The sequence below is a fragment of the Arthrobacter sp. Bi26 genome, assembly GCF_918697925.1.
Taxonomy (GTDB): Bacteria; Actinomycetota; Actinomycetes; order Actinomycetales; family Micrococcaceae; genus Arthrobacter.
The window spans coordinates 1-50,353 of record NZ_CAKKMF010000030.1; the positions used below are offsets into that span (position 1 = coordinate 1).

General features: G+C 67.9%; 45 protein-coding genes, 1 pseudogene and 2 riboswitches. Of the genes and pseudogenes, 14 read left to right on the forward strand and 32 right to left on the reverse strand.

The window, feature by feature from the left end; translation table 11 throughout:
• The 3 genes and pseudogenes from LQV16_RS10030 to LQV16_RS10040 form a co-directional block, all read right to left on the reverse strand.
• A pseudogene (locus tag LQV16_RS10030) lies at positions 1–133 on the reverse strand (tRNA dihydrouridine synthase DusB); the annotation flags it as partial.
• A gap of 101 nt (positions 134–234) precedes the next feature.
• The gene (locus LQV16_RS10035; protein ID WP_229993744.1) at positions 235–1,701 is read right to left on the reverse strand and encodes a YibE/F family protein; all 1,467 of its coding nucleotides are present in this window, start codon (positions 1,699–1,701) and stop codon (positions 235–237) included.
• A gap of 140 nt (positions 1,702–1,841) precedes the next feature.
• The gene (locus LQV16_RS10040; RefSeq protein WP_229993745.1) at positions 1,842–3,215 is read right to left on the reverse strand and encodes an FAD-binding oxidoreductase; all 1,374 of its coding nucleotides are present in this window, start codon (positions 3,213–3,215) and stop codon (positions 1,842–1,844) included.
• Between the two features lie 270 nt (positions 3,216–3,485).
• Here LQV16_RS10040 and LQV16_RS10045 point away from each other — a divergent pair, with 270 nt between their 5' ends.
• From LQV16_RS10045 to LQV16_RS10060, 4 genes are all read left to right on the forward strand, one after another.
• Complete coding sequence (locus LQV16_RS10045) at positions 3,486–4,250, forward strand: alpha/beta fold hydrolase (protein WP_229993783.1); 765 nt, start codon at positions 3,486–3,488, stop codon at positions 4,248–4,250.
• Positions 4,250–5,062: a DUF1295 domain-containing protein gene (locus LQV16_RS10050; protein ID WP_229993746.1), complete on the forward strand. Its 813-nt coding sequence runs from the start codon at positions 4,250–4,252 to the stop codon at positions 5,060–5,062. The genes LQV16_RS10045 and LQV16_RS10050 overlap by 1 nt, the downstream gene beginning before the upstream one ends.
• 76 nt (positions 5,063–5,138) lie before the next feature.
• On the forward strand, positions 5,139–6,008 hold the full coding sequence (locus tag LQV16_RS10055) for a lysophospholipid acyltransferase family protein (RefSeq protein ID WP_229993784.1): 870 nt from the start codon (positions 5,139–5,141) through the stop codon (positions 6,006–6,008).
• 20 nt (positions 6,009–6,028) lie between these two features.
• Positions 6,029–6,250 carry a hypothetical protein gene (locus LQV16_RS10060; RefSeq protein WP_229993747.1) on the forward strand — a complete coding sequence of 74 codons (222 nt, stop codon included), beginning with the start codon at positions 6,029–6,031 and terminating at the stop codon, positions 6,248–6,250.
• 87 nt (positions 6,251–6,337) lie between these two features.
• Here the strand turns inward: LQV16_RS10060 and LQV16_RS10065 are convergent, their stop codons facing one another.
• The 3 genes from LQV16_RS10065 to LQV16_RS10075 all read right to left on the reverse strand — a co-directional run bounded on the left by LQV16_RS10065 (position 6,338) and on the right by LQV16_RS10075 (position 9,831).
• Entirely contained in the window at positions 6,338–7,342 is a 1,005-nt protein-coding gene (locus LQV16_RS10065) for a GNAT family N-acetyltransferase (protein ID WP_229993748.1), read from the reverse strand.
• Between the two features lie 2 nt (positions 7,343–7,344).
• Positions 7,345–8,730: a glycine--tRNA ligase gene (locus tag LQV16_RS10070; RefSeq protein ID WP_229993749.1), complete on the reverse strand. Its 1,386-nt coding sequence runs from the start codon at positions 8,728–8,730 to the stop codon at positions 7,345–7,347.
• 135 nt (positions 8,731–8,865) lie between these two features.
• Entirely contained in the window at positions 8,866–9,831 is a 966-nt protein-coding gene (locus LQV16_RS10075; protein WP_229993750.1) for a DMT family transporter, read from the reverse strand.
• A gap of 33 nt (positions 9,832–9,864) precedes the next feature.
• Between LQV16_RS10075 and LQV16_RS10080 the strand changes: the two genes are divergently transcribed.
• Complete coding sequence (locus tag LQV16_RS10080) at positions 9,865–10,101, forward strand: RNA-binding S4 domain-containing protein (protein WP_229993751.1); 237 nt, start codon at positions 9,865–9,867, stop codon at positions 10,099–10,101.
• A gap of 51 nt (positions 10,102–10,152) precedes the next feature.
• On the opposite strand, the gene LQV16_RS10085 is transcribed toward LQV16_RS10080, so the two are convergent.
• Positions 10,153–10,809 carry a phospholipase gene (locus LQV16_RS10085; protein ID WP_229993752.1) on the reverse strand — a complete coding sequence of 219 codons (657 nt, stop codon included), beginning with the start codon at positions 10,807–10,809 and terminating at the stop codon, positions 10,153–10,155.
• 94 nt (positions 10,810–10,903) lie between these two features.
• On the opposite strand from LQV16_RS10085, the gene LQV16_RS10090 reads away from it, so the two are divergent.
• Both LQV16_RS10090 and LQV16_RS10095 read left to right on the forward strand, forming a co-directional pair.
• Positions 10,904–11,767, forward strand: a complete 864-nt coding sequence (locus LQV16_RS10090; RefSeq protein WP_229993785.1) for an SGNH/GDSL hydrolase family protein — start codon at positions 10,904–10,906, stop codon at positions 11,765–11,767.
• A 99-nt stretch (positions 11,768–11,866) separates the two neighbouring features.
• Complete coding sequence (locus LQV16_RS10095; protein ID WP_229993786.1) at positions 11,867–12,415, forward strand: hypothetical protein; 549 nt, start codon at positions 11,867–11,869, stop codon at positions 12,413–12,415.
• Here the strand turns inward: LQV16_RS10095 and LQV16_RS10100 are convergent.
• The 3 genes from LQV16_RS10100 to mmsB form a co-directional block, all read right to left on the reverse strand.
• Positions 12,412–12,978, reverse strand: a complete 567-nt coding sequence (locus LQV16_RS10100) for an isochorismatase family protein (RefSeq protein WP_229993753.1) — start codon at positions 12,976–12,978, stop codon at positions 12,412–12,414. The two genes, LQV16_RS10095 and LQV16_RS10100, sit on opposite strands and share 4 nt — an antisense overlap.
• Before the next feature lie 138 nt (positions 12,979–13,116).
• On the reverse strand, positions 13,117–14,601 hold the full coding sequence (locus LQV16_RS10105; RefSeq protein WP_229993754.1) for a CoA-acylating methylmalonate-semialdehyde dehydrogenase: 1,485 nt from the start codon (positions 14,599–14,601) through the stop codon (positions 13,117–13,119).
• A gap of 77 nt (positions 14,602–14,678) precedes the next feature.
• Entirely contained in the window at positions 14,679–15,581 is a 903-nt protein-coding gene (mmsB, locus tag LQV16_RS10110) for a 3-hydroxyisobutyrate dehydrogenase (RefSeq protein ID WP_229993755.1), read from the reverse strand.
• 203 nt (positions 15,582–15,784) lie between these two features.
• On the opposite strand from mmsB, the gene LQV16_RS10115 reads away from it, so the two are divergent.
• Positions 15,785–16,684: a LysR family transcriptional regulator gene (locus LQV16_RS10115; RefSeq protein ID WP_229993787.1), complete on the forward strand. Its 900-nt coding sequence runs from the start codon at positions 15,785–15,787 to the stop codon at positions 16,682–16,684.
• 91 nt (positions 16,685–16,775) lie between these two features.
• Here LQV16_RS10115 and LQV16_RS10120 read toward each other — a convergent pair whose 3' ends face one another.
• The 3 genes from LQV16_RS10120 to LQV16_RS10130 form a co-directional block, all read right to left on the reverse strand.
• Positions 16,776–18,155, reverse strand: coding sequence for an MFS transporter (locus LQV16_RS10120; protein ID WP_229993756.1), 1,380 nt, complete (start codon positions 18,153–18,155; stop codon positions 16,776–16,778).
• Between the two features lie 166 nt (positions 18,156–18,321).
• Positions 18,322–19,461 carry a homoserine O-acetyltransferase gene (locus tag LQV16_RS10125; protein WP_229993757.1) on the reverse strand — a complete coding sequence of 380 codons (1,140 nt, stop codon included), beginning with the start codon at positions 19,459–19,461 and terminating at the stop codon, positions 18,322–18,324.
• Positions 19,462–19,472: 11 nt separating this feature from the next.
• Positions 19,473–19,588: riboswitch (SAM riboswitch) on the reverse strand.
• 115 nt (positions 19,589–19,703) lie between these two features.
• Positions 19,704–21,020 carry a bifunctional o-acetylhomoserine/o-acetylserine sulfhydrylase gene (locus LQV16_RS10130; RefSeq protein ID WP_229993758.1) on the reverse strand — a complete coding sequence of 439 codons (1,317 nt, stop codon included), beginning with the start codon at positions 21,018–21,020 and terminating at the stop codon, positions 19,704–19,706.
• Positions 21,021–21,082: 62 nt separating this feature from the next.
• Positions 21,083–21,198, reverse strand: a riboswitch (SAM riboswitch).
• A gap of 170 nt (positions 21,199–21,368) precedes the next feature.
• On the opposite strand from LQV16_RS10130, the gene LQV16_RS10135 reads away from it, so the two are divergent.
• On the forward strand, positions 21,369–22,007 hold the full coding sequence (locus LQV16_RS10135) for a VOC family protein (RefSeq protein ID WP_229993759.1): 639 nt from the start codon (positions 21,369–21,371) through the stop codon (positions 22,005–22,007).
• A 97-nt stretch (positions 22,008–22,104) separates the two neighbouring features.
• Here LQV16_RS10135 and LQV16_RS10140 read toward each other — a convergent pair whose 3' ends face one another.
• Entirely contained in the window at positions 22,105–22,872 is a 768-nt protein-coding gene (locus tag LQV16_RS10140) for a type II CAAX endopeptidase family protein (RefSeq protein ID WP_229993760.1), read from the reverse strand.
• Positions 22,873–22,972: 100 nt separating this feature from the next.
• Between LQV16_RS10140 and LQV16_RS10145 the strand changes: the two genes are divergently transcribed.
• Complete coding sequence (locus LQV16_RS10145) at positions 22,973–23,653, forward strand: histidine phosphatase family protein (RefSeq protein WP_229993761.1); 681 nt, start codon at positions 22,973–22,975, stop codon at positions 23,651–23,653.
• 47 nt (positions 23,654–23,700) lie between these two features.
• On the opposite strand, the gene LQV16_RS10150 is transcribed toward LQV16_RS10145, so the two are convergent.
• The 4 genes from LQV16_RS10150 to tdh all read right to left on the reverse strand — a co-directional run bounded on the left by LQV16_RS10150 (position 23,701) and on the right by tdh (position 28,820).
• The gene (locus LQV16_RS10150; protein WP_229993762.1) at positions 23,701–24,930 is read right to left on the reverse strand and encodes an amidohydrolase family protein; all 1,230 of its coding nucleotides are present in this window, start codon (positions 24,928–24,930) and stop codon (positions 23,701–23,703) included.
• A gap of 11 nt (positions 24,931–24,941) precedes the next feature.
• Positions 24,942–26,084 (reverse strand): FAD-dependent oxidoreductase, encoded by a 1,143-nt coding sequence (locus tag LQV16_RS10155; protein WP_229993763.1) that lies wholly within the window; start codon positions 26,082–26,084, stop codon positions 24,942–24,944.
• A gap of 389 nt (positions 26,085–26,473) precedes the next feature.
• Positions 26,474–27,685, reverse strand: coding sequence for a glycine C-acetyltransferase (locus LQV16_RS10160; RefSeq protein ID WP_229993764.1), 1,212 nt, complete (start codon positions 27,683–27,685; stop codon positions 26,474–26,476).
• An 88-nt stretch (positions 27,686–27,773) separates the two neighbouring features.
• The gene (gene tdh, locus LQV16_RS10165) at positions 27,774–28,820 is read right to left on the reverse strand and encodes an L-threonine 3-dehydrogenase (protein ID WP_229993765.1); all 1,047 of its coding nucleotides are present in this window, start codon (positions 28,818–28,820) and stop codon (positions 27,774–27,776) included.
• A gap of 122 nt (positions 28,821–28,942) precedes the next feature.
• Between tdh and LQV16_RS10170 the strand changes: the two genes are divergently transcribed.
• A complete protein-coding gene (locus LQV16_RS10170) occupies positions 28,943–29,851 on the forward strand; it encodes a LysR family transcriptional regulator (protein ID WP_229993766.1) in 909 nt (302 codons plus the stop codon).
• A 3-nt stretch (positions 29,852–29,854) separates the two neighbouring features.
• Here LQV16_RS10170 and gatB read toward each other — a convergent pair whose 3' ends face one another.
• From gatB to LQV16_RS10190, 4 genes are all read right to left on the reverse strand, one after another.
• Positions 29,855–31,360 (reverse strand): Asp-tRNA(Asn)/Glu-tRNA(Gln) amidotransferase subunit GatB, encoded by a 1,506-nt coding sequence (gatB, locus tag LQV16_RS10175; protein WP_229993767.1) that lies wholly within the window; start codon positions 31,358–31,360, stop codon positions 29,855–29,857.
• Positions 31,360–32,913: an Asp-tRNA(Asn)/Glu-tRNA(Gln) amidotransferase subunit GatA gene (gene gatA, locus LQV16_RS10180; RefSeq protein WP_229993768.1), complete on the reverse strand. Its 1,554-nt coding sequence runs from the start codon at positions 32,911–32,913 to the stop codon at positions 31,360–31,362. The genes gatB and gatA overlap by 1 nt, the downstream gene beginning before the upstream one ends.
• 4 nt (positions 32,914–32,917) lie before the next feature.
• Positions 32,918–33,214: an Asp-tRNA(Asn)/Glu-tRNA(Gln) amidotransferase subunit GatC gene (gene gatC, locus LQV16_RS10185; RefSeq protein WP_026537696.1), complete on the reverse strand. Its 297-nt coding sequence runs from the start codon at positions 33,212–33,214 to the stop codon at positions 32,918–32,920.
• 140 nt (positions 33,215–33,354) lie between these two features.
• Positions 33,355–34,839: a CitMHS family transporter gene (locus LQV16_RS10190; protein ID WP_229993769.1), complete on the reverse strand. Its 1,485-nt coding sequence runs from the start codon at positions 34,837–34,839 to the stop codon at positions 33,355–33,357.
• 169 nt (positions 34,840–35,008) lie between these two features.
• Between LQV16_RS10190 and LQV16_RS10195 the strand changes: the two genes are divergently transcribed.
• Positions 35,009–36,763 carry an ATP-binding protein gene (locus LQV16_RS10195; protein ID WP_229993770.1) on the forward strand — a complete coding sequence of 585 codons (1,755 nt, stop codon included), beginning with the start codon at positions 35,009–35,011 and terminating at the stop codon, positions 36,761–36,763.
• Complete coding sequence (locus tag LQV16_RS10200; RefSeq protein ID WP_229993771.1) at positions 36,756–37,427, forward strand: response regulator; 672 nt, start codon at positions 36,756–36,758, stop codon at positions 37,425–37,427. Before LQV16_RS10195 ends, LQV16_RS10200 begins: the two co-directional genes overlap by 8 nt.
• Before the next feature lie 36 nt (positions 37,428–37,463).
• Here LQV16_RS10200 and LQV16_RS10205 read toward each other — a convergent pair whose 3' ends face one another.
• From LQV16_RS10205 to LQV16_RS10250, 10 genes are all read right to left on the reverse strand, one after another.
• Positions 37,464–39,182 carry a SulP family inorganic anion transporter gene (locus LQV16_RS10205; RefSeq protein WP_229993772.1) on the reverse strand — a complete coding sequence of 573 codons (1,719 nt, stop codon included), beginning with the start codon at positions 39,180–39,182 and terminating at the stop codon, positions 37,464–37,466.
• 115 nt (positions 39,183–39,297) lie between these two features.
• A complete protein-coding gene (locus tag LQV16_RS10210) occupies positions 39,298–39,681 on the reverse strand; it encodes a RidA family protein (protein ID WP_229993773.1) in 384 nt (127 codons plus the stop codon).
• A 115-nt stretch (positions 39,682–39,796) separates the two neighbouring features.
• Positions 39,797–40,300, reverse strand: a complete 504-nt coding sequence (locus tag LQV16_RS10215) for a GNAT family N-acetyltransferase (RefSeq protein ID WP_229993774.1) — start codon at positions 40,298–40,300, stop codon at positions 39,797–39,799.
• Between the two features lie 113 nt (positions 40,301–40,413).
• Positions 40,414–41,256: an inositol monophosphatase family protein gene (locus LQV16_RS10220; protein WP_229993775.1), complete on the reverse strand. Its 843-nt coding sequence runs from the start codon at positions 41,254–41,256 to the stop codon at positions 40,414–40,416.
• On the reverse strand, positions 41,253–43,613 hold the full coding sequence (ligA, locus tag LQV16_RS10225; RefSeq protein ID WP_229993776.1) for an NAD-dependent DNA ligase LigA: 2,361 nt from the start codon (positions 43,611–43,613) through the stop codon (positions 41,253–41,255). Before ligA ends, LQV16_RS10220 begins: the two co-directional genes overlap by 4 nt.
• Positions 43,614–43,723: 110 nt before the next feature.
• Entirely contained in the window at positions 43,724–44,512 is a 789-nt protein-coding gene (locus LQV16_RS10230; protein ID WP_229993777.1) for a protein phosphatase 2C domain-containing protein, read from the reverse strand.
• 155 nt (positions 44,513–44,667) lie between these two features.
• Entirely contained in the window at positions 44,668–45,948 is a 1,281-nt protein-coding gene (locus LQV16_RS10235; RefSeq protein WP_229993778.1) for an adenylate/guanylate cyclase domain-containing protein, read from the reverse strand.
• Positions 45,938–46,537, reverse strand: a complete 600-nt coding sequence (locus LQV16_RS10240; protein ID WP_229993779.1) for a PH domain-containing protein — start codon at positions 46,535–46,537, stop codon at positions 45,938–45,940. The genes LQV16_RS10235 and LQV16_RS10240 overlap by 11 nt, the downstream gene beginning before the upstream one ends.
• Positions 46,530–47,468 (reverse strand): biotin--[acetyl-CoA-carboxylase] ligase, encoded by a 939-nt coding sequence (locus LQV16_RS10245; RefSeq protein ID WP_229993780.1) that lies wholly within the window; start codon positions 47,466–47,468, stop codon positions 46,530–46,532. Before LQV16_RS10245 ends, LQV16_RS10240 begins: the two co-directional genes overlap by 8 nt.
• Before the next feature lie 186 nt (positions 47,469–47,654).
• Positions 47,655–48,545: an NAD(P)-dependent oxidoreductase gene (locus LQV16_RS10250; RefSeq protein ID WP_229993781.1), complete on the reverse strand. Its 891-nt coding sequence runs from the start codon at positions 48,543–48,545 to the stop codon at positions 47,655–47,657.
• 203 nt (positions 48,546–48,748) lie between these two features.
• Here LQV16_RS10250 and LQV16_RS10255 point away from each other — a divergent pair, with 203 nt between their 5' ends.
• Positions 48,749–50,332: an acyl-CoA carboxylase subunit beta gene (locus LQV16_RS10255; protein WP_229993782.1), complete on the forward strand. Its 1,584-nt coding sequence runs from the start codon at positions 48,749–48,751 to the stop codon at positions 50,330–50,332.
• The last annotated feature ends 21 nt before the right edge of the window (positions 50,333–50,353 follow it).

Sequence of the window (50,353 nt, forward strand, 5' to 3'; positions counted from 1 at the left end):
ACAGCCTGCGGAAGGCGGAGTTGGTGATGCCCGCCATGGGAGCCAGGATCACGGGGGTGTCCACGGTGATCGGGCCCAGCTTCAGGGGCGGGAGTTCCAGCTTGGGGGCGGGAGGCGTTGCTACAACAGTCACCCGTCCATTGTCTCAAAGACGGGCAAATCGGCCCGGTCCCGCTCCGGTTATGTGGAAATGACCGGCTATGTGGAAACTTTCGCGTGCCGCCAGGGCCCGCGTCAGCCCCGCAGTGCGGCACGCCGCCCGCGGCGCGTGGCAGGACCGGCACCGGCGCCGTCCGGCTCGAACCCGTCGGCCGCGAACCCGTCCGGCGCGATCCCGTCGGATTCGCTCCAGCCTGACCCGCCGCCGTCGGACCCGACCCAGTCGGGCTCGATTGATGCGGACTCCCCGCCCTTAACCGCGCCGCCCTTAATCCCCGTGGCCTTGACCACCAGCACGGCGATGAGCGTGGTGACCGGCACGGCCAGGACGAGCCCAACGGAGCCGACGAGGGTTCTGATGACTTCCTCGGAGAGTTCGGCGCTGGTGAGGGCGTCCCCGAGCGGGCGCTCATAGAGCATGACCAGGATCAGGATCGGCAGGGCCGCGCCGGCGTAGGCAAATGCAATGGTGTAGACCGTGGAGGCGATGTGGTCCCGGCCGATCCGCATCGCGGACGTGAAGAGCTGCCGCGCACTGGTTTCCGGGGCGAGTTCCCACAGTTCCCAGACGGCCGACGACTGCGTGATGGTGACGTCATTGAGCACGCCCAGACCGGAAATGATCAGTCCGCACAGGATGATGCCGGAGATCGAGATGTTGTCTGACATGTTGGTGAGCGTAGCGGCGTCGTGGCTGCCCACACCGGCGAGGTTTGCGGCGTCGGTGGCCCAGGCCGCCAGCAGCGCCGTAATGGCGAGGCCGAACATCGTCCCGAGCAGCGCCGTCGACGTGCGGGCGGAAAAGCCGTGGGCGAAGTAGAGCACCCCGATCATGATCACCGTGGACCCCACGAGCGCCAGGAGCAGCGGCGGCTTCCCCTCGACCAGCCCGGGCAGCATGAACGAGACAAGCACGACATAAGCGCCGACCAGTCCGATCAGGGCCCGCAGGCCACGCCAGCGCGCCACCGCGATCACGACGACGGCGTAAAGCACGGCCAGGAAGATGATGGGCAGTGTCCGGACAAAGTCGACAAAGACATAGGCCGGCGCGTCCTGGCCGTCGGCGCCCTGCACCTTGGAGAGGTTCAGGTAGCGGATGTTGTCCCCGGGCTTCACACCGTGGGATTTCGCGATGTCCGGGTTGATGACCACCTTCACCGGGTTGCCGCCCTTGTCCGGCTCGGTGTAGGCGAACGTGCATTGCGAGCCCTCGTTCGGGGGCTGCGGGGTGGTGCCGGAACCGGGTGTGCCCTGCGCCGCGGCGTCACCGCCGGCCTGGGCATCCGAACAGCTGCCGACGACGACCCGCTGGATCTTGCCGGTGTCGAACGTCACGCCCGGGGCCGCGGCGTAGGGGCTGGCCAAGGTGATGCCCTCCTTGCTTCCCGACGGCCACATGAAGGCCATGGCCGCCAGGGTCAGCAGCGTCAGCGGGATCAGGATGGCAGCCAGGATCCAGTTGGCCTTCTTCCGCGCCGCGAGCGTCTGGGGTGTGGGCTCGACATCGTCAGTGTGAGAGTGCGAGTGTCCAGCGCCCATCAGCAGTTCAACCTCATGCCGAAAACTTTACGGCGTGGGCGGGGGCTGTCCGGACGGATGACGGGACACGCCGCGCAGATGCGGCGTGCCCCGGTGTGCGGCGTGCCCCGGCGTGCCGGAGTGCCGGCAGGACATCGAGGTTACGCCGGCGGGATGTTCTGGTTGATGTGGAAGAGGTTCTGGGGATCGTACTTGGCTTTGACCTCCCGGAGCCTGCTGAAGTTGGGCCCGTAATTCTCCGCGACCCGGGGCAAGTCATCACGGTCCATGAAGTTGATGTAGCCGCCCGGCGCCGAGTAGGGGCGCAGTGCCGCCGCATATTCCTTGACCCAGGCGATGTTTGCCTCGTTCTCCGCCGGGTCCTGCCAGATGCCCGCAATCACCGGCGCGAACTTGACGTTCCGGTTTGCGAATGCCGTATCGTCCGCACCTACTCGCTGCACTGCTCCGTCAATGGGATACAAGTGCACGGCGGTTTGCACGCTGGGTACTCTGCTCCCAAAGTCGAGGTGCGCGGCGATGGCTCCGTCACTGAGCTCCGCGAGGAAATCGGCTTTCCAGTAGGCCTGCAGACCCTTGGGCATCAGGGGGTCGAAGGCCTGGTTCAGAGCCGGGTAGGGCATCGGCCCCACCATGGAACCCGCCACGGGAGCGATATCGAGGAAGGGCTGCCATTGGGCGGGACCCGCGGCCTGATCGCCCGTCCACATGCCGACTACCACAGCCACCGGTTTGCCGTGCCATTCCTCGGGCAGGAATGGTACAGGCGGCCCCATGGCAAATGCCAGGAAGACCCCCAGTTCCTCGGGCGCGGAGTCCATATGATCCCGGTAGAACTTCGCCACAGTTTCTGCATGCTCCATCGGATAGATGATGATGCCGGCGTGAACCATATCCACCGGGTGCAGCCGGTATTCCAGCGACGTCACCACGCCGAAGTTCCCGCCGCCGCCGCGCAGCGCCCAGAACAGGTCCTCATTCTCGCTTTCACTGGCAGTTAGGAACTTACCGTCCGCTGTAACGACGTCGGCAGCGATCAGGTTGTCGCAACTGAGCCCATACTTCCGCGCGAGGTAGCCAATGCCGCCGCCCAGTGTGAGCCCTGCGACGCCCGTCGAGCCGATGATGCCGCCCGTCGTCGCCAGCCCGAAGGCGTGCGTGGCGTGGTTGAAGTCGGCCCAGGTTGCGCCGGCCTCGGACCTCGCCGTCTTGTTTGCCGGATCGACCCGGACGCCGGATGTGTTCGAAAAATCGATGACCAGGGCGTCGTCCCAGGTGCCAAATCCGGGAGCGCTGTGGCCTCCGCCGCGGATGGCAAGGTCCAGGGAATTGTCCCGGGCGAAGTTGACGCAGGCTATGACATCCGCCACCTGGGATACGCGGACCACCGCGGCCGGCCGCTTGTCGATCATGCCGTTGTACACCGCACGCGCCGCGTCGTAGTCCGCGTCACCAGGCGTAATGATCTGGCCTCGGACTTGCTCGCGCAGGCTATCGAGGGCTGTTCCGTTCATTTCGTTTACCGCCGATTTCGTCGTGAGATTCGACCCGGACGGTTCTCTGCGCTCCCAGCCGGCGTGGCGCCCGGAGGTTTACCTGCACATGCCTACTCCTCCCGCATTTCCCCGTCAAGGGCGCCGTCAAAATGCGCGCCTGCCGGCCGCACCCATCACCGCGGGCACCGGCTCCGAATCCACACTAGGCACCAGCTGCCTTGACGGGCGGAGGCTGCAACCTAGGGTTGGTTATTGACGGACGAAGGACGGAAGGACACACGCGTGGCCATGCGTAAACTAGACGACCGCGAGCCGGGGGCGGGCCGATCCGGGCCCACCGCCAAGGCCGTGCTGAGAATCGCCGAAGCCGCCGGGGAAACCCGCGCAGTTGCCTTGGTCCTGCACGGCGGGCGGGCCGACAGCTACGACGCGGTCCGCGGCCGGCACCTGAGCCCGGCCCGGATGCGGCCCTTCGCCCGGGCACTGAACAGGCAGGGCGGCCCGCACGGGCTGGCTGTGTGGACCCTGCGCAACCGGTATCGCGGCTGGAACGGGGAAGACATGTCCCCCGTTCATGATGCCCGCTGGGCGCTCGCCCGGATCAGCCAGGAGCATCCTGGCGTGCCGGTGTACCTGCTGGGCCACTCCATGGGCGGTCTCACGGCGCTGTGCGTGGCCGACGACCCGCAAGTCGAGGCCGTCGTCGCGCTCGCCCCATGGCTCAATCACAAAACCCCGGTCCAACCCGTCGCCGGCCGCCGGGTCCTGATCGTCCACGGCACCGACGACCGCTGGACCAGCCCGGCGAACTCGCTGGACTATGCCCGTCGCGCCGAGGGCGTCGCCGCGTCCTTTGACTACGTCTCCCTCAAGGGTGCCGGCCATTTCATGATCCGCCGGTTGGCACTGTGGAACGTGCTGGCGAACGGTTTCGTCCTGGATGCCTTCGGCGAGGCCACGGGGGCTGATGTCTCCGGCGCCACGGACGCCTTACGCAGCGCGCTGCGCAGCGCCCCGCCGGCGGCCGGAACACGCCTGCCGGTGGTGCTGTGATGCCGACGTTCCCGCTTGATGCCTTCCTGGCCAGCCTGCCGTGGGTCATCGCGGGACTCGTGTTGCTGCTGGGCCTGACCTTCGCGGTTGCCGTGCGGCAGAACCGGCACTCCGTTATCGACACCGTCTGGGGCCTGGGCTTCGTGGTGGTGGCCGGCATCTCCTGGGTGCTCTCCGCCGGATACGGCGACGCCGGCCGCCGGCTGCTGCTCCTTGTCCTGGTCGCGGTCTGGGGCATCCGCCTCGCCGTCCACATCGGGCTCCGTGCACGCGGCGGCCACGAGGACCCACGGTATGTGGACATGCTCTCCGCAGCACCCGGATCACGCAACGTCTACGCCCTGCGGCGGGTCTACCTGCCCCAGGGTGTGGTGATGTTCTTCGTCTCGCTCACCATCCAGGTCGGCATGTTCGCCACCGGAACCCTGGGTTGGCTCGCGTTCGCCGGTGTCCTGCTCTGGATCCTTGGCTTCGTGTTCGAGACGGCCGGCGATTGGCAGCTGACGCAGTTCAAGGCCGATCCCGCCAGGCGTGGCACCGTCCTCAACACTGGGCTGTGGCGCTATACCCGCCACCCCAACTACTTCGGCGACGCCGCCGTCTGGGCCGGGCTCTTCCTCGTGGCCGCCGATTCCTGGCCCGGCGTGCTGACCGTCCTCTCCCCCGCCCTGATGATCTGGACTCTTGCCGGCAAGACCGGGAAGCCGCTGACGGAAAAGGCGATGGCCGCACGGCCCGGCTACAAGGAATACATCGAATCCACCTCCGGTTTCCTGCCCTTGCCGCCCCGGCGGCGGACCGTGGGGCACTGACATGCGCGGCCCGGGACAGGGCCGGCCTGCCCTGAACTGGCGGCGCCTGAACTGGCGGACCCTGAGGTGGCGGCGCCTGAGCTGGCGGCCGGAACCCAACGACCGTTTCTACCGATTCATCGTCCGCACCGGGCTGGCGCTGCGCTGGCTGTTCCGGATCCGCGTCCTCGTCACGGGCCGGGAGCACCTGCTCCAGCCCGGGCCGCTCAAAGCTTCCACCCGAGACGGCGCCCGCGGTGCCGCCCACCGGTGCCCGTCGCGGCCGGTGGTGCCCGGCCAGGGTGCCGTCGTCGCGATCACGCACTTCGGCTACCTCGACTTTGCCTTCGCCGAGATGCTGCTGTGGTGGCACAACCGGGCCCAGCTGCGCTTCCTCGTCACGCAGGGAGCCGCCGACCACTGGTTTGCCGGGCCCGCGGTCAGTGCAGCCGGGCATGTTGTGGTCGGGTACGGATCGGGAGCCCGCGCCTACGACGCCGCGGTCGCCCGGCTGAGGGAGGGCGAGTACATCGCCATCCTGCCCGAGGCGGGCGTGAGCCGCAGCTTCACGGTGCGCGAATGCAAGACCGGTGCCGTGCGAATGGCCGCCGAAGCCGGCGTGCCGATCATCCCGGTCTCCATCTGGGGCGCCCACCGGCTGCTGACCCGCCATCATGCCTTCTCGCCGCGGCGCGCCTGGCGCGCCCCGGTCCGCATCCACGTGGGCGAGCAGATCCTTCCGGGCTCGCTCCCGGGCCCGGCCGACGACGCCCGGCCGGCCACGGCACGCCTGGCCAAGACGCTCCAGGACGGGATCGACGTCGGCATGGCCGACTTCCCCCTGCAACCCGCGCCCGGTGCCTGGTGGATGCCGGCCGGGCTCGGTGGCGGCGCCCCGACGGAGGAGGAACGGCGCCGGCTCGACGAGGCCGACGGTCCGCGGCGCGCAGGTGCCAGGCGCCGATAAGACCGGTTTCCACCATCGCCTTGACTAAGCTCCATGGGGTACAAAATGCAGCGCCCCAGGGCGGCTCGATCCGCGCTGCCGGGGGCCTCGGAGTCGACCTGCTCGCGGTGCTGAGGCTGCGCGCCCGGGACCTGGTGGGCTTCACTTTCCTGCAGTTCGTGTTCCACCTGCCGGTGGTCCTGCTGCTGGTCTGGCTGCTGGGCATGACATTCGAGTTCGTGCCGCCGGTGATCCCCAAATAACGGTGTCTGACAGAAAAGGTGTTTGACGGTAACTGTGCTTAACCAAACTGACCCGCAGCTGTGGCTGCGGGTCAGTTTGGTAAAGGCCTACGCCGCGTCGGAGACGACCAGGGTTTCCGAGCCCTGGACATGGGCTTTTCCGCTCTCGAGCAGCGGTTCGACGACGGCGCGCAGGGCGGTCATCGCGTCGTCCAGTTCCAGCATCACCGGGTGCTGGTAGGCGATCAGGGCCAGAAGGTCCCGGACGGCGGCCCGGGCTTGATCCGTGTCGAGCTTGAGTTCGTGTCCGAGGAAGACTTCAGTTGGCCCGGCCGACGCGTCCGCACCGGCACCGTCGGCGTCGGCCCCGGGAATTCCCTGGGCGTAGCTGATGGCGAACCCCTCCAGCCGGCCCTTCCGGCTCGCCGCGATGCCGTGCCCGAAGGCACTGGCCTTGGGCGCCCGCAGCACGATCGCTCCGTGGGCGCCGCTGAGCTCATCCAGGAACAAACGCTGCACTGCGGCAACGCTCAGCTCCCCCGGGCTGTCCCAGCCGTGCACGGCCGTGTAGTAGCGTCCCACGACGTCGCTGAGCTCCACCGAGCCCGTGGCCAGGTCTTCGACCTGATCAGTGGCCGCGGACTCCGAACCGTCGCCGAACACCGGCAGCTTGAGCGGCGCCGGGTCAACGACGACGAGGCGGGAGCGCTGGATCGGGGCCAGGCCCGCGGCCTCGGCAAACGCCGCCCCGGGGGTGCCCGGCTCCACTTTGCAGCGCAGTTTGGACACGCCCGACGGCGCCTGGGCGGCCTCGTGCCGCAGCATGGTCAGCAGAGTGGACCCGAGGCCGGCGCGGCGGTGGTCCCGGGCGACCTCGACATACGCCCAGAGCCGTTCCGGGTGCAGCGAGGCCTCGTGGACCACGGCAGCCGCCACGGGAATGGCGACGCCGTCCACGACGTCCTCGGCCACGATGCAGCGGCGCCACGGGGAATTGCCCGAGGGCGCAAGCGTGCCGCGGAACTGTCCGGCCTGGACCGTCTCAGGACCGCCCCAGATCTCCAGCAGCGCGAGGTCGTCGCCCTCCCGCCATTCCCGGTATGCGATGGCCATGATCAGGCGCCGATCAGCCGTGCGGCCAGGTAACCCTCCACCTTGTCCAGGGAAACGCGTTCCTGGCTCATGGTGTCGCGTTCGCGGATGGTGACGGCCTGGTCGTCCAGGGTCTCGAAGTCCACGGTGATGCAGAACGGGGTGCCGATCTCGTCCTGGCGGCGGTAGCGGCGGCCGATGGCGCCGGCGTCGTCAAACTCGATGTTCCAGCTCTTGCGCAGCTGGGCCGCGAGGTCCTTGGCCTTCGGGGACAGGTCCTCGTTGCGGCTCAGCGGCAGCACGGCGGCCTTCACCGGAGCCAGGCGGGGATCGAGCTTGAGCACGGTGCGGATGTCCACGCCGCCCTTGGCGTTGGGGGCCTCGTCCTCGGTGTAGGCATCGATCATGAAGGCCATGAACGAGCGGGTGAGGCCGGCGGCGGGCTCGATCACGTACGGGGTGTAGCGCTCGTTGGTGGCCTGGTTGAAGTAGCTCAGGTCCGCGCCGGAGGCCTTGGCGTGGGTGGAGAGGTCAAAGTCGGTGCGGTTGGCGATGCCCTCGAGCTCGCCCCACTCCGAGCCCTGGAAGCCGAACCGGTATTCGATGTCGGTGGTGCCCTTGGAGTAGTGGCTGAGCTTGTCCAGCGGGTGCTCGAAGAAGCGCAGGTTCTCGTCGCGGATGCCCAGGCCCGTGTACCAGGACATGCGTTCCTTCATCCAGTACTCGTGCCACTGCTCGTCGGTGCCGGGCTCGACGAAGAATTCCATCTCCATCTGCTCGAACTCGCGGGTGCGGAAGATGAAGTTGCCGGGCGTGATCTCGTTGCGGAACGACTTGCCGATCTGGCCGATGCCGAACGGCGGCTTCTTCCGCGAGGTGGTCAGGACGTTGCCGAAGTTCACGAAGATGCCCTGGGCGGTTTCGGGCCGCAGGTAGTGCAGGCCCTCCTCGCTGGCAACGGGGCCGAGGTAGGTCTTGAGCAGGCCGGAGAATTCGTGGGGCTCCGTCCACTGGCCGCGGGTGCCGCAGTTGGCGCAGGCGATGTCCTTGAGGCCGTTCTCGGCCGGACGGCCCTTCTTCTCCTCGTACTCTTCTTCGAGGTGGTCCGCGCGGTAGCGCTTGTGGCAGGACAGGCACTCCACCAGCGGGTCGGAGAAGACATCGACATGGCCGGAAGCTTCCCAGACCTGGCGGGGCAGGATGACGGAGGAATCCAGGCCTACAACGTCTTCGCGGCCGCGGACCACGGACTGCCACCACTGGCGCTTGATGTTTTCCTTGAGCTCGGCGCCGAGCGGCCCGTAGTCCCAGGCAGAACGGGAGCCACCATAGATTTCACCGGCCTGGAAAACGAATCCCCGGCGCTTGGCGAGGGAAATAATCTGGTCAAGGACGGATTTTGCTGCCATGGGAACTCCAATTTTGTACAGGGCCGCTGGGTGCGGTCCGCGGTGTCAGCCCCGGGTCACCGGCTGGTTGCCGGACGGGGGAAACGAGACGGGGGAAACGAACAGTGCGATGCAAACTCCAAGCCTACCGGCCCGCTACCGCTTCAGCGCCCCGCGGGGCCAGGGCAGCGTGGCCAGGATGATGGCGCCGAGCGTCAGCACGGTGCCCAGGACTGTCGGGAGCGCGATCACAGTTCCGGGCACCGGCAGTATCAGGTCCAGTCCGAGGGATCCCAGCAGCTGACCGGCGATCATCCCGAGGCCGGTGACCAGCACGCCCAGGCTGCGGACCAGGAGGGCGCCGATGCCGATGAAGATGCAGCCGAGCGGGCCGCCAAGGTAATACCACCACTGCGCCGGCAGGGGGTTGCCGGCGCCGGCCACCGCGAGTTTGATCAGCCACGCCGCCCACAACAGGGCGGCTCCGGCGATGAAGTTCACCAACGTCGCGGCGATGGGGGTGCCATAGTGCACGGTGGCTGTGCCGTTCATGGCCTGCTGGAAACTCATCAGGAACCCGGCCAGGAGCGGCAGCAGCACGGGCACAAACAACTGCAGCACGGATTCCCCGGCGCTGAACCTGGGCGAGACCGCCCAGGCGACGGCGGCGACGGTGAGCACGCTGCCGAGCACCCGGATGCCGGTAATGGGCCTCTTCCCCGCCGGTCCGATCCCCATCCGGTCCACCAGCAGGCCGCTGAGGGTCTGTCCCGTCACGGCGGCCACCGTGAAGAGGGCGACGCCGAGCAGTCCCACGGTGAAGGACTGGGCGAAGACGAAGACGGCCCCAATGCAGCCGGCCATCACGTAAAAGGGCGGAAACTGCCGCTCGCGCACGGCCGGCAGGATCCGCGCCAGCCCGGCCCGTCCTTTGGGCAGTGCCAGCGAAATGGCCGTCATCACCACCAGCCCGGTGCTGAAGCTGACGACGGCGGCGCCGATTCCGTCCCCAAGCGCCACCCCGAGGGCGCCGTTGATCCGGCCCTGGACCGGGATGAACAGTCCGGTCGCGACGGCCATGGGAAGGCCCACGATCAGCGGGAGCCGGGGGGTGTGGGTCATTGGTGCCACCTTAGGTCAGGCATCATTGCTTGTATGAGCAATCCGGAATTCGAAGACATCACCATCCGCGACAGCATGATCCGGCTGGGCCAGCTGCTGAAGCTTGCGAATCTGGTGGAAGACGGTGTGGAGGCCGCAGAACTGATCAAGAACGGGCTGGTCAAGGTCAATGGCGAAATCGACGAGCGCCGCGGCCGCCAGCTTCACGACGGCGACACCGTCACCGTGAGCGGCCGGACCGTGCGGATCAGCGCGCCCGCCGCCTCCTAGCCACCCGAGCGCACCTCATTCATGTGGCGCGCCTGACGTCTACGGGCGCACCTACTTCTTGGAGTTGAGCACCACGTGCGTGAGGAACTCCGAGACGTGGCCGATTTCCTGCTGGTTGATGCCGTGCCACATGCCCGTGTAAAGGACCTTGGTGAGCTTCACGTGCTTGCGGACCCAGCCGATGGTGTAGTCAATCTTGTCTGCGGTGATCGCCGGGTCCTGCTGGTCCCGGCCCCAGAACAGCGGCACGGTGCCGTCCAGTTCGCCGTCGCGGAAGCTGGGGTCCTCGCCGGCGTCGACGACAAACCCTGACAGGCCGACGACGGCGGCGAAGTCAGCCGGCCGCTGCCGCAGCAACGTGGTGGCCATGGCCATGCCCATCGAGAACCCCAGCAGCGTCACCGACGGGTGGTTGGCTTTGACGCCGTCGAGCCAGTCCTGGACATACGCGGCGGCGACCTTGACGGCGTCGAGCGAATAGTCAATGGACGCTGTCAGCGGGAACCATGTGAAGCCCGGGCCCATGGGAAGCGGGGCGCGCAACGAGGCCACTGCGAAATCCTGCGGGAGCATCTCCGCCAGGCTGAGCAGATCCTGTTCGTTGGCGCCGTAGCCATGCAGCAGGACCAGCAACGGTTTGCCGGCCCGCTCCTGCTCCGGCTTGGACCAAAGAACGACAGGGGCCGGGAGGGCATCAGCGTGAGTCATGGAACCATTCTTACAGTTACCCAGCGGTAACAACCTACGGTGGCGTAGCTTAACGTGAACAGTGCAGGATATGGGGGTGAGCGAAACCGAAGCCATGGAAAATTCACCGGACCCCTCAGCCGACACCGTCGTAACCCACCCGTGGACCCGCTATGTGGCCATGGGCGACTCTTTCACGGAAGGCATCGGCGACCCTGAACCGGCCAGCCCGGGCGGCCACCGGGGCTGGGCAGACCGGGTCGCCGAGGAACTCAGCCGCGGGCACAACGACTTCGCGTACGCCAACCTGGCCGTCCGCGGCCGGCTCCTGCAGCAGATCGTGGACCAGCAGATGGCGCACTGTCTGTCCCTCAAGCCGGATCTCATCACGCTCTCCGCCGGCGGCAACGACCTCATCCGCCCGGGCGGGGATCCGGACGTGCTGGCCGAAAAGCTGGACTCGGTGGTGCAGATCCTGAGCCTGGGCGGCGCCACCGTGGTCCTGTTCAACGGCCCTGACACGGGCTCCACGGTGCTGGGCCGGATCCGCAGCAAGGTGGCCATCTACAACGAGAACCTGCGTACCATCGCCGCGCGCCACGACGCCGTGATCGCGGACATGTGGTCCCTGCGCCAGCTCAATGACCCGCAGATGTGGAATGCTGACCGGCTGCACTTCTCACCGCTGGGCCACCACACCATCGCGGCCATGGTGCTGGACTCGCTGAACGTCGAGCACACCCTCCGGCCCCTCGCCCCCAAACCGCTGCCGCAACGCGGTTGGCGCGAGGCGCGCAGCGGCGACCTTGTGTGGGCCAAGGAGTATTTTGTCCCCTGGGTGGTGCGGCGGCTGCGGCACCGCTCCTCGGGCGACGGCGTGACGGCCAAGCGGCCCCTGGCCGGCCCGGTGTTCGGTCCCGGCGTTCCGCTCGGCTCCGGCGAAGGTCCGCCCGGCGCCGAGGATGCGGTGCGGTCCTGAGCCTGCGGGGCATAAGCTGGAAGAACACTTCTCCGGCCCTATAGATGAGCCCGCAGATGAGAAGGCCCAGCAGCTGAAAGGCCCCATACCGTGAGCAGCATGTTCTTCTGGATCATCGTGTTGTCGTTCCTGATTCCCGTGGCCATGCGCCTCTACCGCAGGTCCGCCCGCGGCCGGAACCAGGGCACGCCGGGGCAATTCGGCGGGTTCCCCGGAAACCAGAACAACCCCGGCAACCAGGGCAACCAGCCGCGGGACGGCTACACACAGCAGGACTACTTTGGTGGCTTCGGCCAGCTGGGCGCCCCGAGGCAGCCGGGACCGGGCAACGAGCCGTACCCCAGTCCCCGGTTCCCCAACCAGCCGTTCCCGAACCAGCCGTACCCCGGTCAGCAGTACCCGGGTCCGGCCGGCTACCAGTCCCCCGTTCCCTACGAGGACAGCCCTGAGTACCTGAACAACCCTCCGCAGCGGCACGAACCGGCGCCGGCAGCCGGACAGCCGCAGACTCCCGAGGTGCCCCAGGCGCCGTCGCCAGCGCAGGGCTACCGTGCCCGCAAGCTGGCCGAACTCGACCAGCAGTACAGCGACGGCAAGCTGTCCATGGAGGACTACATGGCCCAGCGCGCTGAAATCATGAAGGGCTAGGCTCCTGCAGGGCTAGCGAAGTCGACGTCGGCTGCGTTGACCGTTCCGGCCGTCCGCCCGGGAGCCTTGTGGTACTGCCAGTACAAATTGGTGTGGGCCACCACCAGCTCCGGCGGCGGTGCGCCAAATTCGGTCAGGTCCTCGGTGGTGTGGGCGTCGGCGACCAGCGTGACATCGTAGCCGCGGGTGATCGCGCCGTGGAGGGTGGAGCGAATGCACTCGTCGGTCTGCGCACCGGCCAGGAAGAAGCGGCCGATGCCGCGGGCGGCCAGCACGGCCTCCAGGTCGGTCGCCTCGAACGCGTCGCTGTACTCCTTCGCCACGAGCGGCTCTGAATCGCGCCGCGCGAGCTCCGGCACATACTGCCAGCCGTCGCTGCCGCGCGGGAGTTCCTCGCCGTTGTGCTGCACCCAGACGACGTCAACCCCGGCGCCGCGCGCCTTGTCCACGAGGGCGGCGATGGTCGCGACGACGTCGTTACGGCGGTAAGCCTCCGCGACGACGCCGACCTGCATGTCGACGACGAGCAGTGCCGTGTTGGGGCGGTTGATGAGCGTGGTCATGGTGCCTCCCGGATCGTGGCCCTCCCTGCCTGCCTACTCTAATCCCGGAGCCGGAAAGCAACGAGGGGCCACTTGCGGCCCATGATCCGGTGCCGGATGGGCGCGAAGTGACCCCGCGTTGCTTGGAGCGGTGAAGTGTCAGTCGACCTGGGGGAAGCCGAGGTCGATCACCGAGGTGGACGGGTCCGGCCAGCGGGTGGTGACAACCTTGCCGCGGGTGTAGAAGCGGATGCTCTCCGGGCCGTACATGTGGGTGTCGCCGAAGAGGGAGTTCTTCCAGCCGCCGAAGGAGAACGTGCCCACCGGCACCGGGATGGGCACGTTGACGCCCACCATGCCGGCCTCGACGTCGAATTCGAACTGCCGGGCGGCGCCGCCGTCGCGGGTGAAGATCGCCACGCCGTTGCCGAACTCGTTGTCGTTGACCAGCTTCACGGCGTCGGCGTACGTCTCGACACGGACCACCGAGAGGACGGGGCCGAAGATCTCGTCGTCGTAGACCTTCATGCCGGGCTTGACGTGGTCGATCAGGCTCACGCCGATGAAGAAGCCGTTGGAGTCGAATTCGTGCTCGCGGCCGTCCACCACCACGGTGGCGCCTTCGTTGGCCGCGCCGGCAACGTAGGAGGCCACCTTGTCACGGTGCTCGGCTGTGATGAGCGGGCCCATCTGGGAGGCCGGGTCCGTGCCCGGGCCGATGGTTAGCGTGGCCATGCGGGTGCTGATCGCGTCCACCAGTTCATCGGCGATGCTGCCGACGGCGACCAGGACACTGACTGCCATGCAGCGCTCCCCGGCGGAACCGTAGGCGGCCGAGACAGCGGCGTCCGCGGCCATGTTGAGGTCCGCATCGGGCAGGACCACCATGTGGTTCTTCGCGCCTCCCAGGGCCTGGACGCGCTTGCCGTGATCGGCGGCGCGCTGGTAGATGGACTGCGCGATCGGCGTCGAGCCGACAAAGCTGATCGCCTTGACGTCCGGGTGTTCCAGCAGCACGTCCACGGCCTCCTTGTCGCCGTGGACCACGTTGAGCACGCCCGCCGGCAGTCCGGCCTCGGCGAAGATCTGGGCGATGAAGATGGCGGAGGACGGGTCCTTTTCGCTGGGCTTGAGCAACACGGTGTTGCCGCAGGCCAGGGCGCTGCCGATCATCCACAACGGCACCATGGCGGGGAAGTTGAACGGCGTGATGCAGGCGACGACGCCGACCGGCTGGCGGACCGAGTGGACATCGACGCCGCCGGAGACCTGCTCGGAGCGCTCGCCCTTAAGCATGTGGGCCAGCCCGGTGGCGAATTCGATGTTCTCCAGGCCGCGGGTGATTTCACCTTCCGCATCCGAGAGGACCTTGCCGTGCTCGCTGGTCAGCAGGGCCGCCAGTTCGGGCCGGCGCTGCATGAGCAGTTCACGGACCTTGAAGAAAATGCCGGTGCGCTTGGCCAGGCTCGTGGCGCGCCAGCCGGGCAGGGCGGCGCGGGCGGCCGCGACGGCCTCCTCGACGCGGGCGGCGGAGGCCAGGGCGACCTCTTTCTCCTGCTCGCCGGTGGCGGGGTTGAAGACGGGGCCGAAGCGCTCGGCGTCGGAAATCAGGGCGCCGTTGATGTAGTGCGGAATGCGTTCCATGGGGTGGGTCTCTTTCGTGAAGGGCAGGGCCGTGAAGTTGTGGGCCCTGAAGGATTGCGTGCTGTTGGGCAGGGCGCCTAGTTGGCGGGGTCGAGCGTGCCGTCGACGAGCTTGACGATCATCGAGCAGTCCTGGCCGGATTGGCCAGAGTCGATGAGCCGCTGGAAGAGCTGCTGGACGTGCTCGCCGATTTCCAGCGGGGTGCCGGTGTCGCGCGCGGCGCTGATGGCCAGGCCAATGTCTTTGTTGGCCAGCTCCGTGGTGAAGGTCGGGGCGAAGTCGTTGTTGGATGCCGCGGTGGGCACGACACCGGCCACGGGGTACCAGGTGCGCAGCGCCCAGCTGTCGCCGGAGGAGACCGACGCGATGTCCCAGAAGACCTGCTTGTCCAGGCCGAGGCGGTCGGCGAGGACTGCGCCCTCGGCGGTGGAGGCGAGGTTGATGAAGAGCATGAGGTTGTTGCAGATCTTCGCGGCCTGGCCGGTGGTGGCGCCGCCGGTGGGGATGATGTTCGCCGCCATGGGTCGGATGTATTCGGTGGCCTCGGCAACCGCGCCGGCCTCGCCGCCGATCATGAACGTCAAGGTGGCGGCCTTTGCGCCGCTCATGCCGCCCGAGACGGGCGCGTCGACAAAGCGGAAGCCGGCGGCAGCGGCGGCGTCGTGCAGGGCCTGCGCGGAGGCAATATCGATCGTGGAGGAATCCACCAGCAGGGTCCGGGTGTCCGCGTGGGCCAGGACGCCGTCCTCGCCCAGATACACGGCGCGGGCGTGCTCGCCCTTGGGGAGCATGGTGAAGACGACGTCGGCGCCGTCGACGGCCTCGGCGATGCTGCCTGCGGCCTTGACTCCCCCGGCCTCGGCGGCAGCAACGGCTGCGGTGTTGAGATCGAAGCCGCGGACCTCATGTCCGGCGTTCGAGAGGTTGACGGACATGGACCCGCCCATGTTTCCGAGTCCGATCCAGGCGATGACTGCCATGGCTTAAGCTCCTTTGCTTGATGTGCTGCCGGGCGCTCCGGGCTGAAAGCCGAAACCCCGGCATCCCTGTGTCCACCATCACACCCCTGATAGAGTGCAATCAAGGGAAAAAATCACAGATGCCATGTGCACAAATGCACACTGGCGGCGCTGCCTACCCATATCCGTTGACGACACTCGCTGAAGAGGGGACAAAAGTGGACCTGCGCCGGCTTCCGAGCCCCGATGACCTGCTGATCCTGCTGACCGTGGCGCGGTTGGGCCGGTTCAACGCGGTGGCGGAGACGCTCGGCACCACGCACACCACCATCTCCCGCCGCGTCCTGGCCCTGGACAAGCAGCTCGGCGGCCGGACGCTGGAACGCAGCCCGCACGGCTGGGAGCTGACCGAGCTCGGCAGCCAGGCCGTCGCGGCCGCGGAGGCCATCGAGGGCACTCTCGGTGCCCTGTCCAGCAGCATTGCCCGCTCCGGCGACGTGGTCTCCGGCCTTGTCCGGATCAGCACCCCGGACGGCTTCGGCGCCGAATTCCTGGCCCCGGCCCTCGTGCGGCTGCAGCGGGCGAATCCGCTGCTCAACGTTGAGCTGCTCAGCGCCACACGCAAGGTGAGCCAAAACCGCTCCGGCGTGGACCTGGAAGTGGTGGTGGGCAACATGGACACCGCAAACGCCCAGGCCATCTTCCTGAGCAACTATTTCCTCAGGCTGTACGCCAGTCCCGGATATGCCCAGGAGCACGGGCTTCCGGCAACGCTCGACGACGTCCGCCAGCACGGCTTTGTCTCCTACGTGGAATCGGCGCTCCAGGTGGCCGAGCTGGGGCACCGCTCCACGCAGCTGCCGGTGCCGCGGTCCAGCTTCCAGGCCACAAGCGTCTTCGCCCAGCTCGAAGCCGTCCGGCGGGGCGCCGGGATAGGCCTGCTCCCCAACTTCCTGGTGGCCGGAAGCCCCGATTTCCTGCCCGTCCTGCCGGACGACTTCCAGCGCCAGCTGCCCATCTGGGCAGTGGCCAGGCCCGAGTCGCTGCGTTCCGCCCCCGTCCGTGCCGTGCTGGAGGCGATCCGGACCGAGATTGCCGACCGCCAGGCGGTCCTGGCGGGCTGAGCCGCCCTGGCGGGCTGAGCCTGCCGGCACACACGGCAACAGCCCGGGCCCCGCAGTGCGGGACCCGGGCTGTTGCCGTGTTAGTCCGTTGTTACTTCTTGGAGGCGGCGAGGAGATCGGCCGTGCCACGGGCATCGGCGGCGTCGACGTCGCGCAGGGAGATGCCGCGGGTTTCCTTGAGGAAGAACACGGCCACCATCGTGACCACACAGGCGCCGAGGAGGTAAATCGCCACCGGCGTGGAGGACTTGTACTGGCTCAGCAAGGCGACGGCGATGATCGGAGCCAGCGAACCGGCCACAATCGAGGTGACTTGGTAGCCCAGCGAGACACCGGAGTAGCGCATCCGGGTCGGGAACATTTCGGCCATGAGTGCCGGCTGGCCGGCGTACATGAGCGCGTGGAACAGCAGACCGATGGTGATCGCGGCCAAGATGACGAGGTCGTTCTTGGTGTCCATCATCGGGAAGGCGAAGAAGCCCCACGTGCCGCCGAGGACAGCGCCGGCCATGTAGACCGGTTTGCGGCCGACGTTGTCCGAGAGCTTGCCGACCATCGGGATCACGGCGAAGTGGACCAGGTGCGCAACGAGCAGCAGCAGCAGGATCCGCGAGGTGTCCGTCTGGACAATCACCTTCAGGTAGGTAATGGAGAAGGTGACCACAAGATAGTAGAGGATGTTCTCCGCGAAGCGCAGACCCATGGCGGTGAAGACGCCGCGCGGGTAGCGGCGGAAGACTTCGGCGACGCCGTAGCCCTTGTTCTCAACGGTGACCTCTTTGCGGGCCTCCAGGAAGATCGGGGCGTCCTGGACCTTAGTGCGGATGTAGTAGCCGACGATCACGATCACAGCAGAGAGCCAGAAGGCCACACGCCAGCCCCAGCTGAGGAACTCGGCGGAGGACAGCGTGGCGGACAGGGTGAACAGCACACCGGTGGCCAGCAGGTTGCCCATCGGAACCGCCGACTGCGGCCAGCTTGACCAGAATCCGCGGGACTTGCTCGGGCTGTGCTCGGCAACGAGGAGGACTGCGCCGCCCCACTCACCGCCGACGGCGAAGCCCTGGACGAAGCGCAGGAAGACCAGCAGGGCCGGGGCCCAGTAGCCGATCTGCTGGAAAGTCGGCAGGCAGCCCATCGCGAAGGTGGCAACGCCGACAAGGATGATGCTCAGCTGGAGCAGTTTCTTGCGGCCGAACTTGTCGCCGAAGTGGCCGAAGACGATGCCACCGATGGGGCGGGCAACAAAGCCGACCGCATAGGTGACGAACGCGGCAATGATGCCGTCCAATTCCGAACCGGTATTGGGAAAGAACAGCTTGCCGAAGACAAGGGTGGCGGCGGAGGCGTAGAGGAAGAATTCGTACCACTCAACCACCGTGCCGGCCATGGAGGCCGTGACTACCTTCTTCAGGCCGGACGATTTGACGTCCGTTTCTTCAGCGCGCCTCGCGGCGTTTTCCGTACTCATCGTGACTCCTTCGGTGTCTCCGTCGACACCCTGTGGACCATTGGGCTGAGGACGCCCGTGATGTAGGGCACATGGCGTCATTCCCCATGAGTATGGACGCTCCCGCCCTGAGCATCAACGGCCATTAGTGCAGAGCGCGTCTGCAAAAATGCACAACCGATGTGGTCTAGTGGCCGAAGAAGGCCTCCCGCAGCTGGGCGCTGAGCTGGCCGATTTCGGTCAGGAAGCCGTCGTGGCCGATCGGCGCTTCAATGATGTGCAGTTCCGGGCCGCCCGGCAAGGCCTCGGCCAGTTGACGGGACTGGGCCGGGAAATACAGGCGGTCCGAGTCCACGGCCGCCACCAGGAACTCTGCGGTGGCCGGAGCCAGGGCCTCCCCGAGGCTTCCGCGCCCCCGGCAGACATCGTGGCTCATGAGGGCTTCGGTGATGGCGATGTAGCTGTTCGCGTCAAAGCGCCGGACCAGTTTGCTGCCCTGGTGGTCCAGGTAGCTTTCCACCTGGTAGCGCCCGCGTCCGGCCAGCGACCCGGCTTCCAGGGTCGCCTCGGACTCCTGGGCGTTCCGGCCAAACCGGCCGTCCAGTTCGGCCGCCGAGCGGTAGGTGATGTGCGCGATGCGGCGGGCGAGGGCGAGACCTGCTTCGGGTTCCGGGCCGCCGTAGTAATTTCCGCCGTTGAAATGGGGGTCCTGGCGGATGGCCAGGGTCTGGGCCTGCGCGAAGGCAATCTGTTCGGCCGTGCTGCTGGCGCCGACGGAAATCACGGCGCAGCGCCGGACCCGGCCGGGGAACGTGACGGCCCATTCGAGTGCGCGCGCGCCGCCGAGTGAGCCGCCCAGCACGGCATACCAGCTGCCGATGCCCAGGGCGTCGGCCAGCCGCGCCTCGGCAGCGGCGGTGTCCCGCAGGGTGACGAGCGGGAACCGCGATCCCCAGGGGCGCCCGTCGGGGGCCGGGGTGGAGGGTCCCGTGGAACCGTGGCAGCCGCCCAGGATGTTGATTGAAACGACGAAGTACTTGTCCGTGTCCACGGGAGCCCCGGGTCCGGCGAGCTGTTCCCACCAGCCGGGTTCCTCGCTGTCGCCGCGGGTCACGTGCGTGTCGCCGGTCAGGGCGTGTTCTATGAGGACGGCGTTGGAGGCGTCCGCGTTCAGGGTCCCCCACGTCTCGTAGGCGAGGACCACATCCGGCAGCGGAATCCCTGATTCGAGCTGCAGGTCGCCGATCCGGACGTACTGGACGGTCCCGTCCGGGTTGCGGGATGGCTTGGTTTCGGGAGCACCCGTGCGGGTGACGGCAATCGTCATGTGAGGACCTATCTTCGCGCTTGCCTGCCGTCAGCTGACCGGCAGGCCAGGTCTTCACCCGGGGCACCCCGCCGCAAAAGGAGGGTTGCCGGCCAGCAAGCCGGGGCTGTCACTGGCACTCATGACCTGGTACGAGTCTACGAAACAGGGGGCGGAAATCACGAAGATTGTGACTTCCATGTGACAGCCCGGCGGCCGGCCGTCCCGTCGAGGGGACACCGGCCGCCGGCCGCCCTGCTTGCCTAGGCGCCCTTGGCCGCGCGGAATCCGGCGTCGAGGTCCGCGAGGATGTCGTCGATGTGTTCCAGGCCCACCGAAAGCCGCACCAGCCCCGGATTGACGCCGGCGATCGCCTGCTGCTCGGGCGAGAGCTGGCTGTGGGTGGTCGACGCCGGGTGGATCACCAGGGAACGGACATCGCCGATGTTCGCGACGTGCGAGTGCAGTTCGAGCGCATCGACGAACCGCTTGCCGGCCTCGGCTCCCCCGGCGATGTTGAACGCCACGACGGCGCCGGTCCCCTTGGGTCCGTACTTGCGGCCTCGCTCGTACCAGGGGCTGGACGGCAGCCCGGCGTAGGCGACCGATTCGACGTCGTCCCTTGCCTCCAGCCAGTGCGCCACCTTGGTGGCGTTGGCTACGTGGCGTTCGACGCGCAGGCTCAGCGTTTCGATGCCCTGGGCGATGAGGAAGGCGTTGAACGGCGACACGGCGGAGCCGAGGTCGCGCAGGAGCTGGACGCGGGCCTTGAGGATGTACGAAAGGTTCGCGCCCAGCGCCCCCTCCGCACCGAGATCGCGGGCGTAGACCAGGCCGTTGTAGGTAGGGTCCGGGGTGTTGAAACCGGGGAACCGCTCCGGGTCCTTGCCGAAGTCGAAGTTGCCGGAGTCCACGATCACGCCGGCGATCGCGGCGCCATGGCCGCCGAGGTACTTGGTGGCGGAGTGGACCACGATGTCCGCGCCCCACTCGATGGGCCGGATCAGGTACGGGGTGGAGAGCGTGTTGTCGACGATCAGCGGCACCCCGGCCTCGTGCGCCACATCGGAGATGCCCTCGATGTCCAGGACGTCCTGGCGGGGGTTGGAGACCACTTCGCCGAAGAACAGCTTGGTGTTGGACCGGACGGCGTCCCGCCACTGGTCCAGGTTGTCCGGGTCCTCCACGAAGGTCACGGAGATGCCGAATTTCTTCAGCGTGTGGGCGAGCAGGTTGTAGGTTCCGCCGTAGAGGCTGGGGCTGGCCACCACATGGTCCCCGGCCTCGGCGACGTTGAGGATCGCGAAGGTCTCCGCGGCCTGGCCGGAGCTGAGCAGCAGGGCCGCGAGGCCGCCTTCCAGGCTGGCCACGCGCTGCTCGACGGCGTCCTGCGTGGGGTTGCCGATCCGGGTGTAGATGGGGGCGAGTTCGGCGAGTGCGAAGCGGTTGGCGGCGCTTTCGGCGCTGGGGAACACGAACGACGTCGTCTGGTAGATGGGCAGGGACCGCGCGCCGGTGGCGCTGTCCGGCTCCTGGCCGGCGTGGATCTGGCGGGTTTCGAAGGACCAGGCGTTGGACATTGATGCTCCTCAAAGGGACCGGGCACAGCACCGGCCAGGGCTTTGGGCCCGGACCGGCACAGGCGCCGCGCTTGCCCTCCGGCGGGCGCCGGACGGCCAGGTCTTCACCCGGGGCACCCCACCGCGATACGAGGGTTGCCGGCCAGCAAGCCGGGGCTGTGCGCTGGCACTCATGACCTGGCTTCAGTGTAGGAATGGCGGCGGAGCCCTGGATAGCTTTGTGACGAAGATGAAGACGGTTGCCGTGGCGGCGCCTCGCGGGACACCGCGCCTGCCGCCGTCGGACATCCCATGACGGTTAGGGGAACCTAAGCTGAGAGGTCCATCACAAAGTGCCAAGATGATGGCATGCGCATGGATCACGTCTCTTACGCCTGTGAACACGATGGCTTGGCAGCCACCACTGAACGTATTGCGTCTGCCCTCGGCGTTGAAGCCGTGAAGGGTGGAGTGCACCCCCGTTTCGGGACACGCAACATGATTATCCCGCTCGCGGGACACAAGTACCTGGAAGTCGTGGAGGTCCTGAACCACCCGGCATCGGACAAGGCCCCGTTCGGCCAGGCAGTCCGGGCACGCTCGGAAGCGGGCGGCGGCTGGATGGGCTGGTGCGTCGAGGTTGACGATCTCGCCCCGTTCGAGGAGCGGCTGGGCCGCGCGGCCGTCAACGGCAACCGGAAGTTTCCGGACGGCCGCGAACTGGTCTGGAAGCAGATCGGCATCCTGGGGCTCATCGCGGACCCCCAAGTGCCCTACATGCTCAAATGGGAGGGCGACCCGGAGCTGCACCCGTCCAACGCCTACGCGAGCGAAGTCAAGATGTCCGCACTGACCATTGCCGGTTCGGCAGCGCGCGTGACGGAATGGCTGGGCGAGCCGGTTGAAAAGCCGCTGGAAGACGTCGCCGTGAACTGGATCGCGCCGCACGGTACTCCGGGCATCCTCTCTGTCACCTTCGAGACAGCCTCCGGAGCGGTCACGATCTAACGCTCCACCTGCCCCACGCTTCGGCCGCCATCTCTTAGGTGCCAACGATGTCACCTAGGAGATGGCGGCCGAGATCATTTAAAGGCCGGCCAGGTACTCAGCCCAGGCCCACGGCCTTGCCGAACAGACTGAATCCCACGAACGCCACGGTGTCCAGGATGGCGTGGGCGATCACGAGCGGCATCACCCGTTTGGTCCGCGTGTAGACCAGCGCGAAGACGACGCCCATTATCGCGTTGCCGATGAACGGCCCGAACCCCTGGTACAGGTGGTAGCTGCCGCGGAGCAGGGCGCTGGCGGCGATGGCCGCCGGCATGCCCCAGCCCAGTTTCCCGAGCCGGTCCAGCAGGTAGCCCACCACAATCACTTCCTCCACGATCCCGTGCCGGATCGCGGACAGGACCAGTACCGGCACGGTCCACCAGTACGGGTCCAGCGCGCTGGGGATGATCGACGTCGTGATCCCCAGCGCCCGGCCGGCGGCGTAGAGTCCCAGGGACGGAATGCCGATGAGCGCGGCGAGCCCCAGCCCCTGCAGGAGGTCCTTGCCGGGCCGGGCGAAGTCGAAGCCGATCTTTCGGAACGCCGAGGTTCCGCGCTCTCCGGCCGGCCAGTGTTCGGTGAGGAAGTAGATCACGAGGGCCACCGGGACCAGCGCGAAGAAGATGTCCAGCATCTGGTAGGTGAGGTCGAAGTATTCGCGCGGGCTCTGCGAACGGTTCAGCGTGGACGTCCCCTGGGCCAGTGGCGCCGTGGTCATCTTGTCCAGCAACTGCACCAGGGAGTAGACCGCGGACTGCCCCAGCGACAGGCCCAGGACAATCAACATTTCGAACCGCAGCCGACGGCGGGAGGGAACCAACATGTTCCTATCTTGCCTGCAGTTGCCGATTGTTTGCTGGTGCCCGCGTGGTGCCGGCCGCGCCGGTGCCACCGGCTTTTTGGGAGCCCTATGCTTGGGGATTATGAGTGCGCCCCGGAAAATCATCATGATCCGGCACGGCCAGTCTGCCGCCAATGCCGATACCTCGATCTACAACCGTGTTCCGGACTACCGGATCCCGTTGACACCCCTGGGCCTGGAGCAGGCCACCGCGGCCGGGGAGGAGGTCCGGCGCCAGCTGGGCGGCCGTCCGGTGTGCGTCTACGTCTCCCCGTACCTGCGCGCCTACCAGACCCTCGAGGCGCTCAACCTCGGTCCCCTCGTGGAGCGGGTGATCGAGGAACCGCGCCTGCGCGAACAGGACTGGGCCAACTTTCAGATCGCCGGCGACATCGAGGACCAGAAGGAGCTCCGCAACGCCTACGGGCACTTCTTCTACCGCTTCCGCGAGGGCGAGTCCGGTTCGGATGTGTACGACAGGATTTCCTCCTTCATGGAAACCCTGCACCGGCACTGGTCGAAGCCCAGCTATGCCCCGAACGCACTGTTCGTGACGCACGGGCTGACCATGCGGCTGTTCTGCATGCGCTGGTTCCACTGGTCCGTGGAATATTTTGAGTCCTTGAACAACCCGGAAAACGCCGAGGTCCGCACCCTGCTGCGCACCTCGCGCGGCAAGTACGAGCTCGACAAGCCGTTCACGCAGTGGGAGGAGAGGCGCGTGGACGAGACCGTCCTCGACGCTCCGCCCATGGTGTTCTAACCGGCTCGAGCCGGATCAGAGAGCCGCCTGGCTAACGGACGGCCTGGCTAACGGACCGGCTGCGCTGCGCCGGCCCGCCACACCGCGTGCGTCAGGGGGATGCCGGGCCGGTAGGCCAGGTGCGTGGCGGAAGGCGCGTTGAGCAGGTGCAGGTCCGCGCGGTGTCCGACGGCGATCGAGCCCACCGCGCGTTCGCCGTCGACGTCCCTCCCGGACTCCCGGCCCAGGGCCAGGGCGCCGCCGTAGGTCGCGGCGCGCACCGCCTCATGGACGCTGAGGCGCATCTGCAGCACGGCGGTGGTGACGCAGAAGGCCATGGAGCTCGTGTAGGACGTGCCGGGGTTGCAGTTGGACGCCAGCGCCAGCTGCACGCCGGCGTCGAGCAGCTCCCGGCCGGGGGCCAGCGGCTGCCGGGTGGAAAGATCGCAGGCCGGAAGGCAGGTGGCCACCGTGCCGCGCTGCCCGGCTCCAGGCGTGCCGTTGCCGCCGCCGTCCCAGCCGGACCAGCTGGCGGCGAGCGCGTCGACGTCCGCAGCAGAAAGGTAGTTCACGTGGTCCACGCTCGCGGCGCCGACTTCCACGGCCAGCCGGACGCCGGGACCCTCCCCGAGCTGGTTGCCGTGGACCCGCAGCCCCAGCCCGGCCGCCTTGCAGGCCAGCAGCACCCGGCGGGACTGGTCCTCGTTGAAGGCGCCCTGCTCGCAGAAGACGTCGGCCCAGCGGACGTAGGGCCTGACCGCGGTGAGCATCGGCCCGCAGACCAGCTCGGTGTAGTCCTCTGCGTCTATCCCGGCGGGAACGAGGTGCGCCCCAAGGTAGGTCACCTCGTCCGCCACGGTAGAGGCGATGCGGGCGCTGCGGGCCTCGTTCTCGAGGTCCAGGCCGTAGCCTGTTTTGGTCTCCAGGTAAGTGGTGCCCTGTGACACGGCCTCCGCGACGCGGCCCATCGCCAGCCGGGTGAGGTCGAAGTCGCTCGTGCTCCGGGTGGCACCGGTGGTCACGGCGATCCCGCCGGCGCTGTAGCTCTCCCCCGCCATCCGGGCCTCGAACTCGGCCGTGCGGTCCCCTGCGAAGATCAGGTGCGTGTGCGAATCGACCCAGCCCGGCAGGAGCGCCCGGCCCCCGGCGTCCACGGCTTCGTCGGCCGCCGGAGCGTCCGCCGCGGGGCCGAGCCAGGAAATCCGCTCCCCCTCGATCACCACCGCCGCGTCGCGGAGGACGCGGTGTTCCGCGTCCTGGGTCATCAGTTCGGCGATATTGGTGATGAGGGTGCTCATGGATCCATTCTTCAGCGCCGGATGGACCAGCGGGTTGCGGCCAGCGCCTCCGCTGTCCGGGATGCCGGACTAGCGTCCCGCGCGGAGGGCACAGCCGGGGCAGCTGCGGCTGCGGCTGCGGATCCCTGGCCGGCCAGGATCAGCCCGGCGGCCAGTTCCGCGATGCCGGATGAGGTCTGGAATCCGTACCCGCCCTGGCCGGCGAGCCAGAAGAATCCGGTGGCCTCGGCGTCGAACCCCACCACGGGGACGCCGTCGGCCGCCTCCGTCCGCAGCCCCGTCCAGGCCGTGCGGACGCCCCGGATCCCGAGTATGGTGATCGTGTTGAGCCGGGCGACGAGCCGTTCGATGTCGCCGGGATAGGGCCGGGCGTCCTCGGGCCCGCTGGGCACGTGTTCGGCGGGCGAGATCAGGACCTGGCCGTCGTCGGGCCGGAAATAGAAGCTGTCATCGGCCGCCGCCACCATCGGGCAGGCCTCCGGGAGGGGATTCTCAACGTCGACGATCGCCGCGGTGCGCCGGTACGGCTGCAGGCCCAGCTTCTCGACGCCGCTGAGGACGGCGAGTTCGTCTGCCCAGGCGCCGGCGGCGTTGACCACGACGGCGGACTGGAAGCCTTCCTGCCCGGCACCCAGTTCCCAGCCGGTGCCGAGCCGCTGGGCCGAATGGACCCTGGCGCCGGTGATGATGTCCACGCCGCCGGCCTCGGCACGGCGCCGGTGGTCCTCGAGCAGGACGGGGGCGTTGCAGGCGAAGGATCCCGTGTCCAGGCCGGCGGCGCTGAAGGATTCCGGGACAAGGGCGGGGCACAGCTCCAGCGCCTCGGCGTGGGTGATGGGGCGCATGTGGCCGCTGGCCTCCGCCCGGACGGTGGCGTCGTCCCCGATCAGCATGAAGCTGCGCGGCGTGAGCACCGGTTCCGGACGTTCGGCGTCCTGGGCCGCGATGAGGTCCAGGGTCCGGACGGTCAGTTCCTGGACCACGGGCGGGCCGTAGCTGGGAATCAGTTGCCGGGCCGAGCGGGCCGAGGTGTGGTAGGCCAGGGTCTGCTCGGCTTCGATCAGGGCCACGCTGCATTGCCCGGCCAGGGTGGAGGCAAGGGACAGGCCGGCGATACCGCCGCCGACAATTACGACATCGTAATGAGCTGACATGGTCCCATCCTTGCAGATTGTGGCGTCAGGCCGCTCCAACACCTGCGCCAGCGCGGCCGCGTGCCGGCCCGGGACATGCCCTTCCCCGGTCCGCACGACTGGACATGTCCCTCGTTGCCGCGTGCCGACCCGGGACATGCCCTTCCCCGGTCCGCATCGCTGGACATGTCCCTCGTTGCCGCGTGCCGACCCGGGATATGCCCTTCGTTGGTCGTGGCCGTTGGACATAGTGGCATTATGTCCAGTCCTCGCTGCCGGAGCTGGGCATGTCCCGCGGACAAGCCAGTGGAGGAAGCCTGGATGAACGAGTCAGGCCGGGGCAGGCCGGACCCCTGGAGTGAGACCGGACCCCGTGCTGAACTGGGGCCCGGCCTCAGGGATCAGCCGCCCTAGGCTGCGGCCACCGCCGCGCGGCTGCGCACGAATGCCTGGACGCAGGCCTCGACGTCGTCCGTGCTGTGCGCGGCCGAAAGCTGGACGCGGATCCGCGCGGCGCCCTTGGGCACCACCGGGTAGCTGAACGCCGTGACGAAGACGCCGTTGTGGAGCATGGCGTCGGCCACCTTGGCCGCCATGACGGCGTCGCCGAACATTACCGGGACAATCGCGTGCTCGCCGGGGAGCAAGTCGAAGCCTTCCTCGCTCATGCGGTTCCGGAAGAGCTCCGCGTTCGCGAAGAGCTTGCCGCGCAGTTCGCCGGAGTTTTCCACGAGGTCCAGGGCCTTGAGCGTGGCCGCGACGATCGCCGGGGCCAGCGAGTTGGAGAACAGGTACGGGCGGGCCTTCTGGCGGAGCATGGCGATGACTTCACTGCGGCCGGAGACGTAGCCGCCGGACGCGCCGCCGAGGGCCTTGCCGAACGTGCCGGTGTAGATGTCCACGCGGTCCGAGACGCCGGCGTGTTCCGGCGTGCCGGCACCGGTGGCGCCCATGAAGCCCACCGCGTGGGAGTCGTCCACCATGACCAGGGCGTCGTACTTTTCGGCGAGGTCGCAGATCGCTTCGAGCGGGGCCAGGAAGCCGTCCATCGAGAAGACGCCGTCGGTGACGATGATCTTGCGGCGCGCCGGGTTCTCCTGCGTGCTGGCCGCGATCAGCTTCGCCTCAAGGTCCGCCATGTCCTGGTTGGCGTAGCGGAAGCGCTGGGCCTTGCAGAGCCGGATGCCGTCAATGATGGAGGCATGGTTCAGGGCGTCGGAGATGACGGCGTCTTCCGGGCCGAAGAGGGACTCGAACACGCCGCCGTTGGCGTCGAAGCAGCTGGAGAACAGGATGGTGTCTTCAGTGCCGAGGAACGCCGAGACGCGCTGCTCCAGTGCCAGGTGCAGGTCCTGGGTGCCGCAGATGAAGCGCACGCTGGCCATGCCGAAGCCGCGGGTGTCCATCGCGGTCTTCGCCGCGGCAATGATGTCCGGGTGGTCGGCGAGGCCCAGGTAGTTGTTGGCGCAGAAGTTCAGCACGTCGGCGCCGGACTCGCCGATCTGCCCGGCCTTGATGCGGTTGGCCTGCGGCGAGTCGATGTGCCGCTCGGTCTTGAACAGTCCGGCGCTGCGGATCTCATCGAGTTCGTGCTGCAGCTGGTCCTTGATGGCGGAATACATGGGTTGGCTCCTCGGCTGGTTGGATGCGGGGGCAAATGCTGTGCGTGGAAGGCGGTGTCTGGCAGGGGGGTTCTGAAAAGCGGCGGGCCTAGAAAACGGTCCAGTCGAGGACCACCTTGCCGCCGACTCCGGCGCGGGCCACCTCGAAACCCTTTTCCCAGTCGGTGGCCGGCAGCGTGTCCGTGACTACGGCCGAAATGTTCGCGTGCAGGACCGGGTTGGAGGAGAGGATGGCGCTCATCGCGTACCAGGTCTCGAACATTTCGCGGCCGTAGATGCCCTTCATGGTCAGCATGTGCGTGACCACCTTGCCCCAGTTGATGTCGATGGACTGGCTGGGCAGTCCCAGCATTGCGATCCGGCCGCCGTGGTTCATGTTGTCGATCATCTCAGGCAGCGCGGTGGGGTGTCCCGACATTTCCATGCCGATGTCGAAGCCTTCGCGCATGCCGAGTTCGCGCTGGGCGTCCTTGACCCGCATCTTCGAGACGTCGATCGCGAGGTCGACGCCGAGCCTGCGGGCCAGTTCCAGCCGCGGCGCGGAGACGTCGGTGATCGCGATCTTCCGCGCCCCGGCGTGCCGGGCGACGGCGATCGCCATCAGGCCGATGGGCCCGGCCCCGGTGATCAGGACGTCCTCACCGACGAGCGGGAAGCTCAGGGCGGTGTGGACGGCGTTGCCGAAGGGGTCGAAGATGGCGCCGAGTTCCGGCGTGACGGAGGGGTCCTGGTGAACCCAGACGTTGGTCTCGGGGATCACCACGAACTCGGCGAAGGCGCCGTCGCGCTGGACGCCGACGCTGACGGTGTTGATGCACATCTGCCGCCGGCCGGCACGGCAGTTGCGGCAGATGCCGCAGACGATGTGGCCTTCACCGGAGACCCGGTCCCCCACCTTGACGTCCAGGACGTCCTCGCCGGTCTCCACCACCTCGCCGTAGAACTCGTGGCCGGCGATCAGGGGGGCGTTGATGATGCCCTGCGCCCAGGCGTCCCAGGCCTGGATGTGCAGGTCGGTGCCGCAGATGCCGGTGGTCATGACGCGGATCTTGACGTCGCCGGGGCCGGTCTTCGGCTCGGGACGGTCGACGAGCTCGAACCCTGCGTGGGCGCCGGCCTTGTAGAGAGCCTTCATGGGCCTTCCTAACTGTGCTTTTGTGGGACAACTCACCCCATTAGACCCATCAGAAAGCATTAGCACAACCGAATTTTTCTCAATCGACGAATTAGGAAATGCTGTTGCATAGAATGGCTGGCATGGAAATCCACCAGCTGGAGATGCTGCGCGAACTCGGAGCCTTGGGCAGCGTCAAGGCCGTCGCCGAAACCCTCCTCGTGACGCCGTCGGCCGTGTCCCAGCAACTGGCCGCGCTGCAGAAGACCGTTGAGGTGCCGCTGACGCGCAAGGAGGGCCGGAACCTGGTGCTCACGGAGGCCGGCCAGGTCCTGGCGGATGCCGGAGCCGCGGTGGTCAGCGCGATGGCGGATGCGAAGATGGCGATCGGCGCCTACCACGGCTCGCCGGTGGCGCCGGTGACGCTCAGCGGTTTCCACAGTGCCGGGCAGGCCTTGTTCGCGCCGCTGGCCCGGCTCCTGGACGGCCCCGGGCAACCCCGGATCCTACTCTCCGACGAGGACGTCGCCCAGCAGGATTTCCCGGCACTGACGGCCCGCTACGACCTGGTCCTGGCGCACCGGATGGATCACAGCCCGCGCTGGCCCGAGGAACGCGTCGCGGTGATCCCGCTCGCGCACGAGCCGCTGGACGTGGCCCTGCCGGCCGGGCACCGGCTGGCCGGCCAGCCGGCGGTGACCGCCGACGACGTCGTGGGCGAACCGTGGGTGACGAGCCGTGCCGGCTACTCCCCGGCAGACGTGCTGTCCGCCGTCGCGGCGGTCTCCAGCCGTGAGCTGAACATCGTGCACCGTATCAACGACTACTCGACTGTGGCGGCGCTCGTGGCGGCTGGCGGCGTGATCGGGCTGCTGCCGCGGCACACCGCACGGCCGGTGTTGAACCCGGACATTGTGCTGCGGCCGCTGGAGGGCATCAGCACCCGGCGCCGGATCGACCTTCTGGCCAGGCCGGAGAACCTTAAACGCACATCGGTCATGATGGTCTGCGAAGCTCTGCAGACCATCATGACCGATTTAGTGGGCGGCTAGGGGCTAGCCTTCGACGCCGAGGCGTTCCAGGATCAGCTCCTTGACGCGGCCGGCGTCGGCCTGGCCGCGGGTGGCCTTCATGACGGCGCCGACGATCGCGCCGATCGCCTGGATCTTGCCGCCTCGGATCTTGTCCGCGACGCCGGGCTGCGCGGCGAGGGCCGCGTCGATGGCTTCGAGCAGCGGTGCGTCGTCGGAGACCACGGCGAGGCCGCGCTTTTCGACGATTTCCGCCGGGGTGCCTTCGCCGGCGAGCACGCCGTCGAGGACCTCGGTGGCCATCTTGTTGTTGATCTTGCCGTCCTCGACCATCTGGTTCAGTTCCACGATGGTCGCCGGTGCGACGCCGAGCTGGCCGGGATCGACGTCGGCGTTCTTGGCGCGTCCAACGATCTCGCCCATCCACCATTTGCGGGCCACGGTGGCGGTGGCGCCGGCCGCGATGGTTTCCTCGATCTCGTCCATGACGCCGGCGTTGACGACGTCGCGGAACTCCAGGTCCGAGTAGCCCCAGTCGGCCTGGAGGCGCTTGCGGCGGGCGGCCGGCGGCTCGGGCAGGGTGGCCCGGAGTTCCTCGACCCATTCGCGGGACGCGGTGATCGGGACCAGGTCAGGCTCTGGGAAGTAGCGGTAGTCGTCGGCGTCGGACTTGGCCCGGCCCGACGTCGTGGTCCGCGTGTCCTCGTGCCAGTGGCGGGTTTCCTGCGTGACCGGCTCGCCGGAGTCCAGGACGGCGGCGTGCCGCTGGATCTCGTAGCGGACGGCGTGTTCGACGGCGCGCAGCGAGTTGACGTTCTTGGTTTCCGAGCGGATGCCGAAGCGTTCGCGGCCGTGCGGGCGCAGCGAGACGTTGGCGTCGCAGCGGACGTTGCCGCGTTCCATCTTGGCGTCCGAGACCCCGAGGTTCTTGACGATTTCGCGGACCGCGGCCACGTAGGCCTTGGCGAGTTCGGGTGCGCGGCTGCCGGCGCCCTCGATCGGCTTGGTGACGATCTCGACCAGCGGCACGCCGGAGCGGTTGTAGTCCACCAGGGAGTAGTCCGCGCCCTGGATGCGGCCGGTGGCGCCGCCCATGTGGGTCAGCTTGCCGGCGTCCTCCTCCATGTGCGCGCGTTCGATCTCGACGCGGAACATGGTGCCGTCGGAGAGCTCAATGTCCAGGTAGCCGTCGTACGCGATGGGCTCGTCGTACTGGGAAGTCTGGAAATTCTTCGGGGTGTCCGGGTAGAAGTAGTTCTTCCGGGCGAAGCGGCACTTCTCGGCGATCTTGCAGTTCAGCGCCAGGCCGATCTTGATCGAGGACTCGATCGCGGTCTTGTTCACCACCGGCAGCACGCCGGGCATGCCAAGGTCCACCTCGTTGACGTTCGTGTTGGGCTCGTCGCCGAAGACGTTCGGCGCGGAGGAGAACATCTTGGTCTTGGTGTTGAGCTCCACGTGGACCTCGAAGCCCAGGACGGGATCGTACTTCTCCATCGCCTCTTCGAAGCTGAGGGTTGCGTCAGTCATTAGTGTGAACCTCCGTGGCTTGAAACGGCAGCGTCAGTAAGGGAAGGAGCCTTGTCCAGCAGCGGGCCGCCCCACTGCGCCTCGAGCAGGGATTCCAGGACTGCGCCGACGCGGTACAGCCGGGCATCCTGGCGGGCCGGGGCCAGCAGCTGGATGCCGACAGGCAGTCCGTCCTCGTCAGCCAGGCCGCCGGGCAGGGACAGGCCTGGGACGCCTGCCATGTTGGCCGGGATGGTGGCGACGTCGTTGAGGTACATCGCCAGCGGGTCGTTGAGCTTCTCGCCCAGCTTGAACGCCGTGGTCGGCGCCGTCGGGGAAATCAGCACGTCGGCCTTGGCGAACGCGGCCTCGAAGTCGCGCTGGATCAGGGTGCGCACCTTCTGGGCCGAACCGTAGTAGGCGTCGTAATAGCCGGCGCTCAGGGCGTAGGTGCCCAGGATGATGCGGCGCTTGACCTCATCGCCGAAGCCGGCGGCGCGGGTGGCGCCCATGACGCGTTCGATCGTCAGCGGTCCCTCTTCGGGCAGGACCCGCAGGCCGTAGCGGACGCCGTCGAACTTGGCCAGGTTGGAGGAGGCCTCCGAGGGCATGATCAGGTAGTAGGCGCCCAGGGCGTACTTGAAGTTGGGGCAGGAGACCTCAACGATCTCGGCGCCCGCGCCCTTGAGCAGCTCGAGGGATTCGTTGAAGCGGTTCTCGACGCCGGCCTGGTAGCCCTCGCCGTGGAGCTCCTTGATGATGCCGATCTTCATGCCCTCGACGTTGCCGGTCCGGGCCGCGGCCACGAGGTCCTCGAGCGGATCCGGCAGCGAGGTGGAATCGCGGGGGTCATGTCCGCCGATCACCTGGTGCAGCAGGGCCGAGTCCAGCACGGTGCGGGACACCGGGCCGATCTGGTCCAGCGAGGAGGCCATGGCGATGGCGCCGTAGCGGGAGACGCCGCCGTACGTGGGCTTGACGCCGACCGTGCCGGTGACGGCGCCGGGCTGGCGGATGGACCCGCCGGTGTCGGTGCCGAGGGCCAGCGGGGCTTCGAAGGCCGCGACGGCGGCAGCGGAACCGCCGCCGGAGCCGCCGGGGATGCGGTCCAGGTCCCACGGGTTGTGCGTGGGGCCGTACGCGGAGTGTTCGGTGGACGAGCCCATCGCGAACTCGTCCAGGTTGGTCTTGCCCAGGATCGGCATCTTGGCGGCGCGCAGGCGCTCGACCACCGTGGCGTCGTAGGGGCTGTTCCAGCCTTCGAGGATCTTCGAGCCGGCCGTGGTGGGCTGCCCGATCGTGACAATGAGGTCCTTGACGGCGATCGGCACGCCCGCGAGGACATGGAGCTCGGCGGCGGCGGCACCGCCGGCGGCGCGGATCGCGTCCACTTCGGCGGCCACGGCGAGCGCTTCGTCGGCGTTGACGTGAAGGAAGGCGTGGACCTTGCCGTCGACGGCGGCGATGCGGTCCAGGTAGGCCTGGGTGACCTCGACGGCGGTGACCTCCCGGGCGGCCAGCTTCTCGGCGAGCGCCGCGGCGGAGAGGCGGATCAGTTCGTTGTTCTCAGTCATGGTCTTAGTCCTCATCCAGGATTGCCGGGACCTTGAAACGGCCTTCGTACGCGTCGGGGGCACCGGAGAGGGACTGCTCGGCCGTAAACGTGTGGCCCACGACGTCCTCGCGGAACACATTGGTCAGCGGAATCGGGTGGGACGTGGCCGGGACGTCATCACCGGCAGCTTCACTGACGGACTTCACTGAATCCACGATGACGGCGAGTTCGCCGGCCATCCTGTCCAGCTCTTCAGCACTCATCTCGATGTGCGCGAGTTGCGCGAGATGCGCGACGTCGTCGCGGTTGATCGCAGCCATGGATCTCCCCTGCAAGTAAAGGATTATTTTCCGTCCCAGTCTACGTGGGTTGAACTGCTGTTACCGTCGGACGCCGAGACGACAGTTCGCGGCAGTGTTTTGTACAAACACTGCCGCGAACTGTCATCTCGTGGGGTTGGTTAGCCGATGCCGATGGCTCCCGTAAGGACTCCTACTCCGAGCATGACCAGGGAGATCACGGCCGTGCGCCAGAGGACCTTCTTGTGGTGGTCGCCCAGGTCCACCTTGGCGAGGGAGACCAGGAGCAGGATCGCCGGGACCAGGGGGCTCTGCAGGTGGAAGGGCTGGCCGGTGATGGAAGCGCGGGCCATCTCGGCGGCGCTGACGCCGTAGTGGGCCGCCGTCTCGCTAAGGACCGGCAGGACGCCGAAGTAGAAGGCGTCGTTGCTCATGAAGAACGTCATCGGGATGCTCAGGACGCCGGTGATGATGGCCATCAGCGGGCCCATGTCGGACGGGATGATCTGGACCAGCCATTCCGACATTGCCTTGACCATGCCGGTGCCGTTGAGGACGCCGGTCAGGACCGCGGCGGCCATGACCATGCTGACGACGGCGACGATCGAGGGTGCGTGGGCGATCAGCTGGGCGCTCTGGTCCTTGACCTTGGGGAAGTTGACCAGCAGTGCAATGGCGGAGCCCACCATGAAGACGAACGGGAGCGGAATGACGTTGGCGACGAGCGTCACCATGACCGCGGCCGTCAAGCCGAGGTTGAACCAGAACAGCTTGGGACGCAGGGTCTTGCGGTTGGGGTCCAGGGCGGTGTCGGCCATGGCGGAGTCGCGGTCGTCAACCAGGTCCTCGGTGCGCTCAAGCACTGCAACGGAGGAACCGCCGGTTGAGGGGCTTCCGACGGCGGCAATGCCGCCGGCGGGGCCGGAAACCTTGGGGCCAGCGCCCTTGCGGCCGAAGCCAAAGCGGCCGGTGCGGCTGCCGCCGTCGAACGATTCAGCTGAATCCGGGACGCCCCAGATCTCGGGGGCGGTGCTGCGGAGGCGGTTGCGTTCCTGCAGGCCGAGCAGCCAGGAGAAGACCAGCACCACAATGAGTCCTGCGATGAGGGACGGGATCATGGGCACGAAGACGTCGTTGACGTCGAGCTTCAGCGCGGTTGCGGCGCGGGCGGTGGGACCGCCCCAGGGCAGGATGTTCATGGTGCCGTTGGCAAGGCCGGCCACGCAGGTCAGGACCACGGGGCTCATCTTGAGCCGCAGGTAGACCGGCAGCATGGCCGCGGTGGTCAGGATGAAGGTGGTGGAGCCGTCGCCGTCGAGCGAAACAGCTGCTGCGAGGATGGCCGTGCCGAGGACCACCTTGGCGGGGTCGTTGCCGAGCTTGCGCAGAATGAACCGGACCAGCGGGTCAAAGAGCCCGACGTCGATCATCAAACCGAAGTAGATGATCGCGAACATCAGCAGCGCCGCCGTGGAGGTCATGGACTTCATCGAGTCCAGCACCATCGGGCCGATGCCGAGGCCCGCGCCGGCGAAAAGCCCGAAGACTGTGGGGACGATGATGAGCGCCAGCACGGGCGTCAACTTCTTCGTCATGATCAGCACCATGAATACCGCGATCATGGCGAATCCTAGTAATACCAGCACGGCCGGCTCCTTCTTCGTTGAATGACACCACTCCGGTGTGATGCGCACTACAGACGTTAGAGTGGCGCCCGTCACGACTGGGCCTTTGGCTCAATTGATTGGCATACTGCTTATTGGATGCATTTTGCGCATTTTGCTCACGTCCGTTCCAACCCCAGGCAGGAGCCCGATGAAGCGCCGCACAGCTCTGCCGGCCCTGCGCTTTTCGACCCAGACACTGTTATTGCAGCTCGGCGTCGTGGCGCTGGTGGTGTTGTTGAGCAGCGCCGTCCATGCCTGGCTGACCTACGACCGGCTGGGCCGGGAGGCGGAGAACCAGGCGCTGACCCTGGCCCGGACGGTGGCCTCGGACCCGTCCGTGCGGTCGCAGGTCCGGTCCATCAGCGCCCTTCCCGCCGCTCCCCCCGCGGCCGAGCTGTTGTCCGGTCCGTTGATGGCTGCCGCGGAGGGTGCCCGCACCCGCACCGGGGCGCTGTTCGTGGTCATCACGGACGAGACCGGTATCCGGCTGGCGCACCCGGACGCGGAACGGCTGGGTGAAAAGGTCAGCACCGACCCCTCGGAGGCCCTTGCCGGCCGGGAGGTCACCACCCGCAACACGGGCACGCTGGGACCGTCCGCCGGCGCCAAGGTCCCGGTGTACGCCCCGGATTCCGGAGCGGTGGTGGGTGAGGTGAGCGTGGGGTACTCCACCGAAACAATCAGCCAAAGCCTGGCCCGGGACATCATCCCCATCGCCGCCACGGCCGCCGGCGCGCTGCTGGCCGGCGTGCTGGCCTCCTTCCTGCTGCGGCGGCGGCTCCAGCGGCTGACGCTCGGACTGGAGCCCGAGGAGATCAGCACCCTGGTGCACGACCAGGTGGCCGTGTTGCAGGGCGTCGACGACGGCGTGATCGGCGTTGCGGCCGACGGCAGGGTCAGCGTTTTCAACGCCGCTGCCCAGCGGCTCCTCGGCGTCCCCGACCTCGCGGGCACCGCCTGGGCTGCCGCGCCGGTGCCGGCGCAGCTGAAGGCCCTGACCCGGGCCGACGCGGCGGAGGGCGAGGCGGTGGAGCTCGTGGCCGGCGGCCGGGTCCTGGTGGCGAGCGCCCGCAAGGCCCTGCATCGCCGCGAGGACCTGGGCTGGGTGGTGATGCTCCGGGACCGCACCGAGCTGCAGCAGCTGACCCGCCAGCTCGACGCCGTCGGCACCATGTCCGCTGCCCTGCGGGCGCAGCGCCACGAATTTGCCAACCAGCTGCACACGATCGCAGGCTTCATGAGCATCGGCCAGCCCCAGCAGGCGCAGGACTATCTGGCCAAGCTGGCGGGCACCGGGCCGCTGGCGTTCCCGGTGGACCAGGCTGAGCTGCTTCAGGATCCCTACCTGCAGGCCTTCCTGGGCGCCAAGGGCGTCGAGGCGGACGAGCGTGGCGTGAGCCTGCGCCTCGGCCCGGAATCCGTGGTCCGCGGCCACGTCACCGAACCGCAGGACGTCACCACCGTGCTGGGGAACCTGATCGACAACGCCGTGAACGCCGCCGTCGCCGGTTCGGCGGCCGAGCGCTGGGTGGAAGTGGAAGTCCTGGACGAACCGGGCATCAACGGAGGCGCCGGCACACTTCACATTGTGGTGGCGGATTCCGGTGACGGCCTGGGCACCGGACTGACAGCCGCGGAGGCCGAAGGGGTCTTCACGGAAGGCTATACGACCTCGGATCGGCCGGCGCGGGCGGGTGCCGGGCAGGGCCTGGGGCTGGCGCTGTCCCGGCAGCTCGCGCGCCGCCGCGGCGGAGACGTGCGGTTGCTCGAAGCCGGCTCCCCCGGCGGCCCGGGCGCCGTGTTCGTCGCCACCCTGCCGGGAACCACCGAATCCGGGCCAACAATGCCGGGAACCACTGATGCTGGAACCACTGAATCAAGCGGAGAGGAAAACGATGTCTGAAGATTTCAGGGTGCTGATTGTCGACGATGATTTCCACGTCGCCAAGCTGCATGCCGCTTACGTGGATTCGGTGGCCGGGTTCCTGGCGCTGCCGCCGGCCGGCTCGGCGTCGCAGGCCCTGCAGGCCATCCACAGCCTGCGCCCGGACCTGGTACTGCTGGACGTCTACCTCCCGGACGCCTCGGGCCTGGACCTGCTGCACCAGCTGGACGTGGACACCGTGGTCCTCAGCGCGGCCTCGGACACGGCCTCGCTGCGCCTGGCGTTCCGTCGCGGGGCACTGGGCTACCTGCTCAAGCCGTTTACGTCCGAATCCCTCTCGCAGCAGCTGCGCTCCTATGCACGCTACCGCCGGATCCTGGCGCAGCCGGGGTCCGTCAGCCAGGAGACGGTGGAGCGCGCCAAACGCGCCCTGATCCCGGGCGACGTGGTCGCCTCGGCGCGTCCCCGTTCGGCCACCGAGGCCGCGGTGCTGGAATCCCTGGTTCCCGGTGAGCAGTATTCGGCCGCCGACGTCGCTGCCCGTGTAGGCGTGTCCCGGGCCACCGCCCAACGGTATCTGTCCGCGCTGGCGGACGACGGGGCCGTCGACATCCAGCTGCGCTACGGCACCACCGGGCGGCCCGAGCACCGCTACGGGATCCCGGCCACGGCCGGCCACTAGCCCCGGCTGGGCAGAACCGGGACACGGGCAACGCTTCTAGCTGGTCCCGTCACGCTCTTTCCGGGCTGCGGCCTGCTCCGCCTGCACGGCCCGGTAGACGTTGCCGTGGATCATGTCCGCCCCGATGCGCTCGATCACGCCGTCGCGCTCCAGGACCGCCCGAACCGCGGGTTTGAGCCGGGTCAGACGCAGGTTGACGTCCGACTCGCGGGCGAGGGTCGCGATGTCCGCCATCTTTGCTGCCCCCTGGGAGTCGACGAAATTGATCCCGCCGCAGTCGAGCACAATGCCAGTGAGCCCCGGTGTTGAATGAATGACCTCGCGCAGCCGGTCCTCCAGCGCGTCGGCGGTGGCGAAGAACAGGCCGCCGTCGAACCGGATCACGGCAACGCCGGGAACGATTTCGTCGCTGGGGTGCCCATCGGCTTCACGAAAGACCTGGGTGCCCGGTTCGCGGCCTAGCGACGGCATCTCCGGGTGAGTGGCCACCCGGACGAGCCAGAAGATCGAGAGGCCGATCCCGATCACGACGCCCGCGAGCACGCCGAAGATGAGGGTGCCGATGATCGCTGCGACCGCAATCCAGAAGTCGAACCTCTGCACCCGGGCAAGCCGCCGCATCTCCGGAAAGTTCATCATGCCCATGACGACGGCCTCGATGATCAGCGCCGCCAGCACGGGCTTAGGCAGGTTCGAGAACAGCGGCGCCAGGAAGAGCAGCGTCAGCAGAACTGTGACCCCAGAAGTGAGGGAGGCAAGGCCGGTCTTCGCCCCGGAGTGGTCGTTCAGCGAGCTCGCTGACAGACTCGTCGAGACGGGCATCCCCTTGAAGAGTCCAGCGGCAATGTTGGCCAGCGACTGGGCAATCGATTCCTGGTTGATGTCGATCTGGTAGCGGTGCTTGGCAGCGAACGCCCTCGCATCCCCGGCGGTCTGGGAGAAGCCGATCAGGACCACCGCCACCGCTGCGAGGGCCACGGTCCCCACGTGGTCCCACATCAGCTGGCCGTCCGGGACCTCGAGCGAGGGCAGCCCACTGGGCACGTCCCCCACCAGTGCAACCCCTTTGGCCCCGAGATCGAACAGCGCCTCAGCCAGCAATCCGCCCACCACCAGGACCAGGGCACCTGGGACCGAAGGCGCGACAGCTTTCAGCCCGAAGACGACAGCCAGCGCGATGGCTCCCACCAGTACGGTGGTCGGCTGCGCCTCGCCCAGGGTCCCCAGCCAGGACCACAGTTCCTGAATCGGGTTGGAGCCGGTGACCTCGGTCCCGGTGAGCTTGGGGAGCTCCCCGATGACGACGTCGATCGCCGCGCCGAAAAGGAAGCCGGTGACCACGGCCTTCGAGAGGAACTGCGCAATCCAGCCCATCTTGAAGACGGCAAGAAGCAGGAACAGGATCCCGGCGGCGAGGGTGATTCCCGCAACGAACGAGGCGATATCTTGCTCGCCGGTGATGCCTGCCGCGAGCACGGCACTCGCGGCCACCGCCGCCAGACCCGAGCTGGGCCCCATCGAGATCTGCCGGCACGTGCCGAAGATCGCGTACACGATGGCGCCGGCGGCCGCGGCATACAGCCCGTTCTGCAGCGGAATCCCCGCGATGCCTGCATAGCCCAGGTTCTTAGGAACGATCAGGGCCGCGACGGTGACGCCGGCGATCAGATCGCCCCGCAGCCACGAGCGGTCATAGGAGCGGAACTGGCCGATGAGGGGAATCCTGGTAGGCCCCTGCCCGTGCGCCTTGGTCATGCGCCCTTCATACTCCAAGTCCGGACGTTCCGCCAGAGTCCCGGTTCCAGCAACGCGGGGTCAGCCACGGCCCAAGGGGAGCGCCGGAACGGGCGGTAAGTCCCCGCGTTGGTTTCTAGCTGGCGCTCTTCTGGGCGACGAGTTCGATCTCGACGAGCATCTTGGGATCCAGGAACGGCAGCACATGCACGAGGGACAGCGTGGGACGGATGTCGCCGAAGACCTCGCCGTGGGCGCGGCCGGCCTCTTCCCACTTGCTGATGTCCGTCAGGTACAGCTTGGACTGCACCACGTCCTCGAAGCCGAAGCCGGCCTCGGCCAGCACTGCGCCGAGCTTCTGCAGGATGTAGCTGGTCTGGGCATAGAAGTCGTCGCCCACAATTCCGTCCTCGCCGCTGGCGGCGGTCGCGGAGATGTAAAGGGTGTTGTCCACCTGGACAGCCCGGGAATAGCCGAGGGCCTGTTCCCAGGTGGAGCCGGTACCGAAGGTCTTGCGCATGGTGGGCCTTTCGCAGTTGCCGCAGGGGATCGGCACAACTTTAGGTCGCCAGGGCCAAGAGCTGCCAAACCGGGTTGCTTTGTGTCGGCGGCCCTGCGCAGGGCCTCTGCCCTGGCTAGAGCTCCTGGCGGTAAACGAGCAGTTTGATGTTTGTGCCCGGCACCAGCCAGTCGCGCTCCGGCGCCCGCAGGAAGCCGGTCTTCCGGTAGAGGCCGTGGGCACTTTCCCAGCTCTCGCCCGTGGTGAGGGCCACGGCGTGGATTCCGGGCAGGGCCTTGGCGTGGTCGATGATGGCCTGGACCATGGCCTTGCCGGCGCCGCTGCGCTGGACGGACGGGTCCACCACGAGCATCCGGAACTCGAGCTCGTCGCTTTGGGCGATGTCCGCGTAGGGCTCACCGGCCACCGCCAGCGTCACGGAGCCCAGGATCCGGCCCTCGCGCTCCGCGACCCAAACCGTCGCGGCGGACGCGCGCTGCCCGACCTTCTGGATCTGCTGCATGTACGGGTGGTCGGCGCTCTCAAAATAGCCCGCCGCCAGGTAGGCGTCCCGGGTGATGCGCGCTATGGCGTCGTAATCGGCCGGAACGGCGGGGCGAATGAGGATCTGCGAAGGCACCTGTCAATGGTACGGGCGCCCGGACCGGGCCGTGCCCGGAAAAGCCGTTTCCGTGACTGAACTATCACTCAGAGGCCCATCATTCGGGCCGGGGCCGGCCCGGCGAGACGACGTTAGAGCGGGAACTTGCCGGAGAGTTCCAGCGGTCCGGCGCACGTCCACGCGGCGAGGCGCTCGTCGTCGGAGGGGCCGCCGGCCAGGGGGCTGGTGAGCCGCGGCCTGCGCACCCAGCAGCCTGCTTCCTCGGCGATCAGGGCCCCGGCCGCGAAGTCGTGTTCGTTGAGCCCACGCTCACCGTAGGCGTCGTGGGTGCCGTCCGCCACGAGGCAGAGGTCCAGCGCCGCCGAGCCGAGCCGGCGCATGTCGGCGAAGCCGTCCATCAGGCTGCCGAGGCCGGTGGCCTGTTCCGCCCGGACGTCGGGATCGTAGCTGAAGCCGGTGGCCAGGATCTGGCCGGTCCGGCCGGGGACCGGCCCGAAGAGGGCGGTCAGCCGGCCCTGCTCCTGGAGCCAGGCCCCCTCGCCGCGGGACGCGTAGTAGGTGCGTCCCAGCGCCGGTGCGCTGACGACGCCGGCCAGCCAGACGCCGTCGGCGTCCGCCACTGCCACGGAGGTGGCGTAGTAGACGATGTTGCGGATGAAATTGGTGGTGCCATCGAGCGGGTCGATGGACCAGCGGTAGCCGCTGGGCGCCGCCGGCAGGACGGTGCCGCCCTCCTCCCCCGTGATGATGTCCCGCGGCCGGGCGGCGGTGATGACGTCCCGGACGGCGGCCTCGGCGGCGAGGTCGAAGGCCGTCACCCAGTCCCCTGAGTCGCCCTTGTTGCTGACGTCCAGGGCGGCGGTTTTCCGGGTGGCCAGGACGGCGGCCCCCGCCGCCGCGGCCGACTTGGCCAGCTCCAGCAAGGCAGGAATGCCGGGCGCGGACTCGGGAGGACCGGCGGGGCGCGTGCTCATTCGGCCGCCGCAGCCTCGACGCCGAGGAACTCGCCGTCGTCGCCAGTATCCTGGACGCCTTCCGGGACGCCGTCCGTAACGCTGTCCGCGGCGGTGCGGGCCGGCCCGTCCGCCAGCAGCGCCCGGAAGCCGTCCTCATCCAGCACCGGGACTCCGAGCTGTTCGGCCTTGTCCAGTTTGGTGCCGGCGTTATCGCCCGCCACCACGTAGCTGGTGTTCTTCGAGACCGAGCCGGCCGCTTTGCCGCCGCGGATCAGGATGGCTTCCTTGGCTTCATCGCGGCTGAAGCCCTCGAGGCTTCCGGTCACCACGATGGTCAGCCCTTCCAGGGTCCTGGGCGTGGACTCGTCGCGTTCGTCCGCCATCCGGACGCCGGCGTCCGCCCAGCGGTCCACGATGTCGCGGTGCCAGTCCTCGGCAAACCATTCGGTCAGCGCCTGGGCGATGACCGGACCCACGCCGTCGACGCTGGCGAGCTCCTCCTCGGAGGCCCGCCGGATGGCGTCCATGCTGCCGAACGCGGTAGCAAGGGCGCGCGAGGCCCGCGGGCCGACGTGCCTGATGGACAGGGCCACGAGGACCCGCCACAGCGGCTGGGACTTCGCTTTCTCCAATTCCCGGAAGAGCTTGTCCGTGGTGGCCGTGGGCTTGGACGGGGTCTTGGTGGTGGCCTTGGTGTAGAAGTAGGGCACCAGCTCGATTTCCCCCGTGCCCACGCCCTTGGAGCGCTTCTCCCGGCGGACGCGGACGTCCGCGAGCTGCTCCGGAGTGAGGTTGAACAGGGTCGCCTCGGTGGTGAGCGGCGGCGTTGCGGGCTCGGCGGGCTGGGTCAGGGCGATGGCGGCTTCCCAGCCGAGGGCCTCGATGTCGAAGGCACCGCGGCCGGCGAGGTGGAAGACGCGCTCGCGCAACTGCGCCGGGCAGGACCGGGAGTTGGGGCAGCGGATGTCCACGTCCCCTTCCTTTCCGGGGGCCAAGGGCGTGCCGCAGGCGGGGCATTCGGTGGGCATGATGAAATCGCGGACGGGCGGGTCCTGGGCGTCCCGCAGCGCCAGGACCGGGCCCACAATTTCCGGAATGACGTCTCCGGCCTTCCGCAACACCACGATGTCGCCGATCTTCACGCCCTTGGCCTTGACCACTTCCTGGTTGTGCAGGGTGGCCATTTCCACGGTGGAGCCGGCAACCTTGACCGGTTCCATCACGCCGTACGGGGTGACCCGGCCGGTGCGGCCGACGTTGACGGCGATGTCGAGCAGCTTGGTGTGGACCTCTTCGGGCGGGTACTTGTAGGCCACGGCCCAGCGCGGCACCCGGGTGGTGTAACCCAGCGCCCGCTGTGTGGCGAAGTCGTCCACCTTGATGACAATGCCGTCAATCTCGTGGGTGAGGCTGTGCCGCTTGTCGCCGTAGCGCTTGATGAAGTCCATCACGTCCGCCAGCCCGGCGAGGACCTCGAAGTAGGGGCTCGTGGGCAGTCCCCACTCGGCGAGCTTGCGGTAAGTCTCCGACTGGCTGGCAATGTCGAGCCCCTCGCGGGCGCCGATGCCGTGGACGTACATCCGCAGCGGACGCTTGGCGGTTTCGGCGGGGTCCTTTTGCCGCAGCGAGCCTGCTGCGGCGTTGCGCGGGTTGGCCAGCGGCGCTTTGCCGGCCTCGATCAGGGCTTCGTTGAATTCCGCGAAGGCCTGGGACGGGATGAACACTTCGCCGCGGACTTCCATCTCCGCCGGGAAGCCGCTGCCGCTGAGTTGCTGCGGGATTTCCTTGATGGTCAGGACGTTGTGCGTGATGTCCTCGCCGGTGGTGCCGTCGCCGCGGGTGGCGGCCCGGACCAGCGCCCCGTCGCGGTAGAGCAGGTTGACGGCCAGGCCGTCGATCTTCAGTTCGGTGAGCCACGACGGCTGGTTGCCGCCATTGCTGCCGTTGCCGAGCTTGGCGACGCCCGCCTCGGCCTTCACCATCCAGGCCTCAAGCTCCTCGAGCGAGAAGACATCCTCCAGGCTGTACATGCGCTGCAGGTGTTGGACGGCGGTAAACGCCGCTGACACCTCGCCGCCGACTTCCTGCGTGGGCGAATCGTTGGCCACCAGTTCCGGATTCATGGCCTCGATCGTTTCCAGCCGCCGGTAAAGCTCGTCGAACTCGGCGTCGGAGATGATCGGAGCGTCCTCCTGGTAGTACGCAAAACGGTGTTTGCGGACCTGTTCCACAAGGTCCTCATACTCCGCGCGGATGTCCCCGGACGGGACCTGCCCCCCGTCGGGACCTTGAGGATCCGTGGCGTGCCCGGGGGCTGCTTCGGCTGCTTTTTCAATCCCTGCTGCGGTCTCTGCTGCGGTCTTCCCTGTGCTCACACACCTATCCTGCCCTAGATCCACGACATTGTCCGGTCCAGGGGTAGGGCCCCGGGCCGGCCCATGGTCCGGTCAGGGGTCCGGTCGTGGGGCCGGTCAAGGGGCCGAGGTCAGACGGGCGCATCCTCGTTTGCAGTCCGGGCGTCGACCACGATCGCCGTGATGTTGTCCCGGCCGCCGCTGCGCAGTGCCGCCTGGATCAGTTCGTCTACCGCCGCCTGGGGGTCCGCTTCGGCCGCAAGGATGCCGGCAATCTGCTCATCGCCCAGTTCCCCGTTGAGCCCGTCGGAGCAGACCAGGATCCTGTCGCCGTCTTCGAGGGGCAGCAGCCAGTAGTCGGCCTCGGAGTCGTGTCCGGTTCCCAGGGCTCGCGTCACGACATGCCTGCGCGGATACACGGCGGCCTCGGCTTCGGTGATCTGCCCGGTGTCAAGGAGTTCCTGCACCTCGGAATGGTCCACACTGATCTGGGCGAGCTGGCCGTGGCTGTACCGGTAGGTGCGTGAATCACCGATGTTGAGGACAAGCCAGTACGGAACGTCCAGCTGTTCCACCACCACGACGCCGGACAAGGTGGTTCCGGCGCGGGATCCGGTGGCGTGACGGATGCCGGCGTCAGCCATGAGCAGGTACTCCTGGAGGATGTCCGCCGTCGCGTCCCGGCTGCCGGTCTTGAACTGTGGCAGCTCGGCCAGGGTGCGCACGCAGATGCCGCTGGCAACTTCGCCCGCCTCATGCCCTCCCATGCCGTCCGCCACGGCGAAGACGGGGTCTGCGGCAATGAAGGAATCCTCGTTCGCCTCCCGGCGCAGTCCCCGGTCCGTGCCGTACCCGCAGCGCAGGCGCGGTCCCCGTTTCCCGTCCGACGGCGGGAAGGGGGCGTCTGGCGTTGGGTTCATGGCGGTCCTCAATGAAGTGGTGCGCGGCTGCGGTGGTGCGCGAGGGTTGACGGCGGTCACAAACCCGGCCGGATCGCAACTGCCGGTCCGACTATTGCATATGCGCCGCACAACTGAGAAGCCCGCCACGGGCTACCGCCGGGCTGATCCGGCGATCAGTCCAGGATCAGGCCCCGGCCGCTGCCGGGCTGCAGCTGCACCGGGTGGATTTCACCGAACCCGCGGACGTCCTCGGCCGGGCGGGGCACGAGGACGAAGCGTTCGTCCTGCTCCAGCGCGGCCGCGGTCATCGAATCCACCAGTACCGTTCCGGGGTCCGCGAGGGCCGTCAGGCGGGCGGCGAGGTTGACGGTGGGTCCGTAGATGTCGCCGAGGCGGGAGAGGATGCGGCCCCAGACCATGGCCACGCGGGCCTGGGGCAGGATCTCGTCCTCGGTGAAGGCACGGCACAGTGCCAGGGAGATCTCGGCGCCGGCCGCGGGGGTCTCGGCAATGTAGAGGACTTCGTCGCCGACGGTCTTGACCAGCCGGCCGCCGCCGACGGAGATGATTTCGGCACATTTGTTCTCGAAGCGCTGCACCAGCTGGGCGAGGGTTTTCTCGTTCATCCGGCGGGACAGGCTGGTGTAGGACACCAGGTCGGCGAAGCCAACGGCCCGGGCCAGCGGCAGCGGCGAATCGTCCTCGTCGCCTTCGCGGCCCTCTTCGCTGGACTGCAGTCCGGCCTCGGCCCGGACGGCCAGGCGCTGCACACCGGCGTTGAGCTGCCGGCGCCAAGAATAGACGAGCATTTCCTCGAGGGCGTCAATAAGGTTCGGCAGCTCGCTGACCAGCCGCTTGCGCGCGACGGCGTCCGGCACGCCCTGTTCCTGGACCATGTCCTCCACCAGGGCCTCGATCTGCCACACGACCATCCGGTCGGTCATCTGACCGATGGCCCGGGTGATGGAGATGGCGGCTTCCTCCGTGAGCTTGCCGTCACGCACGAGGTCCACGATGGTGGACAGGGCGGACTGGTCGCGCTCGGTGAAGGCCACATCCTCATCCCCGAGGTTGGGAAAGCCGAGGGCGCGCCAGAGTTTCCGGGCAGAGAGCAGCGAGAGTCCGGCGCCGGCGGCGACTTCACGGCGCCGGAGCTTGCGTTCGCCGCCCAGCAGGCGGGCTTCGAGGGCCTTGGCGGCAAGCCGTTCGGCGGACATCGTTCCAGTAGGCGGAGTGGCAGGTTCCGGGGCGCGCTCGAATTCGGGTTCGGCGGGTTCAGATTCGGATTCGGCGGGTTCGAATTCGGCTTCGGGACCGATGAGCGCGCCGGCTTCAGTGTCGAAGGCGGTCTCGGCGCCGCTGCCGGGCGCAGCCGGACCGGCGACGTCTTCGGACTCCCGGGGCAAATCAGGGGCAGCGAGGTCGATGTCCTGGTGGACGTTCTCAGCGTTCATCTCTTCCACCTTCTCTCGTCTCCCATGGCCAGGCCTCGCCCGGGTTGTAGGTCATGCCATCGGCCCCGAACACCTCGTCCTTGGGGAGATCGCCGATAGCGTCCAGCATGAAGTTGCGGAATGTCGCGACCTCCGGGACATCTGGGACCACCATTCCAACGGGGTACCCGGTCTCCAAGGATATATTCCCGGAGCGCAATAGCCGCTGCAACAACGATTGCTCAATGGCCACATGGCGGACGGCGGCGAGGGCAACCTGTTCATCGCGCCGCCGTAACATGCCGTACCGGGTAACTAAGCGCTGGCTGGTCAGGATGTAGCGGGTGGCGTGCCACGCAATGACCCGCGAGAGGCAGTAGCCCACCAGCACCCACGCCGCCAACCCCAGGCACACGGCAACCAGCCAGGGCGTCCAGTCCTTGGGGATGAGCGGAATGAGCCGCGCCGGCCCGCCCTTGACAACCCAGGCGCAGGCGTAGGCCGCCAACGCCGGAACGACAATGAACATCAGCCCCGGGACAATGAGCATCCTGGGCTGAGGCCGGGTCACCACAATCACTTGCTCTCCCGGCAGGAGCACTTTACGCATAACCGCTTTCCGCGCCGCCGCGGCCGTCGCCCTGCCCGCCGGTTCCGGCCGGGTTCCACGGCCTCAGGTGCACGACGTCGCCGGCCGTTACCACATGCTCATGGCCCGCGGCGTCGACCACCAGGAGCGAACCGTATTCGTCCAGGCGCGTGGCGTGGCCAATAATCTCGTGATCGCCCGGGAGCTGGGCACGGACCTGCTTGCCGAGGGTCGACAGCAGGTGTTCCACCCTCTTATGCAGCGACGGGCCGCCGGCCATGCCGGCGGAGGGGTCGCCGTCGGCGTTGCAGAAACTCCGGTAGAGGGTGGCGAAGCGGGACAGGTAGCTCTTCAGGAGCTCCGTCCGGTCCACCGTGTCCGGATTCTCCAGCAACACGGACGTGGCGGTGGGGACCGGGAGCTCGGGCTCGGTCAGCGTGACGTTCAGGCCCGTTCCCAGGATGACCGGGGGCGTGCCGGCGCCGCCGAGCGGACCGAGCTGGGCCAGGATGCCTGCGATCTTCCGGCCCCGCACCAGGACGTCGTTGGGCCATTTGAGTTCCGCCGGAAGGCCAGCCGTTTCCGTCAGGGCCTCACGCAGGGCAAGGGCGGCCAGGAGGGAGAGCCAGGAGTAGCTGTGGGTCGGCAGCGGCCGGCCGGCAGCGTTGACGGGCCGCAGCACCAGCGAGACGGAGACGGAGCTGCGGGCCGGCGCCTCCCAGCGGCGGTCGAGCCGGCCGCGCGCGGCGCTTTGGTACTCGGCGGTCAGCACCGACAGGTCCGGCCAGGCGGTGGGATCCTCGGTCACGCCGCGGAGGAGATCGGCATTGGTGGAGCCGGTGGACTCAACCACCGTCAGCCGCGGAATTCCGTTGGCGGACAGGAACGCCTCATCGCTGAGGGCACTCAGGTCGAGGGGCGGACGGTCCGGGGTTTCCTGCACGGCTTCCATGCTTGAATCCTACCGAGGAAAGCGCACCGAGGCTCCCGCCCCCGTTGACTCAAAACCTCTGCTGAAACTCCCCACCTTTGGCCGGCATGTCCGGCGGGTCGGCCGGACACGCCGGGGATTTTCGGCGTCAGATCCTCAAAGCAGGGGAATTTCCGCAGGGCAGGCGGCCGAAAACACTCAGCAAGTTCAGAGGAAGATGTCCGGCACCAGCTGATCCTCCGGCGCGCCGAGGCTGTACGGGCTGAAGTCCGTCACCCCTGCCGCCGCCAGAACTTCTTCATCCGTGTAGAAGTTTCCGCTCCGGCTGCCGTGAGCCGGAACCGCATTGGCGCCGGTCAGCACGGCGTGGGCGGCGTCGGCCATGATTTCGGGGCTGCGGGCGCCCTTGACGATTCTGTCGCCGCCGGGCATGTTGCGGATCGCCGCGGTGTCGATCAACGTACAGGGCCAGAGCGAGTTCACGGTGACGCCGTCGGCCTTGAGCTCCTCGGCCAGCCCCAGCGTGGTCAGGCTCATGCCGTATTTCGCCATGGTGTAGGCCAGGTGCAGGCCGGCCCACTTGGGGTCCAGGTTCAGGGGCGGGGAGAGCGTGAGGATGTGCCCGGCCTCGGATGCCCGCAGGGCCGGCAGCGCCATCTTCGAGAGCAGGAAGGTGCCACGGACGTTGATGTCCTGCATGAGGTCGTAGCGCTTCATGTCCACGTCGTCGGTCGCGGAGAGATCGATCGCCGAAGCATTGTTAATGACGACGTCGATCCCGCCAAAGCGGTCCACAGCGGCGCCGACAGCGCCGGCGACGTCGGCGTCGTTGCGGACGTCGCCGACCAGCGGCAACGCCTGGCCGCCGGCGGCCTCGATCTGTTCGGCGGCGGTATAGACAGTGCCTTCCAGCCTGGCGTGCGGCTGGCCGGTCTTGGCCATCAGGACGATGTTGGCGCCGTCCCGGGCTGCGCGGAGCGCGATCGCCAGGCCGATGCCGCGGCTGCCCCCGGAGATGAGGACAGTGCGGCCCTGAAGGGAACCGGCGGCCTGGTACGGCCCTGCGGCGGTGCCCGAAGCATCATTGCTTGAAGTCATGCCCACACTCTAGCGGACTGATGTTACCGACGGGTAACAAAGCGGTGCGGGAGCTTCGCGGCGGGAAAATTGTAGGTTCCCTACAGCGGCACCTGCCAATACCGTCACTAGACTTGCCAGCAGAGCCCTGCTTTTGTGGATTCCAGCCAAAGGACACCGCAGACGGGCGCCGTACAACATAGCGACAGAGCCGGAGACATTTGATGAGCCACGATCTGACCACGACTGCGGGAAAGATTGCAGATTTCCGCGACCGCCAGGCCCGTGCCGAGCAGCCCTCCGGTCCGGAAGCGATCGCCAAGCAGCACGCGCGCGGCAAGAACACCGCCCGCGAGCGCATCGACCTGCTGCTGGACGCCGGCTCCTTCGTCGAATTTGACGCGCTGGCCGTGCACCGCTCCACCGCGTTTGGCATGGAGAAGAAGAAGCCGCTGGGCGACGGGCTCGTCTCCGGCTACGGCACGGTGGACGGCCGCCCGGTCGCGGTCTACAGCCAGGACTTCTCCGTCTACGGCGGCTCGCTGAGCCAGGTCAACGGCGAAAAGATCGTCAAGGTCCAGGAGTTCGCACTGCGCAACGGCTGCCCGGTGGTCGGGATCCTCGACGGCGGCGGTGCCCGCATCCAGGAGGGCGTCGCCTCCCTGGCCATGTTCGCGGACATCTTCCGCAACAACGTCCACGCCTCCGGAGTCGTCCCGCAGATCTCCCTCATCATGGGCCCCTCCGCCGGCGGCGCGGCGTACTCCCCCGCCCTGACCGACTACGTGGTCATGGTGGACAAGACCTCCCACATGTTCATCACCGGCCCGGACGTCATCAAGACCGTCACCGGCGAAGACGTGGACATGGAAACCCTCGGCGGTGCCCGCCAGCACAACGCCAACACCGGCACCTCGACGTACCTGGCCTCCGACGAAGCCGACGCGGTCGAGTTCGTCCGCGAACTGCTGGACTTCCTGCCCTCCAACAACCTCGCCGAAGCTCCGGCGCTGGAGCACTCCCAGGAGCTGGAGGTCGACGACGACGACCTCGCCCTGGACGCGCTGATCCCGGACTCGGCCAACCAGCCGTACGACATGCGCAAGGTCATCGAGCAGATCGTCGACGACGCTCACTTCCTGGAGATGCAGTCCCTCTACGCCCCGAACGTCATCATCGGCTACGGCCGGGTGGAGGGCCACACAGTGGGCATCGTGGCCAACCAGCCCATGCAGTTCGCCGGCACCCTGGACATTGCGGCATCGGAGAAGGCCGCCCGTTTCGTCCGGCACTGCGATGCCTTCAACATCCCCATCATCACGCTCGTTGATGTCCCGGGCTTCCTGCCCGGCAAGGACCAGGAGTTCCAGGGCATCATCCGCCGCGGCGCGAAACTGCTGTACGCCTACGCCGAGGCCACCGTGCCCAAGCTGACCGTGATCACCCGCAAGGCCTACGGCGGGGCCTACATTGTGATGGGCTCCAAGAAGCTTGGCGCGGACCTCAACCTCGCCTGGCCCACCGCCCAGATCGGCGTCATGGGCGCCCAGGGCGCAGTGAACATCCTGTACCGCCGTGAACTCGCCGCGGTGGCAGAGAACGGCGGCGACGTCGAGGCCAAGCGCGCCGAGGTGATCCGCCAGTACGAGGAAGAGCTGCTCAACCCCTACCAGGCCGCCCAGCTCGGCTACGTGGACGCCGTCATCGCACCGTCCGAGACCCGGGTGCAGATCATCAAGGGCCTGCGCGCCCTCCGGGACAAGCGGGCCGCCCTGCCCGCCAAGAAGCACGGGAACATCCCGCTGTGATCCCCACCGGCCCCCTAACCT

What these genes read in the sequence shown, in the direction of transcription:
- LQV16_RS10210 (WP_229993773.1), bottom strand. Translation starts at nt 39,681, where the DNA reads ATGCGCAAGACCTTCGGTACCGGCTCCACCTGGGAACAGGCCCTCGGC.
- LQV16_RS10095 (WP_229993786.1), top strand. Translation starts at nt 11,867, where the DNA reads ATGTTCTTCTGGATCATCGTGTTGTCGTTCCTGATTCCCGTGGCCATG.
- LQV16_RS10235 (WP_229993778.1), bottom strand. Translation starts at nt 45,948, where the DNA reads ATGAACGCTGAGAACGTCCACCAGGACATCGACCTCGCTGCCCCTGAT.
- LQV16_RS10170 (WP_229993766.1), top strand. Translation starts at nt 28,943, where the DNA reads ATGGAAATCCACCAGCTGGAGATGCTGCGCGAACTCGGAGCCTTGGGC.
- mmsB (WP_229993755.1), bottom strand. Translation starts at nt 15,581, where the DNA reads ATGGCAGTCATCGCCTGGATCGGACTCGGAAACATGGGCGGGTCCATG.
- LQV16_RS10085 (WP_229993752.1), bottom strand. Translation starts at nt 10,809, where the DNA reads ATGACTCACGCTGATGCCCTCCCGGCCCCTGTCGTTCTTTGGTCCAAG.
- LQV16_RS10130 (WP_229993758.1), bottom strand. Translation starts at nt 21,020, where the DNA reads ATGTCCAACGCCTGGTCCTTCGAAACCCGCCAGATCCACGCCGGCCAG.
- LQV16_RS10045 (WP_229993783.1), top strand. Translation starts at nt 3,486, where the DNA reads ATGCGTAAACTAGACGACCGCGAGCCGGGGGCGGGCCGATCCGGGCCC.
- LQV16_RS10105 (WP_229993754.1), bottom strand. Translation starts at nt 14,601, where the DNA reads ATGGAACGCATTCCGCACTACATCAACGGCGCCCTGATTTCCGACGCC.
- LQV16_RS10160 (WP_229993764.1), bottom strand. Translation starts at nt 27,685, where the DNA reads ATGTATTCCGCCATCAAGGACCAGCTGCAGCACGAACTCGATGAGATC.
- LQV16_RS10240 (WP_229993779.1), bottom strand. Translation starts at nt 46,537, where the DNA reads ATGCGTAAAGTGCTCCTGCCGGGAGAGCAAGTGATTGTGGTGACCCGG.
- LQV16_RS10040 (WP_229993745.1), bottom strand. Translation starts at nt 3,215, where the DNA reads ATGAACGGAACAGCCCTCGATAGCCTGCGCGAGCAAGTCCGAGGCCAG.
- gatB (WP_229993767.1), bottom strand. Translation starts at nt 31,360, where the DNA reads ATGACTGACGCAACCCTCAGCTTCGAAGAGGCGATGGAGAAGTACGAT.
- LQV16_RS10205 (WP_229993772.1), bottom strand. Translation starts at nt 39,182, where the DNA reads ATGACCAAGGCGCACGGGCAGGGGCCTACCAGGATTCCCCTCATCGGC.
- LQV16_RS10100 (WP_229993753.1), bottom strand. Translation starts at nt 12,978, where the DNA reads ATGACCACGCTCATCAACCGCCCCAACACGGCACTGCTCGTCGTCGAC.
- gatA (WP_229993768.1), bottom strand. Translation starts at nt 32,913, where the DNA reads ATGACTGAGAACAACGAACTGATCCGCCTCTCCGCCGCGGCGCTCGCC.
- LQV16_RS10090 (WP_229993785.1), top strand. Translation starts at nt 10,904, where the DNA reads ATGGAAAATTCACCGGACCCCTCAGCCGACACCGTCGTAACCCACCCG.
- LQV16_RS10255 (WP_229993782.1), top strand. Translation starts at nt 48,749, where the DNA reads ATGAGCCACGATCTGACCACGACTGCGGGAAAGATTGCAGATTTCCGC.
- LQV16_RS10230 (WP_229993777.1), bottom strand. Translation starts at nt 44,512, where the DNA reads ATGAACCCAACGCCAGACGCCCCCTTCCCGCCGTCGGACGGGAAACGG.
- LQV16_RS10245 (WP_229993780.1), bottom strand. Translation starts at nt 47,468, where the DNA reads ATGGAAGCCGTGCAGGAAACCCCGGACCGTCCGCCCCTCGACCTGAGT.
- LQV16_RS10070 (WP_229993749.1), bottom strand. Translation starts at nt 8,730, where the DNA reads ATGGCAGCAAAATCCGTCCTTGACCAGATTATTTCCCTCGCCAAGCGC.
- LQV16_RS10145 (WP_229993761.1), top strand. Translation starts at nt 22,973, where the DNA reads ATGAGTGCGCCCCGGAAAATCATCATGATCCGGCACGGCCAGTCTGCC.
- LQV16_RS10250 (WP_229993781.1), bottom strand. Translation starts at nt 48,545, where the DNA reads ATGACTTCAAGCAATGATGCTTCGGGCACCGCCGCAGGGCCGTACCAG.
- LQV16_RS10140 (WP_229993760.1), bottom strand. Translation starts at nt 22,872, where the DNA reads ATGTTGGTTCCCTCCCGCCGTCGGCTGCGGTTCGAAATGTTGATTGTC.
- LQV16_RS10135 (WP_229993759.1), top strand. Translation starts at nt 21,369, where the DNA reads ATGCGCATGGATCACGTCTCTTACGCCTGTGAACACGATGGCTTGGCA.
- LQV16_RS10120 (WP_229993756.1), bottom strand. Translation starts at nt 18,155, where the DNA reads ATGAGTACGGAAAACGCCGCGAGGCGCGCTGAAGAAACGGACGTCAAA.
- LQV16_RS10125 (WP_229993757.1), bottom strand. Translation starts at nt 19,461, where the DNA reads ATGACGATTGCCGTCACCCGCACGGGTGCTCCCGAAACCAAGCCATCC.
- LQV16_RS10220 (WP_229993775.1), bottom strand. Translation starts at nt 41,256, where the DNA reads ATGAGCACGCGCCCCGCCGGTCCTCCCGAGTCCGCGCCCGGCATTCCT.
- LQV16_RS10035 (WP_229993744.1), bottom strand. Translation starts at nt 1,701, where the DNA reads ATGGGCGCTGGACACTCGCACTCTCACACTGACGATGTCGAGCCCACA.
- gatC (WP_026537696.1), bottom strand. Translation starts at nt 33,214, where the DNA reads ATGGCTGCGATCAACCGCGACGACGTCGCGCATCTCGCGCAACTCGCG.
- tdh (WP_229993765.1), bottom strand. Translation starts at nt 28,820, where the DNA reads ATGAAGGCTCTCTACAAGGCCGGCGCCCACGCAGGGTTCGAGCTCGTC.
- LQV16_RS10150 (WP_229993762.1), bottom strand. Translation starts at nt 24,930, where the DNA reads ATGAGCACCCTCATCACCAATATCGCCGAACTGATGACCCAGGACGCG.
- LQV16_RS10075 (WP_229993750.1), bottom strand. Translation starts at nt 9,831, where the DNA reads ATGACCCACACCCCCCGGCTCCCGCTGATCGTGGGCCTTCCCATGGCC.
- LQV16_RS10050 (WP_229993746.1), top strand. Translation starts at nt 4,250, where the DNA reads ATGCCGACGTTCCCGCTTGATGCCTTCCTGGCCAGCCTGCCGTGGGTC.
- LQV16_RS10065 (WP_229993748.1), bottom strand. Translation starts at nt 7,342, where the DNA reads ATGGCCATCGCATACCGGGAATGGCGGGAGGGCGACGACCTCGCGCTG.
- LQV16_RS10080 (WP_229993751.1), top strand. Translation starts at nt 9,865, where the DNA reads ATGAGCAATCCGGAATTCGAAGACATCACCATCCGCGACAGCATGATC.
- LQV16_RS10200 (WP_229993771.1), top strand. Translation starts at nt 36,756, where the DNA reads ATGTCTGAAGATTTCAGGGTGCTGATTGTCGACGATGATTTCCACGTC.
- LQV16_RS10195 (WP_229993770.1), top strand. Translation starts at nt 35,009, where the DNA reads ATGAAGCGCCGCACAGCTCTGCCGGCCCTGCGCTTTTCGACCCAGACA.
- LQV16_RS10155 (WP_229993763.1), bottom strand. Translation starts at nt 26,084, where the DNA reads ATGTCAGCTCATTACGATGTCGTAATTGTCGGCGGCGGTATCGCCGGC.